Source organism: Hymenobacter lapidiphilus (assembly GCF_003417065.2).
Taxonomy (GTDB): Bacteria; Bacteroidota; Bacteroidia; order Cytophagales; family Hymenobacteraceae; genus Hymenobacter.
This window is the reverse complement of sequence record NZ_QVLT01000019.1, coordinates 1-57279: the sequence shown is the minus strand read 5'-3', so window position 1 is coordinate 57279 and position 57279 is coordinate 1. Positions and strand designations below refer to the sequence as shown.

General features: G+C 61.6%; 46 protein-coding genes and 1 riboswitch (1 of these 47 only partly in view). Of the genes, 23 read left to right on the top strand and 23 right to left on the bottom strand.

Going from position 1 to position 57279, the window contains the following annotated elements; all coding sequences use genetic code 11:
• Both D0N36_RS12405 and D0N36_RS12400 read left to right on the top strand, forming a co-directional pair.
• A protein-coding gene (locus D0N36_RS12405; protein ID WP_116941934.1) for a DUF4142 domain-containing protein crosses the window boundary here: on the top strand, positions 1 to 492 show its 3' portion. The gene continues 87 nt to the left of window position 1, outside the view; the window shows 492 of its 579 coding nt (coding positions 88–579); the start codon falls outside the window, past its left edge; the stop codon is at positions 490 to 492.
• Positions 493 to 576: 84 nt separating this feature from the next.
• Positions 577 to 807 carry a hypothetical protein gene (locus D0N36_RS12400; protein ID WP_116941932.1) on the top strand — a complete coding sequence of 77 codons (231 nt, stop codon included), beginning with the start codon at positions 577 to 579 and terminating at the stop codon, positions 805 to 807.
• Between the two features lie 438 nt (positions 808 to 1245).
• On the opposite strand, the gene D0N36_RS12395 is transcribed toward D0N36_RS12400, so the two are convergent.
• Entirely contained in the window at positions 1246 to 1464 is a 219-nt protein-coding gene (locus D0N36_RS12395) for a hypothetical protein (RefSeq protein WP_147320852.1), read from the bottom strand.
• Positions 1465 to 1716: 252 nt separating this feature from the next.
• A complete protein-coding gene (gene uvrA / locus D0N36_RS12390) occupies positions 1717 to 4887 on the bottom strand; it encodes an excinuclease ABC subunit UvrA (RefSeq protein WP_116941974.1) in 3171 nt (1056 codons plus the stop codon).
• Between the two features lie 415 nt (positions 4888 to 5302).
• Between uvrA and D0N36_RS12385 the strand changes: the two genes are divergently transcribed.
• A complete protein-coding gene (locus D0N36_RS12385) occupies positions 5303 to 5788 on the top strand; it encodes a hypothetical protein (RefSeq protein WP_116941929.1) in 486 nt (161 codons plus the stop codon).
• A 110-nt stretch (positions 5789 to 5898) separates the two neighbouring features.
• Here the strand turns inward: D0N36_RS12385 and D0N36_RS12380 are convergent, their stop codons facing one another.
• Positions 5899 to 7083 carry an NAD(P)/FAD-dependent oxidoreductase gene (locus D0N36_RS12380; RefSeq protein ID WP_242478902.1) on the bottom strand — a complete coding sequence of 395 codons (1185 nt, stop codon included), beginning with the start codon at positions 7081 to 7083 and terminating at the stop codon, positions 5899 to 5901.
• A complete protein-coding gene (locus D0N36_RS19660; RefSeq protein ID WP_116941925.1) occupies positions 6974 to 7546 on the bottom strand; it encodes a Rieske 2Fe-2S domain-containing protein in 573 nt (190 codons plus the stop codon). Before D0N36_RS19660 ends, D0N36_RS12380 begins: the two co-directional genes overlap by 110 nt.
• A gap of 146 nt (positions 7547 to 7692) precedes the next feature.
• On the opposite strand from D0N36_RS19660, the gene D0N36_RS12375 reads away from it, so the two are divergent.
• A complete protein-coding gene (locus D0N36_RS12375; protein ID WP_116941924.1) occupies positions 7693 to 7941 on the top strand; it encodes a hypothetical protein in 249 nt (82 codons plus the stop codon).
• A gap of 76 nt (positions 7942 to 8017) precedes the next feature.
• On the opposite strand, the gene D0N36_RS12370 is transcribed toward D0N36_RS12375, so the two are convergent.
• Both D0N36_RS12370 and asnS read right to left on the bottom strand, forming a co-directional pair.
• Entirely contained in the window at positions 8018 to 9712 is a 1695-nt protein-coding gene (locus D0N36_RS12370) for an LIC_10190 family membrane protein (RefSeq protein WP_116941922.1), read from the bottom strand.
• Positions 9713 to 10003: 291 nt separating this feature from the next.
• A complete protein-coding gene (asnS, locus tag D0N36_RS12365; protein WP_116941920.1) occupies positions 10004 to 11410 on the bottom strand; it encodes an asparagine--tRNA ligase in 1407 nt (468 codons plus the stop codon).
• Between the two features lie 268 nt (positions 11411 to 11678).
• On the opposite strand from asnS, the gene rpoN reads away from it, so the two are divergent.
• Positions 11679 to 13268 carry an RNA polymerase factor sigma-54 gene (gene rpoN / locus D0N36_RS12360; RefSeq protein WP_116941918.1) on the top strand — a complete coding sequence of 530 codons (1590 nt, stop codon included), beginning with the start codon at positions 11679 to 11681 and terminating at the stop codon, positions 13266 to 13268.
• Positions 13269 to 13485: 217 nt separating this feature from the next.
• Here rpoN and D0N36_RS19655 read toward each other — a convergent pair whose 3' ends face one another.
• Both D0N36_RS19655 and D0N36_RS19650 read right to left on the bottom strand, forming a co-directional pair.
• The gene (locus D0N36_RS19655; RefSeq protein ID WP_242478899.1) at positions 13486 to 14826 is read right to left on the bottom strand and encodes a M16 family metallopeptidase; all 1341 of its coding nucleotides are present in this window, start codon (positions 14824 to 14826) and stop codon (positions 13486 to 13488) included.
• Complete coding sequence (locus tag D0N36_RS19650) at positions 14781 to 16514, bottom strand: M16 family metallopeptidase (RefSeq protein WP_242478898.1); 1734 nt, start codon at positions 16512 to 16514, stop codon at positions 14781 to 14783. Before D0N36_RS19650 ends, D0N36_RS19655 begins: the two co-directional genes overlap by 46 nt.
• 162 nt (positions 16515 to 16676) lie before the next feature.
• On the opposite strand from D0N36_RS19650, the gene D0N36_RS12350 reads away from it, so the two are divergent.
• On the top strand, positions 16677 to 17072 hold the full coding sequence (locus D0N36_RS12350) for a hypothetical protein (RefSeq protein ID WP_116941916.1): 396 nt from the start codon (positions 16677 to 16679) through the stop codon (positions 17070 to 17072).
• 88 nt (positions 17073 to 17160) lie between these two features.
• On the opposite strand, the gene D0N36_RS12345 is transcribed toward D0N36_RS12350, so the two are convergent.
• The 3 genes from D0N36_RS12345 to D0N36_RS12335 all read right to left on the bottom strand — a co-directional run bounded on the left by D0N36_RS12345 (position 17161) and on the right by D0N36_RS12335 (position 22853).
• On the bottom strand, positions 17161 to 18840 hold the full coding sequence (locus tag D0N36_RS12345; protein ID WP_116941914.1) for an MFS transporter: 1680 nt from the start codon (positions 18838 to 18840) through the stop codon (positions 17161 to 17163).
• A gap of 173 nt (positions 18841 to 19013) precedes the next feature.
• On the bottom strand, positions 19014 to 20750 hold the full coding sequence (locus D0N36_RS12340) for an alpha-amylase family glycosyl hydrolase (RefSeq protein ID WP_242478897.1): 1737 nt from the start codon (positions 20748 to 20750) through the stop codon (positions 19014 to 19016).
• 213 nt (positions 20751 to 20963) lie between these two features.
• Entirely contained in the window at positions 20964 to 22853 is a 1890-nt protein-coding gene (locus D0N36_RS12335) for an alpha-amylase family glycosyl hydrolase (protein ID WP_116941910.1), read from the bottom strand.
• A 419-nt stretch (positions 22854 to 23272) separates the two neighbouring features.
• On the opposite strand from D0N36_RS12335, the gene glgP reads away from it, so the two are divergent.
• Positions 23273 to 24925 (top strand): alpha-glucan family phosphorylase, encoded by a 1653-nt coding sequence (glgP, locus tag D0N36_RS12330; protein ID WP_116941908.1) that lies wholly within the window; start codon positions 23273 to 23275, stop codon positions 24923 to 24925.
• Between the two features lie 121 nt (positions 24926 to 25046).
• Here the strand turns inward: glgP and D0N36_RS12325 are convergent, their stop codons facing one another.
• The 3 genes from D0N36_RS12325 to D0N36_RS12315 form a co-directional block, all read right to left on the bottom strand.
• On the bottom strand, positions 25047 to 26222 hold the full coding sequence (locus D0N36_RS12325; protein ID WP_116941905.1) for a glutathionylspermidine synthase family protein: 1176 nt from the start codon (positions 26220 to 26222) through the stop codon (positions 25047 to 25049).
• A 240-nt stretch (positions 26223 to 26462) separates the two neighbouring features.
• Positions 26463 to 27152: a hypothetical protein gene (locus D0N36_RS12320; protein ID WP_116941903.1), complete on the bottom strand. Its 690-nt coding sequence runs from the start codon at positions 27150 to 27152 to the stop codon at positions 26463 to 26465.
• 83 nt (positions 27153 to 27235) lie between these two features.
• On the bottom strand, positions 27236 to 27838 hold the full coding sequence (locus D0N36_RS12315) for an arylesterase (protein WP_116941901.1): 603 nt from the start codon (positions 27836 to 27838) through the stop codon (positions 27236 to 27238).
• Between the two features lie 228 nt (positions 27839 to 28066).
• On the opposite strand from D0N36_RS12315, the gene D0N36_RS12310 reads away from it, so the two are divergent.
• From D0N36_RS12310 to D0N36_RS12295, 4 genes are all read left to right on the top strand, one after another.
• Positions 28067 to 28378, top strand: coding sequence for a thioredoxin family protein (locus tag D0N36_RS12310; protein ID WP_116941899.1), 312 nt, complete (start codon positions 28067 to 28069; stop codon positions 28376 to 28378).
• Between the two features lie 11 nt (positions 28379 to 28389).
• On the top strand, positions 28390 to 28632 hold the full coding sequence (locus tag D0N36_RS12305) for a DUF6952 family protein (protein ID WP_116941897.1): 243 nt from the start codon (positions 28390 to 28392) through the stop codon (positions 28630 to 28632).
• A 134-nt stretch (positions 28633 to 28766) separates the two neighbouring features.
• Complete coding sequence (locus D0N36_RS12300) at positions 28767 to 29735, top strand: zinc dependent phospholipase C family protein (RefSeq protein ID WP_116941895.1); 969 nt, start codon at positions 28767 to 28769, stop codon at positions 29733 to 29735.
• Positions 29736 to 29930: 195 nt separating this feature from the next.
• On the top strand, positions 29931 to 32279 hold the full coding sequence (locus tag D0N36_RS12295; protein ID WP_116941893.1) for a patatin-like phospholipase family protein: 2349 nt from the start codon (positions 29931 to 29933) through the stop codon (positions 32277 to 32279).
• A gap of 159 nt (positions 32280 to 32438) precedes the next feature.
• On the opposite strand, the gene D0N36_RS12290 is transcribed toward D0N36_RS12295, so the two are convergent.
• The 7 genes from D0N36_RS12290 to D0N36_RS12260 all read right to left on the bottom strand — a co-directional run bounded on the left by D0N36_RS12290 (position 32439) and on the right by D0N36_RS12260 (position 41518).
• Positions 32439 to 33257 (bottom strand): aquaporin, encoded by an 819-nt coding sequence (locus tag D0N36_RS12290; RefSeq protein ID WP_116941891.1) that lies wholly within the window; start codon positions 33255 to 33257, stop codon positions 32439 to 32441.
• Positions 33258 to 33327: 70 nt separating this feature from the next.
• Positions 33328 to 34068, bottom strand: a complete 741-nt coding sequence (locus tag D0N36_RS12285; protein WP_116941888.1) for an alpha/beta fold hydrolase — start codon at positions 34066 to 34068, stop codon at positions 33328 to 33330.
• A gap of 119 nt (positions 34069 to 34187) precedes the next feature.
• Positions 34188 to 36560: a T9SS type A sorting domain-containing protein gene (locus D0N36_RS12280; RefSeq protein WP_147320851.1), complete on the bottom strand. Its 2373-nt coding sequence runs from the start codon at positions 36558 to 36560 to the stop codon at positions 34188 to 34190.
• Positions 36561 to 36738: 178 nt separating this feature from the next.
• On the bottom strand, positions 36739 to 37662 hold the full coding sequence (locus tag D0N36_RS12275) for a bestrophin family protein (protein ID WP_116941885.1): 924 nt from the start codon (positions 37660 to 37662) through the stop codon (positions 36739 to 36741).
• Positions 37663 to 38051: 389 nt separating this feature from the next.
• Entirely contained in the window at positions 38052 to 39740 is a 1689-nt protein-coding gene (locus D0N36_RS12270; protein ID WP_116941883.1) for a GMC family oxidoreductase, read from the bottom strand.
• Between the two features lie 55 nt (positions 39741 to 39795).
• Positions 39796 to 40392 carry a gluconate 2-dehydrogenase subunit 3 family protein gene (locus D0N36_RS12265; protein WP_116941881.1) on the bottom strand — a complete coding sequence of 199 codons (597 nt, stop codon included), beginning with the start codon at positions 40390 to 40392 and terminating at the stop codon, positions 39796 to 39798.
• Between the two features lie 130 nt (positions 40393 to 40522).
• Positions 40523 to 41518 (bottom strand): SDR family oxidoreductase, encoded by a 996-nt coding sequence (locus D0N36_RS12260; RefSeq protein ID WP_410504160.1) that lies wholly within the window; start codon positions 41516 to 41518, stop codon positions 40523 to 40525.
• Between the two features lie 117 nt (positions 41519 to 41635).
• Positions 41636 to 41748: riboswitch (SAM riboswitch) on the top strand.
• Positions 41749 to 41818: 70 nt separating this feature from the next.
• Between D0N36_RS12260 and metH the strand changes: the two genes are divergently transcribed.
• The 10 genes from metH (at position 41819) to D0N36_RS12210 (ending at position 52743) form a co-directional block, all read left to right on the top strand.
• The gene (metH, locus tag D0N36_RS12255) at positions 41819 to 45625 is read left to right on the top strand and encodes a methionine synthase (protein ID WP_116941879.1); all 3807 of its coding nucleotides are present in this window, start codon (positions 41819 to 41821) and stop codon (positions 45623 to 45625) included.
• A 101-nt stretch (positions 45626 to 45726) separates the two neighbouring features.
• Positions 45727 to 46683, top strand: a complete 957-nt coding sequence (gene metF, locus D0N36_RS12250) for a methylenetetrahydrofolate reductase [NAD(P)H] (RefSeq protein ID WP_116941877.1) — start codon at positions 45727 to 45729, stop codon at positions 46681 to 46683.
• 227 nt (positions 46684 to 46910) lie between these two features.
• The gene (locus tag D0N36_RS12245; RefSeq protein WP_190242649.1) at positions 46911 to 47372 is read left to right on the top strand and encodes a tetratricopeptide repeat protein; all 462 of its coding nucleotides are present in this window, start codon (positions 46911 to 46913) and stop codon (positions 47370 to 47372) included.
• Between the two features lie 261 nt (positions 47373 to 47633).
• Positions 47634 to 48212, top strand: coding sequence for an energy transducer TonB (locus tag D0N36_RS12240; RefSeq protein WP_116941874.1), 579 nt, complete (start codon positions 47634 to 47636; stop codon positions 48210 to 48212).
• 52 nt (positions 48213 to 48264) lie between these two features.
• The gene (locus D0N36_RS12235; RefSeq protein WP_116941871.1) at positions 48265 to 48792 is read left to right on the top strand and encodes a hypothetical protein; all 528 of its coding nucleotides are present in this window, start codon (positions 48265 to 48267) and stop codon (positions 48790 to 48792) included.
• 52 nt (positions 48793 to 48844) lie between these two features.
• Positions 48845 to 49234: a hypothetical protein gene (locus D0N36_RS12230; protein ID WP_116941869.1), complete on the top strand. Its 390-nt coding sequence runs from the start codon at positions 48845 to 48847 to the stop codon at positions 49232 to 49234.
• Positions 49222 to 50382, top strand: coding sequence for an N-acetylmuramoyl-L-alanine amidase (locus tag D0N36_RS12225; protein WP_116941866.1), 1161 nt, complete (start codon positions 49222 to 49224; stop codon positions 50380 to 50382). Before D0N36_RS12230 ends, D0N36_RS12225 begins: the two co-directional genes overlap by 13 nt.
• A gap of 180 nt (positions 50383 to 50562) precedes the next feature.
• Positions 50563 to 51972: an L-lactate MFS transporter gene (locus D0N36_RS12220; protein WP_116941864.1), complete on the top strand. Its 1410-nt coding sequence runs from the start codon at positions 50563 to 50565 to the stop codon at positions 51970 to 51972.
• A gap of 86 nt (positions 51973 to 52058) precedes the next feature.
• Positions 52059 to 52202 (top strand): MFS transporter small subunit, encoded by a 144-nt coding sequence (locus D0N36_RS12215; protein WP_190242648.1) that lies wholly within the window; start codon positions 52059 to 52061, stop codon positions 52200 to 52202.
• Positions 52203 to 52293: 91 nt separating this feature from the next.
• A complete protein-coding gene (locus D0N36_RS12210) occupies positions 52294 to 52743 on the top strand; it encodes a putative signal transducing protein (protein WP_116941862.1) in 450 nt (149 codons plus the stop codon).
• Positions 52744 to 53447: 704 nt separating this feature from the next.
• Here D0N36_RS12210 and D0N36_RS12205 read toward each other — a convergent pair.
• Together D0N36_RS12205 and D0N36_RS12200 are read right to left on the bottom strand one after the other, a co-directional pair.
• A complete protein-coding gene (locus tag D0N36_RS12205) occupies positions 53448 to 54674 on the bottom strand; it encodes a molybdopterin molybdotransferase MoeA (RefSeq protein ID WP_116941858.1) in 1227 nt (408 codons plus the stop codon).
• A gap of 152 nt (positions 54675 to 54826) precedes the next feature.
• Complete coding sequence (locus D0N36_RS12200) at positions 54827 to 55867, bottom strand: RtcB family protein (protein ID WP_147320850.1); 1041 nt, start codon at positions 55865 to 55867, stop codon at positions 54827 to 54829.
• A 249-nt stretch (positions 55868 to 56116) separates the two neighbouring features.
• Between D0N36_RS12200 and moaC the strand changes: the two genes are divergently transcribed.
• Positions 56117 to 56605: a cyclic pyranopterin monophosphate synthase MoaC gene (gene moaC, locus D0N36_RS12195; protein ID WP_116941853.1), complete on the top strand. Its 489-nt coding sequence runs from the start codon at positions 56117 to 56119 to the stop codon at positions 56603 to 56605.
• Entirely contained in the window at positions 56595 to 57266 is a 672-nt protein-coding gene (locus D0N36_RS12190; protein WP_116941851.1) for a hypothetical protein, read from the top strand. The genes moaC and D0N36_RS12190 overlap by 11 nt, the downstream gene beginning before the upstream one ends.
• The last annotated feature ends 13 nt before the right edge of the window (positions 57267 to 57279 follow it).

The following is a 57279-nucleotide window of genomic DNA, read 5'->3' as shown; positions in this document are numbered from 1 at the left end:
TTTGAAGCGAAGCTTCAAAACGAAAAGCGCATCAGCGAACAGAATATTACCAAGCGCCAGATCAGGGACGCCGAGCTGGTAGTGGAGACGGCCAGCAACCAGATGGAGCTGCTCGAAATCAGCCAGATTGCCCAGCGCAAGGCGACTTCGCCCGATGCCAAATACGTGGCCCAGAACGTCATCAATCAGATAAGTGCCCTGCTCAACGAGTTGAGAGTGTTGGCTAAGCAGAAAAATCTGGTGCTGCCCACCGGCCTGGGCGAGAGCCAGGCCCAGCAGGTAGGCGAAATGACCGCCCTCAACGGCGCGGCCTTCGACCAGAAGTTTGGAGACGCTCTGACTAGCACGATCGAGCAGGACCTAGACATCAACGAAGATCTGCAGACCGAATCGTATGATGCCGACCTGCGCCCCTTGGCCACCCGGCAGCTAGCTGTGCTGCAGGACCTGAAGCGGGCCGCCGACGACTTGAAAGTCAAACTAAAGCCTTGATTTTAAGCTCTTCATCTTCCCTGCAGGTAGCCCTTTTTGCGCAACAGTAGTTATCTGTTCTTCCAACCTACTTTTTTCAGACGTATGAAACTTCGGCTTTTTCCTTTCCTGGCCTTGGCCGCCGCTCTCTCGCTGGGTAGCTGCAACACCGAAACCCGCACCGATGGCACTGCTGGCGAAGCGGTGAGCGACCTTGGAGCTGCCGCCGATGATGGGGGTGTAAAGGCCGATGCGGTGGTAATCGACAACAACGCGGGCCCCACTATAACAGCCAACGCCGACTCGCTCCTAGCTGCTGATTCGACTGCCCGCTAAGAAAACTGCCCATCGGCAACTTAGCCGCATGGAAGACTTTCGCGGCTGAGTTGCGCCCAGTGTCGTGGGTTTCTAGGTTCTGCCTGACAAAACAGGAGCAGTAAAAAAACCGCCGTGCTTTTTACGTGGCGGTTTTTTACTGCTCCTGTTTTAGTTACCTAGTCATGCCGAAAATCTGCGTGGCAGCTTTAGATGGCCGTCTTCAGAAAATTGACAGGCTACAAGCGGTTGACGAACAACGCACGTTGGGTAAGCACAGCCGCATTCTTCCAGCAGAAGGCATGACTTGCCTATTCAGTTCCTGTACGGGTGTGTGATAAACCGGGCCTTCTATGCACTGAGGCGGCTAAGACAGCCAGGGGCCGGAACTACGGCGCGCCTATAGCGTCAGCACTGGGGTAGGCCGGCAGACGGCTGATTCGCCCCGTGAAAGTAGTTTTATTGGCCGCTGGCCGGGTGCTGGCCAAGTGGTGCTTTCAGGTGAGGGGCGGTGTTGGCCGGAGCGGGCTGCGCGCTTTTTGCTGGTTCTAGGCTGGCAAGAGTGGCCGTAGAGGTGGGCTTGTTTGGGGCCGTTGGGGCTGCCGTGCCGGTGCCGGACTTTGCGGGTCCGGTAATGATGGCAATAGCGAGCAGTGCAGGGAAAACAAGAACTTTCATAGGGCAGGAAGTTGAATAGAAGCCCTCAAACTAGGAAAATATCTGTGGCTTAACAAATATTAGTCAATAGAAATTTAGCTATAGGTAAGTACTTACTCAGGCAAGAAGTACATCAGTAGGCTGTATTTCCTGCTGATTTTGCAGCAATAGCCAATAAGTGTTGCCTAGCGTGCAATCCGGGTGCCTATAGAAACGGAGGGCCGGCTACTTTGAAGTAGCCAGCCCTCCAACGCTGAAAAGCGTGGAGTTTTGTTACGCCTCCTCGTACTTGCTCGTGCGCAGCTCCTCGGCCAGGAAGCGGGCCGTATGCCCCTTGCCAGCCTTTGCTACCGCCTCGGGCGTGCCCTGGGCCACGATGTAGCCGCCGGCCCCGCCGCCCTCGGGGCCGATGTCAATGAGGTAGTCGGCTACCTTGATCAGGTCGAGGTTGTGCTCGATGATGAGAACGGTGTTGCCCTTGTCGGCGAGCTTGTGAAGGACCACAGCCAAGTGGTTGATGTCCTCGAAGTGCAGGCCGGTGGTGGGCTCGTCGAGGATGTAGAACGTTTTGCCAGTGTCCTTTTTGCTGAGTTCGGTGGCCAGCTTTACCCGCTGGGCCTCACCACCCGAAAGCGTGGTGGCCTGCTGGCCCAGCGTGAGGTAGCCCAGGCCCACTTCGTGCAGAGTCTGGATTTTACGTAGGATGCGGGGCTGGAACTCGAAGAACTCCACGGCCTTTTCCACCGTCATGTCGAGCACGTCGGTGATGGACTTGCCTTTAAAGCGTACTTCCAGCGTTTCGCGGTTGTAGCGGCGGCCTTTGCAGGTTTCGCAGGGCACGTGCACGTCGGGCAGGAAGTTCATCTCGATGGTACGGATGCCGGCGCCTTCGCAGGTTTCGCAGCGCCCGCCCCGCACGTTGAACGAGAACCGGCCGGGCCCGTAGCCCCGGATTTTCGACTCGGGCAGGTTGGCGAACAGTTGGCGGATTTCGGTGAACACGCCGGTGTAGGTGGCCGGGTTCGAGCGCGGCGTGCGGCCAATCGGCGACTGGTCCACCTCAATCACCTTATCGATAAACTCCAGCCCCTCAATACTGCCGTAGGCCAGCGGCTCGCGCTTGGCCTTGAAAAAGTGCTGGTTGAGGATGGGGTACAGCGTATCATGAATCAGGCTGGACTTGCCCGAACCCGACACGCCCGTAACGGCCACCAGCTTGCCCAGCGGGAACTTGGCCGTCACGTTTTTGAGGTTGTGGCCTTTCGCGCCGCGCAACACCAACTCGTTGCCTTCACCCTTGCGCTTCTTCTTGCGCAGCTCGATGTGCTTCGCCCCGCTCAGGTATTGCGAGGTGAGCGAGCCGGAGCTGAAGATTTCGGTGGGCGTACCCTGGGCCACGATGTGGCCGCCGTGGATGCCCGCGCCGGGGCCGATGTCGAGCACGTGGTCAGCGTGCATAATCATGTCCTTGTCGTGCTCCACCACAATCACCGAGTTGCCCAGGTCGCGCAGGTGCTGCAGCGCCTTGATAAGGCGCTCGTTGTCGCGCTGGTGCAGGCCGATGCTGGGCTCGTCCATGATGTAGAGCACGCCCACGAGCTGGGTGCCGATTTGGGTGGCCAGCCGGATGCGCTGGCTTTCGCCGCCGCTGAGCGTGCGCACCGAGCGGTGCAGGTTCAGGTAGTCCAGCCCCACTTCGAGCAGGAAGCCGATGCGCTTGCGGATTTCCTTGAGCAGCTCGCGGGCAATCAGGTTCTGGCGCTCCGAGAGGCGGTCTTCCAGGCCCACGAACCAGTCGGCCAACTCGTTGAGGTCCATTACGGCCAGCTCGCCAATGTGCTTGCTGTCGATTTTGAAGTGCAGGCTTTCCTTCTTGAGCCGGTAGCCGTGGCACTCGGGGCACTCCTGGGCCTGGGTGTACTGCTGAATCCACTCGCGGATGTTGTCCGACTCGGAATCCATCTGCCGGCGCAGAAACGGAATGATGCCTTCGAACGGCTCGGCGTAGCCGGGCTGCTTGGAATCGTCGGCTTCCTCTTCCGAGATGCCGTAGAGCAGGTGCTGGAGCAGGTCGGGAGCCAGCTTGTGCAGGGGTGTGCTTAGGCTGGCCTTATTGCGCTTGAGTAGCTGGCCCAGCTGCTGGAAAATCCAGATGTCGCGGTAGTCGCCCAGCGGCGCAATGCCGCCGCGGCTGATGCTCAGCTTGAGGTCGGGCATCACCGTTTCCTCGGTTATTTCCTGTACCTGGCCCAGGCCGTTGCAGGTGGGGCAGGCGCCGTAGGGCGAGTTGAAGCTGAACGTGTTGGGCGCCGGGTCGTCGTAGGCAATGCCAGTGGCCGGGTCCATCAGAAAGCGCGAGAAGAACTGGGTGTTGTCTTTCTTCTTGCTGTCGGGGTCGAGCACAAGCATGGTGCCCTTTCCCTGCGTAAGGGCGTTCTGCACCGAGCCCGAGAGCCGGAACCGGTCCTCGTCCTTCACCACGAGCCGGTCAATCACGATTTCGATGTCGTGGATTTTGTAGCGGTCGACTTGCATTTTGGGCGTCAGATCGAGCAGCTCGCCATCCACCCGCACCTTGGTAAAACCCAGCTTGGCCACCTGCTGAAACAGCTCGCGGTAGTGGCCTTTACGGCCCTTCACCACGGGCGCCAGCACCACCAGCTTGCGGCCGTCGTACTCTCCCAGGATGTAATTGATAATCTGGTCGTCGCTCTGCCGAATCATCTTCTGGCCCGTGGCGTAGCTGAACGCCTCGGCCGTACGGGCGTAGAACAGGCGCAGGAAGTCGTAAATCTCGGTGATGGTGCCGACCGTGGAGCGCGGGTTGCGCGAGGTGGTCTTCTGCTCGATGCTGATAACCGGCGACAGGCCCTCGATTTTGTCCACGTCGGGGCGCTCCAAGCCGCCCATAAACGAGCGGGCATAGGCCGAAAACGTCTCCATGTAGCGGCGCTGACCCTCGGCGTAAATCGTGTCGAACGCCAGCGACGACTTGCCCGAGCCCGAAATGCCGGTAAACACCACCAGCCGCCCCCTTGGAATCCGCACCGACACGTTCTTCAAATTGTGCTCGCGCGCGCCGTACACCTCAATATAAGGTGCCTCCAAATCGGCCGGCCCGAGCAGCTGCCCACCAATTGCGTTGCGGTTTTCCACTACGGTTTCGCTCACTACCTCACTCCGCGGCACGGCCTGCACGGCCGCCGTGCTGTGATGGCCCTTGCCCTCAGCCACGGCGGCCGCTACCGAAACGGCTTCGGAGCTGGGCTGGCTGGCTTTGGGGGCCTTGCCTGTGCAGGTCGCCTTGGCAGGAGATGCTTTGGGGAGGACCGGTTTAGTGCCGTTTTCGGTAGTAGAAGCCGATTTAGCAGCCCGTTCGGTCTTGGCAGCCGGGGTGGTTTTGGTGGCGGAAGAAGCGGAAGCGGCAGTCGTTTTTTTGGCCATGCGGCAGCGGAGCGAATAAGTCTGCAAAGGTAAGGGAAACGCGGCCCGATGGCTAATGCGAATAGCTTTTCAGTCAGGTAGTTTCGTAGTCAGGCCTGCTAAAGGCAGGCCGTCGGGTGGGGCATAACAGCCAAAGCCGCCGGTTTGTGCCCGGCCGCGCCAACTTCCCGCACCCAACGGCTTCGGGGTGGGCGTAGCGTCGAGAAGCAACTCATTCTGCAAGCTGCCCGAAACAACTCGACTTACTTGGGTGGGGGCGCGTATCCCCCGGTGGCGAGCATCCATTTTGCGGCTGAGGTATAGTTGGTTTCATTTTTGCCAACTGTCCCACCAGGGCCACGGCGGCCAGCATCGGCGCCCCGCCCAAGCCGCCTGTCGGCGGCGTTTTTCGCTTCTCTCACCTTACCCAGCACCCATGCATTCTTCTTCCAAATTTCTGCTCACGGCTGTCCTGACGGCCTCTTTGGCCGCGTTCAGCCTTCCAGGCCAGGCCCAGGTTACCATCAATGTAAACCCGCCCAGCTGGGGACCGGCCGTGCCGGCAGGTACCCAGTACTACTACATTCCGGAAGTGAGCGGCTATTACGATTTGCGCGACCAGCAGTACGTGGTGCTGCGGGAGGGAAAGTGGAAGAAGCTGAAGACCGTGAACGGTTACGCCACCAGCTCTTTTCATCCCGTGGTTATCAACTATGTGGGCGCGCAGCCCTGGGTGCTCATTCGGGAGCATAAAGTGAAGTACCCCAAAGGCGGCCATCCGCACGGCATGCCGCCCGGCCAGGCCAAAAAGGCCCGGGCAGTGTACGTGGTGCCGGCCGGCCAACCGGTGTACGTGCAGGAAGGCAAGGGCAAGAAGTACAAAGGCGATAAAGACAACGGCCACGGCAAAGGCAAGCATTAGTACCCGCTTGCGAATCAGTTTAAACCGCAACGAGCCGGTTTCTCCGTGGAGAAGCCGGCTCGTTGCGGTTTAAACTGATTTCCTTGACCCAAGGAGAATGCCCCATAGCGCTAGCCGTCGAGCAGCTTCGCCCAGTTGGTTTTGCGGCGGGCGGCGGTGGGCGTGGGCATCTGGTCGCGGCGCAGCAGCTCCTCGATTATCATCATATCGTCGTCGCGGCCAAGGGCGGCGGCGGCTACCAAGCGGTTGCGGTGGGCGTAGAGGGCCAGGAAATCGTGGCGGCGCACGTCGCCGTGGAAGATGATTTCGTCCCACTCGGCGGCGTGGCCGGCGTAGCGCAGGCTCTTGCCGTACTGCTGGGTCCAGAAGAAGGGCACCTCGGCAAAGGCTGTTTCGTAGCCCAGCATGTTGCGGGCGGCGCAAGCCCCGTGCTGCTGGGCCAGCCGCCAGTGCTCGATGCGGTGCTGCCCCAGGCCCGCCGCCAGCGGAAACCGGGCCACATCACCGGCCACATACACGTGCTCGGCCGCCCGAAGGTGCGCATCTACACGCAGGCCACCATCCTTATCCAGCTCGAAAGCCTCGGCCAGAAACTCGGTAGCCGGCCGCACGCCCACGCCCAGCACCACCACATCGGCGGGTAGGCGCTGGCCCGAAACCAGGCGCACCGCCGTTACGCGGCCGTTCTCGCCCTCCAGGGCCTGCACTTCCGCTTCGGCCTTAAACCGCACGCCGTGGCGGCTGTGCAGGTTGCGGAACATCGCCCCGATTTTCGGGCCCAGCACCTTCTCGAACGGTTCTTTGTCCCGCGCGATTACCGTAATGCGCCGCTCCTGATTGCCCTGCTCCTCGTTCTCAGCGGCCAGGCTGGCGGCGGCTTCCATGCCAATAAAGCTGCTGCCGATGATGACTACGTGCTTAGCATTAGCGGCGGCTTCCCGAATGGCCTCGGCGTCCTGGGCCGTACGCAGGGGCAGCACGCCGGCTAAGTCGTGGCCGGGCAGCTGGGGCAGGGTGTTGGGCTGGCAGCCGGGCGCCAGCAGCAGCTTGTCGTAGCGCAATGGGTCGCGGCCGGCCATAGTCAGCTGCTGCCTGGCCAGGTTCAGGCCGGTGACGCGGGTGTCGGTCAGGACTTCGATGCGGTGTTGCTTGTAAAAATCAGACTGGCGCAGCGGCAGGGCTTTTTTATCGGCCTTGCCGGCCAGGAATCCTTTGCTGAGCTTGGTGCGGTCGTAGGGCGCGGCCGGGTCGGCCCCAACCAGCACCAAGCGGCCGCCGAAGCCTTCGGTGCGCAGCGTCTGGGCCGCGAACTGTCCGGCCGCTCCGCCGCCCACAATAACAAAGGTGCGCGGGTCGGTGGCGGCACGGTCGGGGGCTGGCGGGGGTGCCGCCTACCAGGGCCGTGGGCGTGGCGTCGGGGCTTTGGGCGGCCGCGGCGGGGTGGGTGGGTAGCGTCACCCACACCCGGCCGTCGGCTACGCGCACGGGGTAGGTGGGCAGGTCGTCGAGGGCCGGGGGCTGGCAGAGGTGGCCGTCATCCACCCGGAAGCAGGCGTGGTGCCAGGGACAAACGATTTGGTCGTTGATGAGGCGGCCTTTTTCGAGCGGTGCGCCGTAGTGGGGGCAGCGGGCCGCCAGGGCCTGATACTGCCCCTGGCGGCGCACCAGCAGCACTTCGGTGTCGGGCGTGGCGGGGTAGGCGCGCATTTCGCCATCCTGAAGGGCGTCGGCGGGGGCAAGGTTGATTTCGGGAGGCATAGCAGCGGGGGTAGGATGCTGCTTATGCCAACGCGCCGAAGCAGAGCCGGGTTATAAAAAGCGGTCTGCTGCGGGAAGAGCTTCAGGCCAATCGCCCTGCTTACCGGGACGTGCGTACAAGCAGGATTCACCAAGCTGCTCCCGCCATGTCTGCCCCATATCGACCCATCAGCTGCTCGTTCTACGACGAGCTGGAGGCTCGCGCCACCACCGGCCAGCCCTGCAGCCTCATTTACCGCACCGAGCCCGATACCCCGCCCAGCACCTATCACGGCGTCATTCAGGACTTATACATCCAGGATAAAGTGGAGTTTCTGCGGCTGGCCGATGGCTTCCAGCTGCGGCTGGATAACCTGCTGGCCGTGGATGATAAGGAGCTGCGAAACTACTGCTGAGCCTCTTTAGACTCTGCGCTGCCGGCAGGACCAAAAGCAATAGGCCGCCACCCAACCCGCCACATACAGGCACGCATTACCGCCCGCGCCGAAAGCCCTGGCTGATGTGCGGGCCGCGCCAGTGCAGATCGGGCGGTAAGGGGCCGGCGGCGCAGGGCAGGGGGGCGTTGTTGCAGCGGAGCCCGTGGTTCGGCATGCCCAGCCTCACAAGGCGACCTTCGAGGCGGGTGCTTACCATGTGCGGATCCGCATACGGAGCCGGCCGAAACCAGGTAGCCGAATGGAACCTGCTGATTTCGTGGCGCAGACCGTTCAGACCGTATACCAGCGTCAACGTCAGCGCCGCCCGCCATAGCCAGCGGCCGCCGGGCAGGCCGCCAGCCAGCAGACCCGCCCCCAGTGCTGCCGCCCCAACCAGGTAGCCGTAACCGAACCGGAACGCCGGCGCGGTGGCAAACCATAACCCGCAGCAGGCCAGCAGTAGGCCAAACAGGACGGCCGCTGACTGCTGCTCTCCGGCTCTGGCGCGCAGGTACCGCAGCCCCAGCAATAATGCCAGCGCAAGTATGGCCAGGGCCAGAAGCTGGTCGTGGAAAGCCTGCTGCCGCCACCAGAAAGGTATCCAGTCGGCGGCGGGCAGTTGGCCGCCAATAGCCCAGTCGCCACCAGGCCAGCGGGCGAAGTGGCGGATTTCCAGCAGGTCGGCGGTGGTTTGGGCGGTGGGTATGGTCCAATCAAACGGCAACGCAGCCCAGGGAGCCAGCGGATATACTAGGTAGCCCGAGAGCACCACATTGCGGCCCACCCACGGCAGTGCTACTACGGCCCCCATCAGCCCCACCAAACTCAACAAGCGCGGTGCCGAAAGGCCGGTGGGCCGTAGCCGCCATAGGATAAAGCCCAGCGGCAGGGCCAGGTAGCCAGCCGAGGCCTTATAGGTTATGGCCGTGGCCAGCAGCGCTGCCAGCAACCCGACTTCGGCCCGGCTCAGCGGCTCCGGCGAACCAGTCTGCAGCAGCTTTTCCAGCAGCCAGCCCAGCACGAGCAGTGTCAGGATGGTGACGCCGCTGTCGGGCATGGGCGACGAAACCCAGGGGCGGAAGGCAATGAACGTGAAAACCAGACTGAAGCCGCCGTACACGGCCAATGCCACCGATGGCCGGGGCCGCGCCAGCTGCCGGGCGGCGTAGCTAATCAGCAGCACAAACCAGAAACTGCCCACTGCCTGCTGCCCCAGCGAAGCCCACGGGCTGTTGGCGCGGGCGCTGAAAAAGGCCGTGAGCAGGTGCAAGTGCGAGTTGAAGGCCAGCCGCCCGTGCAGGTTGCCCAGGCCCGGCACCACCGGGTAGGTTTGCAGCCATTGCACCGTTTGGGCATGATACAGGCCGGTATCAGCTAAAATGGGCCGTTGCACGGCGTGTAGCAGCAGCAGTGCCCCAAACACCAGCACCACCGTCGCGGCACCAAACCAGCCTGTCCGCCGCCTTGAGGCGCGCAACCCATCCCACCACGTCTGCCGGGCCGCTGCTGGTGCTTTCAGCCAGTGCCGAAGCCCGTAGCCCGCTACCGACGCGGTTATGCCCAATTGCACGGCTGGCCCAATGCTCACCCCAAACGACAGCAGCGCCAGCAGCCAGCTCAGGCCCGACAACCCGGCCGCCAGCAGCAGCTCGGGGGGCAGCGCGCCGGCCAGCCGCCGCCCCAGCAGCGCCCGCCCCAGCCCGTAGCTCATGCCCGACACCCACAGCCACAACAGAAGCACCAGCAGCATAGAGTTTGAGCTATTAGCTGACAGCTTCTAGCTGTTAGCTTTTTGTGTTTGTAGCGCGGACTTTAGTCCCGCCGCCTGATGCGCGGAGTGAAGTAGGAGGGAGGGAATCAACCAATTCCTAGCTGAGTGTTTCGAATAAAGCACCAGCGGCCGCCTTTCCAAAGTAAGGCGGCCGCTGGCAATAACGTATACTCGAAGGTCAGCAAGGACCGAAGCAGGATTGCGCCCCAGCTAGCTGCAGGCGTTTATATAATCCGTGCAATCCGCTTAAAATCCGTGCTAATCCGTGGTTTAGAACTCCGCGCTGCCGGGGAAGCGGGGGAAGGGGATGACGTCGCGGATGTTGGCCATGCCGGTGATAAACAGGATGAGGCGCTCGAAGCCCAGGCCGAAGCCGGCGTGCGGGGCAGTGCCGTACTGGCGCAGCTCCAGGTACCACCACAGCTCGTGCTCGGGCACCTGCATGGCGGCCATGCGGTCCTTTAGTTTCGTCAGGTCTTCCTCGCGCTGCGAGCCGCCGATGATTTCGCCGATGCCGGGAAACAGCACGTCCATGGCGCGCACGGTTTTGCCGTCATCGTTGAGCTTCATGTAGAACGCCTTGATGTCCTTGGGGTAATCGGTCAGGATAACGGGCTTCTTGAAGTGCTTCTCCACGAGGTAGCGTTCATGCTCGCTCTGCAGGTCGGTGCCCCAATCAACCGGGAATTCGAATTTCTGCTTGGCCTTTTTCAGGATTTCCACGGCCTCGGTGTAGGTCAGGCGCTGGAAATCGTTGTCGACCACGAACTGCAGGCGGGTCAGCAGCTCCTTGTCGTACTGCTCGTTGAGAAACTTGAGGTCGTCGGGGCAGTGCTCGAGAGCGTAGCGTACGAGGCTCTTGAGGAAGTCCTCGGCCAAGTCCATGTTGTCCTGCAGGTCGTTGAAAGCCACTTCGGGCTCAATCATCCAGAACTCAGCCAGGTGGCGGGCGGTGTTGGAGTTCTCGGCCCGGAACGTAGGGCCGAACGTGTACACCTTGCCCAACGCCATGGCGGCCACCTCGGCCTCCAACTGGCCCGATACAGTGAGGTTGGTCTGCTTGCCGAAGAAATCCTGCGCGTAGTCCACGCCCGATTTGTCCTCGGTCAGGGGCGGGTTCTGGTCGGGCAGGGTGGTAACGCGGAACATCTGGCCCGCGCCCTCGGCATCGGAACCCGTGACGATGGGCGTGTGGACGTAGTAGAAACCGTGGTCGTTGAAGTACTGGTGCACGGCGAAGGCCATGGCATGCCGGATGCGCAAAATGGCCCCGAACGTGTTGGTGCGGGGGCGCAAATGCGCGATACCGCGCAGGAATTCGAGCGTGTGGCCCTTCTTCTGAAGCGGATATGTGGTGGTATCGGCCGAACCGTAGACCGTTATTTCGTCGGCCTGAATTTCTACGGCCTGGCCCTTGCCCTGCGAGGCCACGAGCCGGCCGCGGACGGCAATGGCGGCGCCGTTTTCCACGCCGTCGGCCCGCAGCTTCTCCTCCGGAAACTGCTCGGCGTTGGCTACCACCTGAATGGAGTTGAAGCCCGAGCCGTCGTTGAGGGCGATGAACTGCACGTATTTGTTGCCGCGGCGGGTGCGCACCCAGCCTTTCACCAGCACCTCGCGGTCGAGGTCGGTGCTGCGCAGCAGGTCCTGCACGCTGGTTTTTCGGAGGTCGGACATGGTCGGAGTCGTAAGTTGGCTGCAAAGGTAGAAATGTAGGGCGAAGCGCCACTTTTCCCCGGCCCGAATCGGCCGAACTCTCCGCCTGATTACAATCGGCCCCAGCCACCAGAACCGGCGGGGATGGAGCATCCGTATCCAGGCTGGGGGGCGAAGCAGCACTTCACCCTATATCCCAACTTTTTCGGCCCAACTCAAGTACAGAAAGGCCTATATTTGGCTTTACCTCCCCGTTTCGTAACCCGGCGGGGCGTACCGTTTTTAGCGTATGCAACGACTGGACATGAAGCAGCTTCTTTCGCAGAAGCTGAGCCCCCAACAGATTCAATTCATCAAGCTGCTCCAGATTCCGACGGCTGAGTTGGAGGCGCGCATCAAAGAGGAACTGGAGGTGAACCCGGCCCTGGAAGAAGGCGAGGACGAGCCGGAGGACGAATTCGACGACCTCGACAGCGGCGACGATGATGCCGACGACGATTACGACGACCCCGATGCCGCCCTCGACAACCCCGATAATACGCTCGACGAGGACTACGACGGCGACCAGCGCGACGAGCAGCCCGAAGTAGAAATTCCCATCAAGGAGGAGCCGACGGAGGTGCCCGAATCGAGCTCCGAGTCAGAAGACCTCGACCTGAGCGACTACCTCAACGACGACGAAATAGCGGGCTACAAGATGCAGGGCGACGGCCCCGGCGACGACGACGACGGCCGCGAAATGCCCCTGGCCGACACCAGCGGCTCGCTCATGGACAACCTGCTCAGCCAGCTCGGCTTTTCGGGCCTCGATGAGCGGCAGCAAACCATCGGCCGCCAGCTCATCGGCTCCATCGACGGCGACGGCTACATTCGGCGCGACCTGTCGGCCATTGCCAACGACCTGGCTTTCTCGCAGAACCTGGAAGTAACCGTAACCGAGGTGGAGGGCGTATTGCACGTGGTGCAGACCTTCGACCCGGCTGGTATTGGCGCCCGCGACCTGCAGGAGTGCCTGTTGCTGCAGCTGGAGCGCCGGGTGCAGGAGGAAGCGGTGGAAAACGCCGAGCGCATCTTGCAGGACACCTACGAGGAGTTCACCAAGAAGCACTACCAGCGCATTCAGCAGAAGCTCGACCTCGAAGATGACGAGATAAAGGAAGCCATTGGCCTCATTCTCAAGCTGAACCCCAAGCCCGGTGGCAGCGGGCCGGTGGGCGGCGGTAAAATCCAGTACATCATCCCCGACTTCCTGCTCAGCCACGACAACGGCCAGTTCAACCTCACGCTCAACACCCGCAACGCCCCCGAGCTGCGCGTATCGCCGGCCTACACCGAGATGTTCCGGGCCTACGACAAGGCCTCGAAGAAGGACAAGAAGATGAAGGAGGCCGTGACGTTCGTCAAGCAGAAGCTCGACTCGGCCAAGTGGTTTATCGATGCCATCCGGCAGCGCCAGAACACGCTGCTACGCACTATGGATGCCATTGTGCGCTACCAGCGCGAGTTTTTTGAGGAGGGCGACGAAAGCAAGCTGCGCCCCATGATTCTGAAGGACATTGCCCTGGAAATCAGCATGGACATCAGCACCGTGAGCCGGGTGGCCAACTCGAAAGCCGTGCAGACGGAGTTCGGCATCTACCCGCTCAAGTACTTCTTCTCAGAGGGCATTGCCACCGATTCGGGCGAAGATGCCAGCTCGCGCGAGGTGAAGTACATTCTCAAGGAAATCATCGAAGGCGAGCAGAAGAAAAAGCCGCTCTCCGACGACAAGCTGGAGAAGATGCTGAACGCCCGCGGCTACAACATTGCCCGCCGCACGGTGGCCAAGTACCGCGAGCAACTCAATATTCCGGTGGCGCGGCTGCGCAAGGAGCTGTAGAAGTTATAGGAGTTGCTTAGAGAGTTGTTGATACTAAGGAGAACGTCATGCTGAGCTTGCCGAAGCATCTCTACCGCAGTAGTGTATGATTACTGCTGCGGTAGAGATGCTTCGGCAAGCTCAGCATGACGTTCAGCTAACCAACCCGGCACAAACGCAAAACGGCCCGGCTCGCACTGTGCGAACCGGGCCGTTTTAGTTGGCTTCTGGCCAGGGATTAGTCGTTGTCCTTGTCTTTATCGCGCTTGGACTTCTTCTTCTCCTTCTTGCCTTTAGCGTCTTTGGTTACCACCTTCGTTTTCTCTGCATCCATGCCGGGGGCCATTGCCTCGGGCGTGGGCATAGAGGTGGCGGAGGCCGTTACGCGGTTGCCATCGTTGTCGAGCTCTACTACCTCGTAGCCGAGTTCCGTCAGGCCAGGGAAGGCCTTGGTCCGGTCGCCGACTACCACGATGTACATGTTATCGGCGGGCAGATACTTCTGGGCAATTCCCTGCACATCCTCCTTCTTGAGGTTGTTGAGAATCTCGCTCTGCTGCTTCACGTAATCGAGGGGCAGGTCGTACTCTACGAGGCGGCTCAGGAAAGCGGCTTTCTGCTGGCCGGTTTCGTAGCGCAGCGCGTCGCTCTGGCCCACCGAAGCCTGCAGGAACTGCAGCTCCTCGTCGGTAATACCGTTGCGGTAGTTCTTGATTTCCGACATAAACTCCTTCACCGAAGCCGCCGTAGCATCGGCGCGCACGCCGGCCGAAGCCGTGTACGGACCGGCGTAGCGCGTGCCCTGGAAGCCCGAGCGGGCGCCGTAGGTGTAGCCTTTGTCTTCGCGCAGGTTCAGGTTGATGCGCGAGTTGAAGGCACCGCCGAGCAGGTAGTTGCTCAGGTAGGCGCGGTAGTAGTCGCCGGTGGCATCGTAGGTGAGGGGCGAGAGGTAGCCCACCCGGATTTCCGACTGCGCGGCGCCGTCCTTGTTCACGAAGTAGATGCGCGTTTTATCGGGCTGGGTGGCCATTTCGCCGGCCGGCAGGCTGATCTGCTTCTGCTGCCAGTTGTTCAGGAAGCCCAGCTGCTTGGTCAGCGTGGCCTGATCCACGTCGCCGGTGGCTACCAGGTAGCTCACGTTGGGCGCGTAGTAGTCCTGGTAGAACTTCTTCACATCGGCGAGCGTGATGCTGCTTACCGTGGCGGCCGTGCCGCTGGAAGGCACGCTCATAATGTCGGCCGGGTTGTACACCAGCCGGTCGAAGGTTTTGTTGGCGATGAGCACCGGCTGGGTTACCTGGTTGGCAATGCCTTCGAGGGCCTGCTTCTTGATGCGGGCGAAATCGGCCTCATTGAAGTTCGGGTGCATGAGGCGCTGCTCCAGCAGGGCCATGGTGGCGGGCAGGTTTCTGGTCAGGCTCTGCACGTACACCGTCGTGTTGTCGTCGCCGGCTCCTACCCGGATGGCGCTGCCCAGCTTGTCGAGCTCGGCGCTGAACTGCTCCGAGGTGTACTTCTCAGTGCCTTCGTTCATCATGGCCGCCGTGAGGGCTGCAATGCCGGCTTTGTTACGGTCCATCTGCTCCAGGCGGCGGCGCCGCGCATCGTCAGCAGCATGGTGGCCGTTGGAATCTCAGTGTTCCGGTTGCCCATCAGGCGCAGGCCGTTATCGAGCTTGCTCTGCCATACCACCGGCACCTGCACCAGCGGCGCGGCACCGCCCTTGGGCTGCTTGCTGCGGTCGAAGTTGTCGGTAGGCTTGGTATAGGTAAGGCCTTCGTAGCCGTAGTTAGGGGCCTTGTAGCCGTCCTTGGAGGCCGTGAAGTTGTCGGGCTTGAGGGGGGCAATAGCCCCGCCTTTAGGCACCACGCTCAGAATAACGGCTTTCTTACCCTTGATGTACTGGTTGTACACCCGGTTCACGTCGGCCGGCGTTACGGCCCGTAGGGCCTTCATGTCCTTAACCAGGCGGTTGGGGTCGTTGTAATAGGTCTGGTAGGCAGCCAGCACGCTTACCTTGCCGCTCACGCTGGCCAGGCCATTTACCACCTGGGCCTCGGTGCTCGACTTGAAGCGGGCCACTTGCTCGGCGGTGGCGCCGGTGCGCTCAAACTCGGCCAGCGAACCGCGGGCTACCATTTCGAGGCTGTCGAGGCCTTTGCCGGGGAAGGGCAGCATCACCATCGTAAACTCGCCGGCCAGCTCCGAGGTGGAGTTGTAGGCCTGGGCCTGCACGGCGCGCTGGGGCTTGATGAGGTTCTTGTAGAGCAGCGAATTCTTGCCCTGGCCAATAATTTCGGCTAGTGCGTCGAGGGCACTCTCGTCGGGGTGGCCGCTGGGCACGGTCGGGAACACCATCTGCAGCATCGGGAAGCGGATGTTGTCCTGGTAGCTCACGTAGCGGTCCTGGCTCAATACTGGGGCCGCCAGCTTCTGGGCGGCTACGGCCGGGCCCTTCGGAATGGAGCCGAAGTATTTGGCCACCATCTGCAGTACCTGCTGGGGCTTCACGTCGCCGCCTACCGTCAGGGTCGCGTTGTTGGGGCCATACCAGCGCAGGAAGAAGTTCTTCAGGTCGTCGACGTTGGAGCGGTCCAGGTCTTCGAGGTAGCCGATGGTGAGCCAGCTGTAGGGATGGCCGTAGGGGTATAGCGTCTTCGAAACGTTCTCGGAGGCCAGGCCGTAGGGGCGGTTGTCGTAGTTCTGGCCCCGCTCGTTTTTCACGGTCGAGCGCTGCACCTCAAACTTCTGCTGGGTTACGGCATCCAGCAGAAAGCCCATGCGGTCGGCTTCCAGCCAGAGCGCCGTTTCAAGCTGGTTGCTCGGTACGGTTTCGAAGTAGTTGGTCCGGTCGCGGTTGGTGGTGCCGTTGAGCGTGCCGCCGGCCGAGGTAACGAGCTTGAAGTGCTGCTCGTCGCCCACGTTGTCGGAGCCCTGGAACATCATATGCTCGAAGAAGTGGGCAAAGCCCGACTTGCCAATCTGCTCGCGGGCCGAACCTACGTGGTAGGTGATGTCGACGTGGGCCAGCGGGTCGGAGTGGTCCTCGGTTACTAGCACCGTCAGGCCGTTGGGCATCACGTACTTTTCGTACGGAATCACCAGCTCGCCGGGCTTTTTGGTGACCTTCTCTACCAGCCGGGCGCCACCGGGCAGAGAGCTGGCGGTACTGGCTTTGGCAGTAGGAGCGGGTTTTTTCTGAGCCAATGCCGGCTGAATCGATAGCGTGGCGCCGAGGCCCAGCAGCAACAGGTGGTTGCGCGTCATAAATCGGTAGGAATGAAGTGGAATGGATTACGGGGGGAAGATACGCAGGGAAGGACAAATCTGTAAGCGCCGGAGTTGCATTGCTACAGGAGCGGGCTGTACTGTTCGGATAGTGTGCGCCACTGGGCTTACCTTTGCCCCATTGCCTGCCAGCCCCTTCCAATGCCCGTTGCCGAATACGTCCTCATCTCCTACCGCTCCGACTTACGGCTGCTGATAATGCGCTGGACGCGGGTAGCTACCCCGGCCGAGCACCGGGCCGGTTACCAGGAGGCGCTGCGCATGGCGCAGCCCGTGCAGGCCGGCCGCTGGCTTATCGACCTGCGCAGCCGCGGCCTGGCCGACCCGGCCGATATGCTCTGGATTCTGCACGATTTCCGGGTTGAGCTGCAGGCGGCCCTGCCCGCCACCGTGCGCCGCATTGCCTACTTCACCACGCCCTACCACGCCGAGCTGCTCATCGTCCGCCTCCGCGAGCTGAACACCGTAGCCGCCGCCGACCTTGAAATCCGGGTGTTTGTGGAAGAAGCGCCCGCCTATAGCTGGCTGGCCGGGTAGCGCCCGGTGCCTCAGCAACGAGAAAGGCCTGCCCTGCTGAGCATGTAGCTCAGCAGGGCAGGCCTTTCTCGTTGTCTTATCTCTTACCTCACAGCCGCGGATCGGTTTCTACCGGAGCATCATAGCCACCGCCCGGCAAGGCCACGGGCTCCGCCGAAACCAGCCGGATATCATCGGCATCATCGACACGTAGCGTGAGCAATCCCCCAATAACCATCGTGACTCCGCCCAGAACCAGCACCGAGAGGGTATTGCCACTGAATAGATGGATAGTAAGGAAACCTAACACCGTGGCCGCTACAATCTGGGGAATGACGATGAAAAAGTTGAACACCCCCATGTAATAGCCCATTTTGTTGGCAGGTAGGGCACCGGCGAGCATGGCGTAAGGCATCGACAGAATGCTGGCCCAGGCAATACCTACCAAACCCATAGCTACTGCCAACAGGGCCGGCGTATCCACGAAGCGCAGAGAAATCAGGCCCAAGCCGCCCACTACTAAGCACAGCATGTGGGTAAAGCGGCGACTGGTGCGGCGGGCCAGTACTGGCAGCAGGAAGGCAAACAGGGCGGCCACACCATTGCGCACCGATGAGCAGATGCCCAACCAGTCGGCCCCATCGTTGTACTGTTGCTGGACCCTTACGAGCGTAGTAACTTCGGCGGGGGTAAAATCAGTGCTCTTCAGTGCGTAACCTGCCAAGTTGGTGGTTATCACCTTGTCGGGGCTGCCGGACTGAAAGCGGTTGATATCGGCTAAATCGTTGCGGAGTGCAGTGAGCTGCTTGGCTTGCATCTCGGCAGCCGTGGCGGCGCTCAGATCGAAGAAGCTTTTGGCTGCCACGCCTTTTACGGAAGCGGAAGCTGCCTGCACCCGCTGCTCGATTTTGGCAAATAGCTGGTTGTCTACGTGCATATCGTAGATGTTGCTGGTGATGGCGTTGGTGGAGTAAATCCACATAGCAAACAGGGCAAACCAAGTAAAAAGCTGCACCACGGCTAGCTGCTGCATCGCCTTGGGCATATGGAAAATGCCCATGAACGATTCTTTCAAACCATCGAATACTCGGGTGTCGGCTTTTTCGCGCTCAAACTCAGCCATGTTGGCCGGCGGGTACTCGCGGGTAGTGACCACGGTGTACATCACGGCCAGAAAAAACGCCACTCCGCCCGCGTAAAACGCATATTTCACGGAGGGCGGAATCTGGCCCTGTGGGGCTATATTAGCTATATCAAATAGGTTGGTGAACACCCACGGCAGGCCGGCGGCGATAACCGAGCCCACCCCGATAAAAAAGCTTTGGGTAGCAAAGCCTGTAGTTCGCTGGTTGTTAGGCAACAGGTCGCCAACAAAGGCCCGGAACGGCTCCATCGAAATATTGATGCTCGCATCCATCACCCACAGCATCCCGGCCGCTATCAGCAGCGACCCCGAATTGGGCATAATAAATAATGATAGCGTAGCCAGCACTGCCCCCAAGAAAAAGAACGGCCGTCGTCGGCCCCAGGTAGGGTGCCAAGTACGGTCAGAAAAGTAGCCGACAATGGGCTGCACTAACAGACCCGTCAGTGGGGCGGCAATCCATAGTAGCGGCAGGTCGTCTTTGCTGGCGCCCAGCGTTTCGAAAATGCGGCTTACATTGGAATTCTGCAACTCGAATCCGAACTGGATACCCAGAAAGCCGAAGCTCATGTTCCAGATTTGCCAGAAGCTCATCCGGGGTTTGTCGCGGGTATCAGCCGAAACGGTGGCGGTGGGGGAGGCCATATGTGGGGGAATTTAGGGATTGGGAACGGGCGGAAGTGGGTAGGTGAGAAGAACGTCATTCAGAGCGCAGCGAAGAATCGCGCACGAAGTCGTTGAACAGCGACTTTGTAACGTTAGCACGCGAGATTCTTCGCTACGCTCTGAATGACGTTCTTCTAGCCTCTGGCTTCTCACTACTTGATTTCGAAAATGTGGCTGCTTTGCGGGGCCAGCGTAACGGTAGTGCTATTAGTCGATTTACTAGCCGGGGCCAGCAAATCGGTGTAGGTAAGCGGCTTGTCGGCGGGTAGGTTCAGGCTGGCGCGCATGTCGGCGGGCAGGTTAAGGTTGAGCGTATGGGTTTGGCTGGGGCTGAAGTTGACGATGACGAGCAGCTTTTCGCGGTCGGTGTAGCGCAGGTAGGCGTACACGCGCTCGGCATTGTAGCCGGGGTTCTGGGCCGCCAACGTGCTTTGCAGCTCGTAGAAACGGCCCTTCCGAATGGCCTCGCGCTGGCCCGAAAGCGTGAGCAGGCGTACGTAGAACGCGTGCAGCTGCTTTTGCTCGGGGCTGAGCTGGCCGCCATCAAACTTGCCGCCGTTCAGCCATTTCTGGTGCTCGGGCACGCCCCAGTAATCGAAAATAGTGGTGCGGCCGTCTTCACCCGAGAAGCCTTCGGAGGCAAGGGCCGGCTCGCCCACATCCTGCCCGAAGTAGAGCATTACCGGGCCGGTGCCCAGCGTGGCGGAAACCGTCATGGCCGGCAGGGCGGCGCGGGCGTTACCGGCAAAGTCGGGGCTGGCAATGCGCTGCTCGTCGTGGTTTTCCAGAAAGCGCAGCATGTGGCCGCCGAAGCCGCGGCTTTCCTCACTCCAGACTTTGGTGATGTCGCGGGTCGTGCCTTCGTTGCGGGTCAGGCGGCGCAGGCCGTCGTAGAGGCCCACCTTATCGTAGAGGTAGTCGAAATGGCCTTTTTCCAGGTACATCTGGTAGGTTTTGGCGTCGTAGGCTTCGCCGATGAACAGCAGACTGGGCTTCACCTTCTTCAGCTCCGGAATCACCCAGGCCCAGAACTCGACCGGCACCATCTCGGCCATGTCGCAGCGGAAACCGTCAACGTCCTTGCGGGCCCAGAACACCAGAATGTCGCGCATTTTCAGCCACGTATCCGGAATAGGCTCGAAGTAGGGCTGGCGTTTGTTTTGGTAGTCGACGCCGTAGTTGAGTTTGGTGGTTTCGAACCAGTCGTTGACGCTCGGAGCAGCCGTGAAAACATCGTTGCCGGTAGCCTTGGCGGGGTTTTCCTGGTACTTACCATCCTCGTTGGGGGCCTTTAAGCCGCCCAGCGGATTGTAGTCGGTCGGCACCACGAAGGGCTGGCCAGGCAGGTAGTAGAAGTTGTTGCCGGGCTTGAAGGCCTGGGTTTTATCGTCCTGCTCGCCCAGGTCTACCACGCCCGCCGGCTTGGCATCCGATTTATAGGAGCGGGCCACGTGGTTGGGAATGAAGTCGATAATAACCTTGAGGCCGTTGTTGTGGGTGCGTTTCACCAGCGCTTCGAACTCGCGCATGCGGTTGGGCACGTCCACGGCTAGGTCAGGAGCCACGTCGTAGTAGTCCTTAATGGCGTAGGGCGAGCCGGCGCGGCCCTTCACCACATCGGCATCATCGGCCGGGATGCCCTCGTAGGCAGTGAGGGTAGCGTGTTCGAGCACGCCGGTGTACCACACGTGGCTGGCCCCCATCCGCTTAATAGCCTGCAGGGCCTGGTCGTTGATGTCGTTGAATTTGCCGACGCCGTTTTCCTGGATAGTGCCGTAGGTTTTGTTAGTGGCGGTCTGGTTGCCGAACAGGCGTGTCATCAGCTGGTAGATGATGAGCTTGTGGTCCTGGGGGGCTTCTTCGGTGGTATTGGCGTCGGGCGGAAGCATAGCAGGTTTTTGGGGCGAGCAGGCGGCAAGCGCGAGCAGGAGCAGGAGGCGTTTCATAGTCAGGTTATTCTGGCGTTTTTAGCCCGTAGCGGGCGCCGGAGTTTTACCGGCAGTTCACTTTGCAAAAGAGGCCCTCGGGGTTGAAGGGATGGTAAAGTTGAGGAACAGGCCCGGCTGATGGCGGCAGAATCCTGACGCCAGAACAAGCCCAATCTACCGCAATTCCACTACCCACGCCGTAGCGGCCGGCACGGTAAACGACTTTAAAGTAGGAAGCACCGCGCCGGTCGTTACCTCCAGGCCCGAGGTGAACCCGCCCGTGCGCTCCACGAACCGGGCGCCGTCGAGCGTGCGGGCCTCTTTGCTGCCGTTGAGTATCACCATCACCGTGCCTTCGGGGGCGTAGCGGAAGTACACGTACACGCCGTCCTGCGGGATAAACTGCATCAGCTTGCCCGAGTGCAAAAAGGCGTGCGACTTGCGGTACTGGGCCAGCTTGCGCACGTAGTCGAAGGCCTCGCCGGGCTGGCCGGGGCGCTTTTTAAAGTAGTTGAGCGAGTCGCCCGCGAAGCCGCCGGGAAAGTCGGCGCGTACCAGGCCGTCGGGGTTGCTGAAGTTCTTCATCAGCACCTCGGTGCCGTAGTACAGCTGCGGGGTGCCGCGGGTGGTCAGCAGCCAGGCCAGGCCCATTTTGTAGCGCGCGAAGTCCTCGCCGATAACTGAGTAGAAGCGGCTCACGTCGTGGTTGTCGAGGAACGTGACGTTGCGCGAGGCGTCCTCGTACATCCAATCGCCCTGCAGCGACTCGTAGAGTTTGAGCATGTTGCCCGACTTCAGGGCATCGTGCAGGGCGAAGCTCGACTGGAAATCGAGCACCGAGGGCAGGTTGGCCTTTAACCCATCAACGGGCTGGAAAATGTTGCGGGCGAAGAACGCCTGCTGGGCCGTGCTGCCCACCCACGACTCGCCGAACAGCGCCAGCCGCGGGAATTCCTCCTGCATGGCCCGGCCCCAATCCATCAGAAACTTCGGGTCGGAGTAGGGGAAGGTGTCGATGCGGTAGGCGTCGAGGCCGGTGTATTCCACCCACCACAAAAAGTTCTGAATCAGGTAGGTAGACACCAGCAGGTTGGCCTGGTTCACGTCGGGCATCGTGGTGTCAAACCAACCCTGGTTGTACAGCTTACGGTCGAGGACGGAGCCGTAGGGGTCGTTGAGGGCCGAGGCGTTGTAGTTGCTGCGCGTGAAGCCCGGCCACTGGTTGAACCAGTCGGGCGCGGGCTGGTCGAGGAACAGGTAGTTCTTGGAGCCCATGTGGTTGAGCACCACGTCGTGCACCACTTTCAGGCCGCTGGCGTGGGCGCGCTCCACAAACTGCCGGTACTGCTCGGTGGTACCGTAGCGGCGGTCGGTGTTGTAGTAATCGGTGAGGGCGTAGCCGTGGTAGCTGGCCTTGGGCATGTCGTTTTCCACCACCGGCGTCAGCCACAGCGCCGTCACGCCCAGGTCCTTGAAGTAGTCGAAGCGCTGCTCAATACCGGCCAAATCCCCGCCGTGGCGGCTGTACATCGAGTCGCGGGCCACTTTGGGCGCGCGCATGTCCTTGAGGTAGTCGTTTTTCAGGTCGCCGTTGGCAAACCGGTCGGGCATCAGAAAGTAGATGAAATCCTGCTGCGTGAGGCCCTGCACCTTTTTGTCGTCACCGGGCGTGGTGCGCTGCTTGAGTTCGTAGTTGTAGCTGAACTTTTTGGTGCCTTTAAAATCGAGCTGGAGCCGACCGGGCCGGGCCTCGGAACCGATGGTGAGGTGTAGCATCAGGTAATTCGGGCTGGCCAGCTGCTGCACGCTGTCGAGGCGCACGCCCGGGTAGGCCCGCAGCGCGGCCGTGGCCGTCCGGATACCGGGGCCGTGCACGAGCAGCTGCAGCCTGGGGTTCTTCATGCCCACCCACCAGAATGTGGGGTCGATGCGCTGGATGGGGGCGGCTTTGGCGGCAGCGGTTATAGTGGGGGCAGCCGGAGCCGGAGCCGGGGCAGCCAGCGCGGGCGCGGCTATGGCCAGTAGCGCACCGGCCAGCAGGGGCAGGAATCGGGAAGCGAACATACGCGGGGTGGGATAAGGAACGTAATAGACAAAGAACGCCCTCGCCCGCCCGCCGCGCTACTGTTTCAGGCGCCCAAAATGATGATGTGTTGACGAATGTACGTGCTGTATTGCCTCAACGAGCCACAACAAGCTGCCAACCCGGATAATAAGGCACTTGGCCGCGAGCTGCCGCCGCCGTGGCCCGAACCCGGCGGTGGGCTCCAAGTGCCTGATGCCGTTGCGTATGGCCCGGCCGATGGGGTTCGGGTGGGGGTAGTGGTGCCCGTTTGGCTATTACTGGTGGCTGGTTAGCATCCGGGCCGCTAAGGCAGGGGGCAGATGCTTCGGGTAGTTCTTTTCTTGTTTTTTTGGGTAACCGTTGGGCCGGCGGCACCGCCTAGCTCCGGCTTTTTACTTCATCCGCAACTTTCGCCCTTATGGCTTTCGACCTCTCTTACTACACGCCCGCTCCCGAGTTTGCCACCCCGGCCGCGTATTTCTCCATGGAATTCGCCGTCGATCAGGCCCTGAAAACCTACTCCGGCGGCCTGGGCTTTCTGGCCGGCTCGCACATGCGCTCAGTGTATGAGCTGAAGCAGAACGTGATAGGCATCAGCATTCTGTGGAGCTACGGCTACTACGACCAGAGCCGCAACGAGGACCAGACCATGCGGGCCGAGTTCCACCGCAAGCACTACAGCTTCCTGCAGGATACTGGCATCACCTTCCCCATCACCATCCATGAGGCCCAGGTGCAGGTGCGCGCCCTCTACCTCGACCCCGAGACGTTCGGCACGGCCCCGATGTTCTTCCTGACCACCGACATTCCGGAAAACGACCACCTCTCGCGCACCATCTCCCACCACCTCTACGACGGCGACACGGCCACTCGCGTGGCCCAGAGCATTCTGCTGGGCGTGGGCGGCGGCAAGCTGCTCGACGTGCTCGACCGCCACACCGAGGTGTACCACCTCAACGAGGGCCACGGCCTGCCGCTGGCGTTTTACCTGCAAGAGAAATTCGGCCGCGACCGGCAGAAAGTGCGCGAGCACCTCGTGTTCACGACTCACACGCCCGAGCTGGCCGGCAACGAGGAGCACCCGCTGGAGCTGCTCTACAAGATGTCGTTCTTCGGCCGCCTGACGCTGGGCGAGGTACGCGACCTGGGTATCGTGGAAAACGAGCGGGTCAACTACACGCTCACGGCCCTGCGCTTCGCCCGCATCAGCAACGGCGTCTCGAAGGTGCACGGCAAAGTGGCCAACGAAATGTGGGGCGCCAATGAAGGCATCTGCCCTATTATCGCCATTACCAACTCGCAGAACGGCACCTACTGGCGCGATGAGCAACTGCACAAGACCCTGGAAGACAACGACGACCAGGCCCTGAACGCCCGCAAGCGGGAGCTGAAAAAGCGCCTGTTCGACATCGTGGCCGACCAGACCGGCAAGCTGCTCGACCCCGATGCTCTCACGCTGGTATGGGCCCGCCGTTTCGCCGGCTACAAGCGCGCCGACCTGATTCTGCGCCACTTCGAGCGGTTCCAGAAGCTGGTGACCGACACCGGCCGGCCGCTGCAGGTTATCTGGGCCGGCAAGCCCTACCCCAAGGATTTCGGGGCCATTGCCGTCTTCAACAGTCTCATCGAGAAGACCAAGAACTTCAACACCTGCGCCGTGCTCACGGGCTACGAGCTGGCCCTGTCGGCGGCCACCAAAAAGGGCTCCGATATCTGGCTGAACACGCCGCGCTTCCCGCGCGAAGCCTCGGGCACCAGCGGCATGACGGCCGCCATGAACGGTAGCATCAGCCTGAGCATCCCCGACGGCTGGATTCCGGAATTCGCCCGCGACGGCGAAAACAGCTTCCTGCTGCCCCTGGCCGACCTGCATGACTCGGAAAACGAGAAGGACGACCTCGAAGCTACCGGCATCCTCGACGCCCTCGAAAACGACATCATCCCCCTCTACTACGACCAGCCCGCCAAGTTTCTGGCCATCCGCAAAGCCGCTATGCGCGACGTGGAGCCAGAATACGAATCGGGCCGCATGGCCCGCGAGTATTACGAGCGGATGTACGACGCGAAATAAAGCACGACGTAGGGGCGGGGCTTGTCCCCGCCCGCCGTTAAACGGTTTGGTTCAGGGTCATTGAACGATTCAATTCCGGGCCGTTCAACGGCGGGCGGGGACAAGCCTCGCCCCTACAGCGTTAGGCCGTCAGAATGTGCGGTACGAACTCGGAGAGGTTGGTGATGATGCCCGGGTCGCGGCGGAAGCTGAGGGCGCAGGCCTCGCCGGCCCAGAATACGCCCGCCTGGTAGCGGCGGCCCTGGGTGTCGGTCGGGAAATCGAGCCAGCGCTGGCGCACCTGGGGCTGGTCGGCGAAGTCGCCGGGCTGCTCCTCGCGGGTGCGGATGCCGTCCATTTCGGTCAGGTTCTGGCCTTCGCGCCCGAACAGGGGCTTGCGGACGTGGTGGCCCGGCATGTTGCGCAGGCTGGCCTCTGCCAGCAGCGGATGGTGCGGAAATACGTCCCAGAGGTGGGCCAGCAAGGCCTTGCTTTGGAACAGCAGCGTGTAGGCGGGGTTGGCAATAATCAGGTCGCGGGTGAGCAGCAGCTGGGTGAGGTCGGCGGTGAGGCCGGGCTCCTCATCGGCCAGCAGCTCCCAGGGTACCAGCTTGAACAGGAATTCGAAGCGCTGCCACTTACCGGGTTCCACTTCGGCCCAAACCCCGCGGTCGTCGCCCTCCACGTTCACGCGCATGGCATCTACGCCGCAACTATGGGCCGTGCTGAACCCAGCCGCGCGGGCCGCCTCGGCTAGCACGGCGCAGTTGGTTTCATCCTCGGCACTATCGGGCAAATGCACCAGCAGCAAGTGGGGGGCCAGATCGGGGTTCAGCTCCTGCCAGTGGCGCAACTGAGCTTCCAAGCCCTCGAACAGGCCGTTGGCCTGTCGCTCGTGGGCGGGGCGGCCGGCGGCCATGAGGCAGGCCCACTGCACCACCGCCGTTTCGGGAATACTGGTGGCGGTGTCGGCGTTGAATTCCACCAGCTTGGGGCCTTCGGGGGTGGCGGCCAAGTCGAAGCGGCCGTAGAGGTGCCAGTGCCGGTCATCGTTCCAGCTGTGGCGCACGGCTTCCCAGAGGTTGAGCGGGATGCCCAACTGTCGCAGAAAGTCGTCGGGAATGGGGTCGGGGATGGACTGTACCATCATCTCATAGAGCGCGTCGGCGGCTTGCAGCAGCGTTTCAGCCTCGGCTTCCGGCACGGCCAGGGCCTCCGGCGCCAGGTAAGCGGCGCAGGCTTCTTCCACGGCCCAGTCCCAGCCCAGCTGGCGCATGGCCGGCTCCACATTGCCCGAAAGTGGCAGCAAACGAATCATACGCAATGGCAGCTTACTCAGCCCTCGAAGCCCGCTGGTACGCACCACGGGTAGGTTGGCTGAAGGTTGGATATTAAATGACGTAAGCTGCGCAGAGCGGTGTAGGGGCGGGGCTTGTCCGCGCCGCCAGAACAAACCATCGGAACGACCCAGGCGGTTTCGTTCGACGCAAACCGTTCAACGGCGGGCGGGGATAAGCGCCCCTACACCGCTCTGCGCAACGTAGGTTAAGTCGGCCAGTTATCCGCCGAAGCCCCGCGAGCTGCTCCGGCTGCCGAAACCGCTGCGGCTGCCGCTGGGGGCCGAGCTGCGGAACGTGCCGCGCGGGGTGCTGCGCTGCACGCTGGAGCTGGGGCTGATACCCGCGTTGCCGCCGTTGCGGTTACCCGTAAAACCCCGTCCGAAAAAGCCCCGCCCCTCGTTGGTGCGCTCCTGGGAAATAGTCTGTCGCCAGCCGTTGTTGCGCTGCATGATGCCCGATGAGGCGTAGGCGCCGGAGTTGGGCGTCATCCAGCGGCCGGCCATGTAGCCGATGCCGCTCCACATCAGCACATCCATCATGCCCCTGCCCGCTACCCGGTTTTCGGGGTTTTGGCGGGTGTAATTCTGCATCTGCTGCTGCAGGGCCTGGCCCTGCAGCGTATCCACCTTGCCATCGGCATGCCGCAGTATGGCCGCCACTTCTTCCTTGCCGGCCGGCCGCTCGGCCGTAATCTTCCACTGGCCCAGCTCCGTCTCCGTCATTTCGGTGATGACGCCCTGGCTGTAGGAGTCAGTGGCGGCATTGTCCCAGGAGGAGGCCTCTGCGGCTTCCGGACGGCTGTCGTTGGAGGAGCAGGCCGGCAAAACGCCCAGGCCCAGGCTGGCCGCGGCCGTGAGCAGAAACAGGTTGCGGCGCCAGTCGCCGAGACTATAAAACGGGCGGTTCATAAAGGAAAGGCAAGAGGAGGAATGGGAGGCTAAATTAGCAGGAATATGGTTCTGAAGACCTGTGGCATTACTGCGCGCCTGTGCTACGGCCGTTGCGGCTCCAGCACGCCGCGCAACACCTGCCACACGTTGTCGGCCAGCAGCTTCTGGCCCTCGGCGTTGGGGTGCACACCGTCGGGCAGGTTAAGGTGGCGCTGGCCGATGACGCCGTGCAGCAGAAAGGGCACGAAATCAACCTCGTTCTGGTCGGCCAGCTGGCGGAACAAGGCGTTGAACTCGTGGGCGTAATGGCCGAAGCGGCCGCCACCCAGCGTGGCCAGCGGGCCTAAATCGAACGGAAACTCCAGACCCACCAGCACCCGGCGGGCCTGGGGGTGGGCGCGCTTCACCTCGTCGAGGATGAACTGCAGGTTCTGGGTGGTTTCGCGCACCGGCATACCGCGCAGGCCATCGTTGGCCCCGAGTTCGAGTACGAATACCTCCAGCTGGGGGAAGCGGGCCAGCACCGTGGGCAGGCGCTGGCGGCCGCCGGCGCTGGTTTCGCCGCTCACGCCGTAGTTGTGGGCTTTGTAGGGCAGGCTAAGAGCGTCGATTTTCTCCTGAATACGCGAGGGAAAAGAGGCACTGGCGGGCAGCTGGTAGCCCGCCGTGAGCGAGTCGCCGAAAAAAAGGATGTTCTGGGGCATAGAGCGAGTAAGGCCGAGTCGGCAGAAGCTAAACACACCCGGCGGACCAGAGTTCCGGGGAAAAGGATCGGCCTGTTCTGCTCAACTCCGTTTCGCGGAACAGGCCGATCCTCTGTTTAAATCGGGCGCTGGAAAACTTTTTTGACGGGTTTTGCCTTTACCTTTGCTGGTAGATGAGAATGATTCTCATCTACCAGCACCCTTTGTTGTCACCAAACCCCATTTAGAATGTCCGTTATCAAAGCCACCGACGCCGATTTTCAGCAGCTACTCCAGGAAAATGAGAAAGTAGTGGTGAAATATTACGCCGATTGGTGCGGCAACTGCCGCCTGTTTTCGCCTAAGTTCAAGCGCCTGGCCGAGGGGAACGAGGACATGAAGTTTTTGGACGTAAACGCCGAAAACAGCCCCGAGGCCCGCAAGCTGGCCAACGTTACCAACCTGCCTTTCTTCGCCGTGTTCCGCAATGGCGAGCTGGTCGATACCGTGGCCGCCAGCAAGGAAGAGGCCGTGGCCTCGCTCATCTCCCGCCTCAACTAGCCCGCGCCGCCATGAAAATGCCCGTTATCCGCCATTTGGTGGAAACCCAGACTCTGGAAAGCCTGCTGGCCGCCGAGGAGGCGCTGCTCGAAGAGCAGACGCCTGCTTTTGAGGTGGAAGGCGAGGATGAAGGCGAGCAGCTCACCCATGTGTTTGCCGCCATCTTCATCATCAATCACATCCAGGACCATAAATCCGACTTCAAAACGGCCCTGCGCGAGTACACCAAAAAGGTGCGCGTGAGCATCAGCTAAGGCCCGAAGCCAAAGGGAAAAAGTCAAAAGTGAAAGCCGCCAGAACTGTCATTCCGACGAAAGAGGAATGACAGTTCTGGCGGCTTTTACTTTTGACTTTTTCGCCTTGATTTAAAAAACGTCTATCTTCCCTCATGCGTCGCCTTGCTCCCTTTCTGCTGCTGCTACTGTTGCTGCCGGCCCCGGCCAGGGCCTGGGGGTTTTTCGCGCACCGGCTCATCAACCGGCTGGCCGTGTATACGTTGCCACCCGAGATGGTCGTTTTCTACAAGGCCAACATCGATTACCTGACCACCAACGCCACCCGCCCCGACTCGCGGCGCACCCTGGTGCCTGGCGAAGCGCCCCGCCACTTCCTCGACCTCGATGCCTACGGCGACTCGGCGGCCTATAAGCTGCCCCGCTCGTACCCCGATGCGGTGGCCCTGCTGAGCGAGGATACGCTGCTGCGCCACGGCATTGTGCCCTGGCAGGTGGCCCGCATGAAGGGCCAGCTGACGGCCGCGTTCCAGGCCCGCGACACCGACCGGATTCTGCACCTGTCGGCCGATTTGGGCCACTACATTGCCGATGCCTGCGTGCCGCTGCACACCACCCGCAACTACAACGGCCAGCTCACCGACCAGCGCGGCATCCATGGGTTCTGGGAAAGCCGCCTGCCCGAGCTGCTGAGCGGTGGCTACGACTTCTTCACCGGTCCCGCGCCCTACCTCGAGCGGCCCACCGACGTTATCTGGACTACCGTGGCTCGCTCCAATGCCGCCCTCGACTCGGTGCTGCGCTTCGAGCGGGAGCTGAGCCGCGAGTTTTCGGAGGACCGCAAGTACGGTTTCGAGCAGCGCGGAAACGTGACGGTGCGCACCTACTCGCGCGACTTTGCCCGCGCCTATCACCAGCGCCTGAGCGGGCAGGTAGAGCGCCAAATGAAGCTGGCTCTGCGCCTGGTGGGGGCCTTCTGGTACACGGCTTGGGTGGATGCCGGCCAGCCCGACTTGGATAAGCTGCCGCGTACACCTTCTGAAAAGGAGCAGCAGCGCCTCGCCCTCGAAGCCAAGCAGCTCGAAAATGCGCCTGTGCGCTCGGCCGCCGGCCACGAAGATTGACGTAGTACTGCTGCGCGCAATACACCGGAACGATAGGTTCGGCGGCATGCCGGTTTACTGCCTTAAATCCCCGTTCTTTGCGCGCCCAATAAGGGTCGGAAACCGCTGATGGCCAATATTGCACCGGCCGGATAACTCCGGGCCCGGTGCTACGTAGGAAGCGGACTTGCCCGGGCACTTCTACTAAAAAAATATATGCGGAAATTCTATTGTGCGCTGGCCTTGCTGGCGCTGTTGCTCCCGGGCGCCGTGCAGGCCCAGAAGGTGGGCCTGGTACTAAGCGGGGGCGGGGCCAAGGGCCTGGCGCACGTGGGCGTACTGCGGCAGCTGGAAAAAAACCGGATTCCTATCGACTACATTGTGGGCACCAGCATGGGCGCTATTGTGGGCGCTATGTATGCGGCCGGCTACTCGCCCGACGAGATTGAGAATATCGTGCTGCGGCCCGAGTTTCAGACCTGGGTATCGGGGGCGCCGCTGGAGGGCAAGGTGTATAACTACTACGACACCGACCCCACGCCGGCTCCGCTACACCTGCGCCTGGCCATCGACACGAGCTTCAACATCCGGGTGACGCCGCGACTGGTAGATGACGTGACGCTGAACTACGTGCTGGCCACTATGCTGGCCCCGGCCGGTGCCATTGCCGACTACAACTTCGACAACCTGCTGGTGCCCTACCGGGCCGTGGCTACGGAGGTGTTCACCCGCGAGAAGGTGATACAGCGCAGTGGCTCGCTTTCCGATGCCGTGCGTAACTCCATGGCCTTCCCGCTAGCCTTCCGGCCCATCCGCCAGGCCGATGGCCGCTACCTCTTCGACGGGGCCGTGGTGGACAACTTTCCGACTGAAGTAATGCGCAAAGAGTTCGGGCCCGATATTATGATTGGGGTGAACGTGGGCGACGTGGCCTTCAAAAATTACCCCAAAAAGCGCGACGACGAGCTGCTGACTTCTACGCTGCTGTTTCTGGGCTCCAATGTGGCCGATACCACGTCGGTGGGCCCTAATGGCATCTACATCCAGCCCGATCTGGGCGATATTACGGCCGCCGACTTCAACCAGGCCAAGCGGCTGGTGGAGCTGGGCGCGCAGGCTGCCGAGCGCAAGATGGAAATACTCCAGAGCCGTATTGCGCGCCGCCAGGACACGCTGGCACTGCAGTCGCGCCGGCTGGCCTTCCAGCAGCGCGCCCCCAATACCCAGTTCAAACAGATAACCGTGCAGGGGTTGCCGCGTGAGCAGCAGGAGTTTGTGCGGCGCTTTTTCCAGCGCTCGGGCTCCGACTATTACTCGCCCGGCGACGTGGAGGAGGGCTACTATCGGCTGGTTAGCAACGACTTTTTCAACAACGTGTACCCGCGCATTCGCTATGACAAGAAGCAAGGCGGCTATGTGCTGGGGGTAGATGCCCGCCAAAACTCCAACCTCACCGCCGACCTGGGGGGCATGCTTTCGACCCGCTCGATGAGCAATCTGTACCTGGGTGTCGGCTACCGCTACCTCAACCGCTACCTCTACACCATCAAGGGCGACGCCACTATCGGCCGGTTCTACAACGGGGCCCGGGCGTCGTTTCGGGTCAGCATTCCGGGCAATATTCCGCTCTATATCGAGCCCGTATTTACGTTCAACAACTTCAATTACCAGGATACCAGCCCGCTGCTGAAGTCGTCGGCCCAGAACTCGCAGATTCAGCAGCGCGATGTGAAAACATTGCTGCAGGTGGGTTTCAGCCCCAACTACCGCAGCCGCTATATACTGAGTGGGGGCGTATTTACCAACCGCGACCAGTTTGCCAACACCGATGCCATCAGCAGCGACGCCACCCTCGACCAGAACCGGCTGCAGGGATTTACGGCAGCCCTCAACTTCGAGCGTAATTCGCTTAACCGCCGCCAGTATGCGGTAGCCGGCCGGCGGGTAAAGCTGGGGTTCCGGGGTGTGCGGGGCCAGGAGCTCTACACGCCGGGCAGCACTGCCGAGGGCCCGGATGGCCAAACGCTGGCCGGCCGCCGCGTAACCCAGCAATGGCTTAAGCTGAGCCTGTTTAATGAGCAGTATTTCAACTTTAACAAGGTAGACACTGTGGGGCGCAAGGTACACGCCTGGGGCTATCTGGCCGAAGTACAGGCCAGTACCCAGGGCCCGTTTGCCACTTACCGCTCCTCGCTCACTACCTCGGCCCCCTTCCTGCCACTCACCGATTCGCGCACCCTGTTTATGGACCGCTACCGGGGCACGGCCTTTGCGGCCTTGGGCCTGCGCTACATCAAGGAGGTGCTAACCAAGCTGGAATGGCGCTCCGAGGTGTACGTACACACGCTCGTGCGGCCCTGGGAGCGGCAGGAGAGCAACCCGCTGCTGCCCCAGCGCGGAGCCACCGTTTCGCGGCCCTACCTGACGCTGATGAGCGGCCTGGTTTACCAGACTCCGGTCGGGCCTCTCTCGCTCCAGGCTATTCGTTATGACGACCCGCGCCAGAAATTCGGCGTATTCGCGCACATTGGCTTCCTGATCTTCCGCGACCGGGCACTGGACTAGTAGCGGGCTGCACTCCAATGCGAAGCGGAGAAGGTAGTCCGGGGTAATTTATCACGTACCGATAGTCAATTTGTCCTCCCGAATGCCCTCATTCCGCTCGTTTCGTAGCGCGGAATGAGGGCATGGCAGCTTATTTCCCTCCGCTTTGCCCGCGCACCGCTATTCCACGGGATGCTGGGGGGGCTCGGTGCCCGGGGAGCCGGCCCCGGGACCGGCTACGATGGAGCCCGACAAAGGCGAGTTGCGGAACAGTAGCTGGAACAGCACGGCCGCCAGCCAGGCCGCCAGTGGTGGGGCCACCAGGTATAGCCATAGGGCGGTGTAGTTGTGGGCTGCTACGGCCGAGCCCAGGCTGCGGGCCGGGTTAAGGCTCATGCCCGAATAGGGCGTTTCGACAACGATATAGAAGGCAAGCAGCGCCCCCAGCAGCCAACCGGCCAGGTTCTGGAGCCGTTTGGTGTGCAGGGCCAGCAAGAGCACGGCCACCATCCCAAACGTAATACTAAACTCGGCTCCGAAGGCTATGGCTGTGCCCTGCGGCCCCGGCAAGGTAAGGGCGTAGTTTACCTTGGGATGAGTGAAGTAACGGCCCAGCAACGCCAGCAGTGCCTGCCCGGCCAGCAGGGCCCCGACTACTTGGGCCAGCAGGTACCAGCAGGCATCGGCCGGTTTTATTTTGCCCAGCTGCCAGAAGGCCAGCGTTACGGCCGGGTTCAGGTGGGCCCCCGAGCGCTTGCCCCAGGGGCTGTACACAATTACAACCACCGTCAGGCCTGCCACCAGCCCGATGAGGGCACGCCCCAGTACCTGCTGCCCCGCCAGTTGCCGGGCCAGCCACGAGCCGGGGTAGTGAACGGTCGTCGTAATCAGGCTCGCCATAAACAGGAACAGAAACAGCCCTGCGGCTTCGGTCAGGTAGTTAGACCAGTGGCGTTTGGCTGATACCAGTAAGTGGGCAAGAAAACCGGGTCGACGCACGAAGAAGGGGTAGGTTGTCGATTATTGAACTGCTGATGGGTGCCTAAGGTAGTGTTGCACCCGCGGGGCCTTACTGCCCGACCCGCTCGCGGGCAAAACGGCGCAGGAGCCCGGCCACCTCCTCCGGGGCTTCGTAGGGCAGCAGGTGGCCGGCCCCGGCCACTATTTCGAGGGGCGTACCGACTGGCAGCAGCGGCAGTGTTTCCAGCCCGTGTACCGAGGGCGAAAGCACGGCATCCTGGTCGCCGGCCACTAGGGCGCACGGCACCTCTACACGGCTCATCTGGGCGCTTATATCCTCGCGGCTGCCATGTAGCAGCCAGGCTTCCCAGGCGGCACGGGTGCTGCGCAGGTTGTCGGCCACAATCTGCCGGACAGTGGCGGCGGGCAGCGCGCGGGCCGTGATGGTACACTGCGTCTTTTCGGCCTCCGCCACCCGGCCCCAGGCATGCATACTGGCCTGGCGGTCGGCGTCGGTCATGGGCTCGGGGCTCGGCGGCGAGGGGCTCAGCAGCACTATACCCGCCAGACCAGCCGGCTGACGGGCCGCCAACTCCAGCGCGATTTTGCCGCCCATACTGTGGCCCACCAGCACGTAGCGACCTAAGTTTTCGGCCTTAATAAAGCCTTGTACCGCATCGGCGTAGGCGGCTACCGCGAAGCCATTGGCCGGGGCCGGGGCACCGCCAAAACCACCCAGGTCGGGGGCCAGCAGACGGTATTCGGGAGCGAGCAGCGCGGCCATCTGGTCGAACTCGTGGCCGGCGCCGGCCCAGTAGTGCAGGCCGATGAAAGTGAGGGAGTCGGGCATAGTAGGGAGTGTACGAAGGTGGACGGGCAGCGGTAGGGCACCACTCGTTGGTTGCTACAACAAAAAAGGGGCAGCTCCTGGCGGAGCTGCCCCTGATTATTACAACTAAGCTCAGCTGCTTACTGCTTACTTACCCGCAGCACTTTGGCTTCGCCCGAAGGCATTACCAGCCGCACCAGGTAAATACCGCTTCGCAGGTTAGCTACGTTTGGTACGGGTACATCGTTGATACCGGCAGTCAGCTGCACTGTCTGCTGGCCTACTACGCGGCCCGTCATATCGGTTACCGACAGCTGGGCCGGACCGGCCACGCTGGTGTTGGCCGTTAGAGTCAGCACCTCCCCGAAAGGGTTAGGGAAAGCGCGAACTTCCGCTTTATCTAATTTAGCGCCTCCATCAAACGTTACCACTTTGGGCGCATAGTAGTGGTCGGTGCCATCGAGGTCGATCTGGCGCAGACGATAGTAGCGCACGCCGGTTTTGCCGGCCTCGGTGTCGATGTAGCGGTAGCGCAACAACTGATTGCTGTTGGGGTTGGTGCTAGCTACAAACGTCAGCGCACGGTAGTTGCGGCCGTCGTTGGATACCTGCACCTCGTAGCCACGGCTGTTGAGCTCGGCTACCGTTTCCCAAGTAATCTCGGCATTGTTGCCTACCCGCTTGGCGTAGAAAGCCGTGAGCGTAACGGGCAACGGAGACGTGAACTCGCTGAGGGTGAAAGTGGCGAAGGCCCTAACGTTGTTTTTAGTAAGGACATTACCTGCTAATGCATCACGGCCCAACTGGCCGAACGTGTCGCCGCTTGAAGTAGAAACGAACAAGGCCAGCTTGTTTTCGTCAAGCGTCTGATTATTAGGCATAAGATTCGTCAACTCGTTGTCCAAATAGCGGAACGAGAGCGTGGCGTTCAATCCACCGGTGTTGGTTTGCTGATCACTCGGGCGCACTCCAAAGATACGACGGGCGCTTGGGCGGCCATTCGCTCCATTATTGATGGAAGCAAAGTTTTCGGCTGTGTTGCGCGTGATGGCCACTACGCCAGGTGCGTTGCCTTGGAAAGTGAGAGTAATACCAATGTTGCCAAAATCCTGCGGGACGCCCACCTGGGCCACCTCTGCAATTTTCGCGTAGCCACGTAGGAAGGAAGTTTCCGTTTCCCCTGCAATACGGCCCGAAGGAATTCCTGTAGTACCGACGGTGGTAGAAGGGAACAACTCTACGAACGACACGTTGACGGCGCTAATGTTGGTCTCCAGAATGCCATTGATAAAGCGCAGTGTACCGCCGGGCAGAATGGCGAAGTTAGATACCAGTGTTTTGATTCCGCCACCGTCAATCTCCACGTTTACTAAACCGGAAGCCGAACCGCTGATGGACTGGTCAGTTCCTTTGAAGGATAGGATAGTATTTTCGCGCTGGATAAAGCTGTCCTGCTGGTTATTGAAGTTGCCGAACACGTTGAGACGACCAACAATGAGGCGAGTGATAGAGCGCTGGGCTTGGCTGGTGCCACTCATTGTGAGAGTGCGTGTCTGAGCGGGGCCGGAGGCACCTCTTGGACCGCTTGCAGTATTATCATAGCCGGGTACCGGCGTAACTACCGTAGAGGTAGTGCCATTAGTGTTCTGTATGGTAGTAGTACGGGTACTAGGGGGCTTAATCGCGTCGCTGTATATGTTGGGGTATTCCACCGTCGAGCCCGCACCGAAGTTAGGGATTGTAGCATCCTTACCAGCATTAGGCACGCCGTTGCTCCAGTTGGCTGGGTCGAACCAGTTGTCGTCCTGTCCACCGGTCCAGGTAGTGGAAGTTGGGGGCTCAGCAGGACGGATACCTGTTACGGTAAAGGAAGCCTGATAGCTGGTGAACTGACCGCCACTTGGATCATTGAGTGTAAATGTTCTGTCGGATGCGCTGACGGCGTCCGCTGTAAAGTATACATCAACCGTGTAGTTACCTGGTTCTAAAGTACCTATCCCCGAAAAGCCTGTCAGCAAATTGGCCATCTGGGTATTCGTAAAAAAGGTCTTGTCGGCACCGCTAGTGTTGACAAGTGGCAACCGAAAGCTGCCCAATGGCCCAGACTGACGAGGGGTACCCCTCTTCGTTACCCGGTAGTATTGGGTGGCACCATCAATTACATCTCCATTAGCCTCTGTAGTGAGTAGTGTGCCGCCATTCAACAACAGAATAGTGTTGAAATTAGAGACGTTGAAGGTACCCAGATTGGCGCCTTCGAAAGGAGGAGTTCCAGTTTTACCGCCATAGGTAAAGTTTCCATTGCCAGCGTCGACAATGATATTGGAACCAGTAATGCTAGTAGTCTGGGCGCGGGCCGTAAAGCTCGTGCCGAAGGTCACAAACAGCGCCAGTAACGGCAGGAGCCGCCGCCAAGCTTGGCCCCGGAAGGCAAGGATTTGATTAGATAAGGGTGCTTTCATTTTTACTTTTAAAAAAAGTGGGGGTTTCCAAAAATTAGAAAAAAATCCCACCTGCGCGGGAGTGTAGAGCGGCTATACGGACATGGAAAAATTAAGCTGTACTTTTTGGATTAAAAAACAATAAACCTGCAGTATGCATAGGTAAGGCATAAAATACTTCTTCTCATCTTGAATATATTCAAAATAACATATAATTATAATAAGCTTAACAATAACTATGCCGGGCGGCTTAGCGCACCACGCTGTAAGGCGGAGAAGCCAGTGCTTTCTTAAAATGGGGCAGTTCCACGCTCAGCACATCGTGGACGCTTACCCGGATTTTGTGGGCCAGTTGGGTAATAGGCAAATCGTTGCTGTCGGTACCGAAAGGCTGCTCGATTTCCTCGGCAATCATCACCAGTCCGAGCATAATATAGGCCCCTACCATCGTGATGGGAATCATCCAGTAACCGCTGCTGGCCAGCAGCACGAACGGCATGATGCCAATGAACAGGGTGATGAACATTTTGATAAAGAAGGTGTAAGAAAACGGAATGGGTGTAGCCTTAATTCGCTCACAAACGCCGTTTACTTCCATCATACCCAGCAAGTGAGGTTTGAAAGTAAGCAGGTGTATGGGGTCGATTATTTGGGCTTGGCGCAGCTGCTCGATACTTTCCTGAATGACGGCCAGCAGACAGACAGTGGGGCTATCGGCGGCCTGCAGGCGTCCGATGATGTCGGGCGTGGCCTCGAATTGCTCGAAGCGCACGTTGTTGCGCAGGTTGCCTTTGAGGGCCAGCGGGAAGTTGGAAATAAGGGCGGCGTAGTAGGCCCGGCTGCGGGCCGCGTCGCGGGGCAAAATGGCATTGAGCTCGATGGCCAGCCCCCGGCAGTGCGACACCAATTGCCCCCACACCCGCCGGCCCTCGTAGTAACGGTCGTAGGCGGTGTTGGTGCGAAAAACCAGCAGCAGGCTGAGCATGATACCCAGAAATGAGAAGTACTCGCGGCCCAGCTGAATGGGCACCGCATGGTAGCGTAGCACGACCAGCGCCACGGCAATGTTATAAACACCTACCAGCGCCACCCGGCGCAGCAGCAGCAGAATGACGCTTGACGTGTGGAAATGCCAGAGAGCCCGCCACCAGTCGCCGGCTTTATAGATTATCATGGTCGCAGGTTTTGGAGCCTGCAACGCGAACTACCCCAAAGAGTTCTGTGGCCACCGACCCATTAGCGCCACGCCTACTTCAAAAAGGTCTGGAAACCCGATTTATCCTCTTTCAGCGAAGCAGGTTGGCAGATAAACTTGGAAGTTTAGCCATAGACCAAACACGATATTCATCCTGATTTGCCAAGTCGTCTTTCGCAATTCTCCACGACCGCGCCCCAAGCGCAGCCGCGGGCTGCACCGGCCCGGCAGAAGCCCAGGTTGACGGCTTCCCACCTGGGCGACCAGGATAAAGCCGGAGGAATCTTCCATAAACGCACCCGGGAGCCGGCGGGCGTGACCTGTGCCCCGCCCGCCGGCTCCCGGGTGCTGCGTACCAATAGCGACTGTCAGCCAGCAGCTTTCCGCTGAAGCAAGAATTTATCGGCCGTGCGCAGGCTGAGGGCCATGATGGTGAGGGCCGGATTGACGCTCAGGGCGCTGGGGAATACCGAGTTGTCGCAGATGTAGAGGTTGGGCACGTCGAAGGCGCGGCCGTTGGGGTCGACTACTGCCTCAGAGGCCGAAGTGCCCATGCGGGCCGTGCCGATGATGTGGGCGTAGCGCTCGAAGGCCCAAATATCTTTGGCCCCGGCGGCTTCCCATATCTGGCGCATAATGCGCTCGGCGTGCCGGTTCATGCGCTGCTCGTTTTCCTGGGCCGTGAAATGTACCCGGGGCTTGGATACGCCGCGGGCGTCCTTTTCGGCGCTCAGCTCCACGAAGTTGTCGGCGTGGGGCAGGCAGTCGCCCAGCACGTTGATGCCGGCAATGTGGTTGTAATCGCGCATGTAGTCGCGCAATGGCTGACCCCAGAGCTTGCGCTGGCGCACCATCTGGGTGGCGAAGGTTACGGGCATCACGCCAATGCTTTGCAGCAGGTAGCCACCCACAAAGTCGGCGTCTTTGGGCCGGTGGGTGTCCTCGGAAATCAACCCGCCCGGAATGCCCTTGTAGGGCCGGATATCCTCGGGGAAGGTACCCCAGACCTGCATGCCCACGTGGGCCATAAAGTGCTTACCTACCTGGCCGCTGTTGAGGGCCAGCTCGTTGAGCAGCAGCAGGCGGGGCGTTTCGATGGCCCCGGCGCACAGAAACAGGTTGCGGCAGCGCTGGCGGACGGTGCGCCCGTCCTGCTCGTAGACCACGGCCGTTACCTGGCCCGTAGCGTCGCGCTCAATCTCGGTTACGTAAGCGCCGAGCCGGATTTCGGCCCCGTATTGCTCAGCCAAGGGCAGAAACGTAACGTCCATGCTGGCCTTGGCGCCGGTGCTGCAACCGGCCTGGCAGAAGCCGCGGTTGGTGCAGGCCTCGCGCCAGCCCACGCCCTCCTGGTAGTAGCGCGCCGACAGCGCCGCGTTGGCGGCCGGCGAAGTTTTAATACCCAGTTTCGCGCAGGCCCGCTCCATCAGCTGGGCCGCGCCATTGAGCGGCAGCGGGGCCAGCGGGTAGCCCTTGCGGCGGCCGGGGTCCCAGGGGTAAGGTGTGGGCCCCGAAATGCCCATAAAGTGCTCCAGCTCCTCGTAGTAGGGCTCCAGCTCCTCAATGCCAAAGGGCCAGTCGACGCCTTGGCCGAATTCGGTGTGCAGGGTTAGGTCGCCGCGGTGGGCGCGGGGCGTGTAGGCGGTGTAGTGCAGCGTGGAGCCGCCGTAGCCGATACCGGAGTTGTTCTTGCCAAACGCCACCGGGTTCTGGCCGGCCGACAGCCGCTCGTCGTTCCAAAACAGGAAGTTCTGGGCTTTTTCGTCGGTAGCAAACTCGGTTTTGGGGTCGTGGCGGGCTCCGGCTTCAAGGGCCACCACGCGCAGGCCAGCCTGGGCCAGCCGGGCCAGCAGCGGCGCACCGCCCGCACCGGTGCCAATCACCAGGCAGTCCACTATTTCGTCGGGGTCGGGCAGGGGCGCGGGCTGCTCCAGCGTGTTCTGGCTGGGGTCGGCCTGGAGGGCGTTTTCTTCGAGTATCTCCCGTAGCAGCGGGTCCTGTATTTCGGGCTGCGTGGGCGTCAGGGTGCTTTCTTCCAGCGTTTCTTCGTCGGGCATGAGGTGGGGTGGTGAGGTAGTGAAATGAGTGATTCGGTGAATGACAGCGCAGGCACTATTTCACTTCCTCCGGCTCGCGGGGTTCCAGCTCGCCCAGACCGATGCGCTGCCAGCCGGGTACGTCGGCCATGCCTACGTAGCCGATTTCCTCCTGGGCCAGCGGGTGGGCGTAGTATGTTTCGGTCAGCTCGGCCAGCATCTCCTCAAAGAAACGGTCCTGGGGCAGTTGGCTCCAGTTTTCGCCGGGGGCTTCGGCAGCGGCCAGCAACTCTATGATGCTGTCTTGTTGAGCCTCATCCAGCTTTGTAAAAGGCTGCTGGAACTTAGCTTCGGCGGCTTGATTGATGCCGCCCAGGCCGAGGCGGTAAGCCTCACGGTCGGGTGGCATGGAGTCGTAGCGCCAGCCGTCGGCGTCGCCTCTCAGTAGGCGCGCATCTACGCCAGGAGCCAGCGCAATAGGCGTTTCGCGGTCGGGCTGCGGGAAGATGCGGGCGGCCACGGCCTGCAGCAGCCGGTAGGTATCGGCGTCGAAAAACTGCGGCTCGTACGTGGTCGGGGCCGTCAGCCGGGCCTCCAGCGCCGCCCGGGTGGCGGGCGTCACGAGGTCGGTTTCCAGTAGGGCCCGGACGGTGCCTTCGGGATAATGGGGCATTCAGTTGAGAAGAGAGAGGTGAAAACGGGGGTTGTCGAGCGGATTATTAGAGACGGTCTGAACAGGAACCGCCGAGTTGGCTTCGGGTTCAGCTTACGTCCTCCGCTCTTTCTTCCAAAACCTGAAAATGTTAGTCGTCGCTGCTGAGCTTGCCGCCGGTCACCTGCACCAGCGAGCCGGTCATGAACGAGCCGTCCTGCGAGGCCAGCAGCACGTAGGCGGGGGCCAGCTCCTCGGGCTGGCCGGGGCGGGCCAAAGCCACCTCGTGGCCGAACTTCGCAATTTCCTCCTTGGGCATAGTACCCGGAATGTTGGGCGTCCAGACCGGGCCGGGCACCACGCAGTTCACGCGGATTCCCCGCTCGCCCAGGTTCAGGGCCAGGCTCTTGGTGAAGGCGTGGATGGCGGCCTTGCTGCTGGCATAATCAATGAGCAGCGGAATGCCGGTCATGCCCACGATGCTGCCGGTATTAATGATGCAGTCGTGCTTTTGCAGGTGCGGCACGGCGGCCTGCGCCATCCAGATGTAGCCCAGAATGTTGGTGTCGAAGGTGCGCCGAATCTGCTCCTCCGGAATGTCCTCGAACTTCTGCTGGGCCATCTGGTAGGCGGCGTTGTTGACGAGGATATTAAGGCCACCCAGCTCGGCGCGGGTACGGGCCACGGCCTCTTTGCACTTTTCGGGCTGGCGCACATCAAGCTTCAGCAGGAGGCACCGCCGGTTTTGAGCCTCCACGAGGCGCTTGGTTTCCTCAGCGTCCACGGTGTTTTCGTTGTATAGCACCGCCACATGGGCGCCTTCCATAGCGAAGGCCACGGCCACGGCCCGCCCAATACCCGAGTCGGCCCCGGTTATCAGGGCTACTTTATCCTGGAGCTTGCCGGCGGGGCGGTAAGTGCTGAAACCCATGCCCGGCTGCAGCTCCATATCAGCCTGTTTGGCCGGGTAGGGCAGCTTCTGGGCGTGCTTTGCCATGTCTTTGGCCGTGGGGTGCTCCACCGGCTCGGGGGCGTGGCCGGCGGCTTTGGCGGCCTTTTTGGCGGCGGGCGTGGCGGCCGTGTCGCCGGCGGGCTGCGTGGCGGGCTTTGGGGCTTTATCGGGGGTAGGGTTCTTCTTGGTAGCCATAGTTGAAGTTCGGTAGGGTGGAAGTACGGCTTACGCGAAACCGCAGGCGGCGTTGGGAAAGCGCCCGGCAACCCACCGCCTTGGCAATCCGCAGTTTCGGTTCTATCTTCGCCTCGTTACTTATCCAGAAAGACCGAGGGATTGGGCCCGACGACGTCTTAGCAACCTGATTTAAAACAAGGTGCTAACTCCCTTTTCAAGCCGCTGGTCGGTCTGGAAGAAGATAAGTGCGGAACCGGCCTCGTGCCCGGCTCTTTCTGGATAGGTGTTTTCGTCGCCGATTTTTCCAGCCGAGCCGTTATGCCGACCACTTCCGCCACCCCTGCCCCTACTGCCGCTACTTCTCCGCTCCACGCCATTCTGCGCCAGCGCGTACTGGTGCTCGATGGGGCCATGGGCACCATGATTCAGCGCCACCCGCTGAGCGAGGAGGACTTCCGCGGGACCCGTTTCGCCGACCATCCGAAGCCCCTGCGCGGCAACAACGACCTGCTCAGCCTCACCCGCCCCGACCTCATCCGCGGCATCCACGCCGAGTACTTCGCCGCCGGGGCCGACATGGTGGAAACCAACACGTTTTCGGGCACCACCATTGCCCAGGTCGATTACGGGCTCGAACACGTCGTGTACGAGTTGAACTATGAGTCGGCGCGGCTGGCCCGCGAAGCGGCCGACGAGTACTCGGCCCTGACGCCCGATAAGCCGCGCTTTGTGGCCGGGGCCATCGGCCCCACCAACCGCACTGCCTCCCTCTCGCCCGACGTGAACCGCCCCGGCTTCCGGGCCGTGACGTTCGACGAGCTGGCCGCCGCCTACCACGAGCAGGTGCGCGGCCTCGTGGACGGTGGCGTGGATGCGCTGCTGATTGAAACCATCTTCGACACGCTCAACGCCAAAGCCGCCCTGTTCGCCGTGCAGCAGTTCTTCGATGAGGGCGGCCGGGTGGTGCCGCTGATGATTTCGGGCACGATTACCGACGCCTCGGGCCGCACGCTTTCGGGCCAGACGGTGGAGGCTTTCTGGAACTCCATCCGCCACCTGCCGCTGCTGAGCGTGGGCCTCAATTGCGCCCTCGGCGCCGACCAGCTCAAAACCTACGTGCAGGAGCTGTCCCGCCTGGCCGACGTCCACGTTTCGGCCTATCCCAACGCCGGCCTGCCCAACGCGTTCGGCGGCTACGACGAGTCGGCCCGCGAGTTTGCCGATGTGGTAGAAAACTACCTCAAAGAAGGCCTAGTGACGATTGTGGGCGGCTGTTGTGGCACCACGCCCGAGCACATTGCGGCGCTCAGCGAGCTGGCGGAACGGTATGCGCCGCGGACCCCTCCCCAAAAGGGAGGGGAGCCGAATGTCAAGGCCAGAGCTGAATTGTCAGAGGCTAACCTGAGCCCCTCCCTTTTGGGGAGGGGTTGGGGAGGGGTTACCCGCCTCGCCGGCCTCGAACCGTTCAATATCACCCCCGAAAGCCTGTTCGTGAACGTGGGCGAGCGGTGCAACGTGACGGGTAGCCGGGCCTTCGCGCGCCTCGTGCGTACCGGCGACTACGACGCGGCCCTGGCCGTGGCCCGCGAGCAAGTGGAAGGCGGGGCCCAGGTGCTCGACATCAACATGGACGAGGGCATGCTCGATTCGGAGCTGGCCATGACCACGTTTCTGAACCTGATTGCCTCGGAGCCCGACATTTCGCGGGTGCCGGTGATGATTGACTCCTCGAAGTGGAGCGTGCTGGAGGCCGGCCTCAAGTGCGTGCAGGGCAAGAGCATCGTCAACTCGATTTCCTTGAAAGAAGGCGAGGAAGTGTTTTTGCGACATGCCCGCACCGTGCGCCAGTACGGGGCCGCCATGGTGGTCATGGCCTTCGATGAGGACGGCCAGGCCGATACGCTGGAGCGGCGCATTGCTATCTGCCAGCGGAGCTACGACCTGCTGATGGGCATCGGCTTTCCGGCCGAGGACATCATTTTCGACCCTAATATCCTCATCGTAGGCACCGGCCTGGACGAGCACCGCAACTACGGCGTCGAGTTTATTGAGGCCGTGCGCTGGATAAAAACGAACCTGCCCGGCGTGCTCACCAGCGGCGGCGTCAGCAACATCAGCTTCTCGTTCCGGGGCAACGATGTGGTGCGCGAGGCCATGCACGCGGCCTTTCTCTACCACGCCATCCGGGCCGGGCTGGACATGGGCATCGTGAATCCCAACCAGCTGGCCGTGTACGACGAAGTGCCGCCGGCCCTGCTGGAACTGGTGGAAGATGTGCTGCTCAACCGCCGCGCCGACGCCACCGAGCGGCTGCTGGACTTCGCCGAAACGGTAAAGGACCAGAAAGGCACGAGCAACCAACCGGCCGCCGGCAGCCTGGATTGGCGCAACCTGCCCGTGCAGGAGCGGTTGGCGCATGCGCTGATTAAGGGAATTACGGAGTTCATTGACGAGGATACCGAGGCGGCCCGGCAGGAGCTGAACCGGCCGCTGGAAGTAATTGAGGGGCCGCTGATGGCCGGTATGGGCGTAGTCGGCGACCTGTTTGGGGCCGGCAAAATGTTCCTGCCCCAGGTGGTGAAATCGGCTCGGGTAATGAAGAAAGCAGTGGCTTACTTAGAGCCCTACCTGCTGGCCGACAAGCAGAGCGGCGACCGGCAGACGGCCGGCAAAATTCTGCTGGCCACTGTGAAGGGCGACGTGCACGACATCGGTAAGAACATCGTGGGCGTAGTGCTGGCCTGCAACAACTTCGACATCGTGGATTTGGGCGTGATGGTGCCGCTGGAGCGGATTCTGGACGAGGCTCAGAAGCAGGGAGCCGACATGATTGGCCTGAGCGGGCTGATTACGCCGAGCCTCGACGAAATGGTGTACGTGGCCCAGGAAATGGAAAAACGCGGCCTGAAAACGCCGCTGCTCATCGGCGGCGCCACCACCTCGCGGCTGCACGCGGCCGTGAAAATCGCGCCCCAGTACTCGGGGCCGATTGTCCACGTCAATGACGCCTCGCGCTCGGTGGGCGTGGCCGCCAGCCTGCTCGGCTCGGCCCGGGAAACCTACGCCCGCGCCATCCACGACGAGTACCGCCAGCTCCGCCACGACTACGCCGGCCGCCAGCGCGAAAAGGCCTACCTCACAATTGAAGCCGCCCGCGAAAACGGCTTTAAAGCTGACTGGGAGACCACGCCCATCACCAAGCCCAGCTTTTTGGGCACCAAAGTGCTGGAAGACTACGACTTGGCTGAGCTGGCCGAATACATCGACTGGACGCCGTTCTTCCAGACCTGGGAGCTGAAGGGCCGCTACCCGCGCCTGCTCGACGACCCGCTCGTGGGCGAGGCCGCCACCCAGCTCTTCGCCGACGCTCAGGCTATGCTCCGCCGCATCATCGACGAAAAGCTGCTCACGGCCCGCGCCGTCATCGGTTTCTGGCCCGCCAACACCGTTGGTTACGATACGATTGAGGTATACGCCGACGACTCGCGCCAGCAGGTGCAGGCGGAATTCTTCACGCTGCGCCAGCAGAGCGAAAAGGCCGCTGGCGTGCTCAACCTGGCCTTCTCCGACTTCTTAGCGCCCAAGCAAACTGGCCGCGCCGACTACATCGGCGGCTTTGCCGTAACGGCTGGCCTCGGCATCGAGCAGTTGCTGGAGCAGTACGCCGCCGAGCACGACGACTACAGCAGCATCATGCTCAAGGCCCTGGCCGACCGGCTGGCCGAGGCCTTCGCCGAACGGCTGCACCAGCGGGTGCGCGAGGAGTTCTGGGGCTACGCGCCCGCCGAAAGCCTCTCCAACGACGAACTGATTCAGGAGAAATACCAGGGCGTGCGCCCGGCCCCCGGCTACCCCGGCTGCCCCGACCACACCGAGAAAATCACCCTTTTCCAGCTGCTCGACGCCGAAAAAAACACCGGCATCTCGCTCACCGAAAACCTGGCCATGTACCCCGCCTCCTCGGTCAGCGGCCTCTACTACGCCCACCCCGACTCGCGCTATTTCGGCTTGGGCCGGGTGGGGCAGGACCAGGTAGCCGACCTGGCCGAACGCAAGCGCATGCCGCTGCCGGAACTGGAACGCTGGCTGATGCCGAATCTGAACTACGAGCCCAAAACGGTGTAGGGGCGGGGCTTGTCCCCGCCCGGACGGTCGCGCCGTCCACTTAATCCTTTACACGACATCGTTCCGCTAGCCGGGCGGGGGCAAGCCCCGCCCCTACTTGTATGAAAGTAACCGAACACCTGACTCGCGCCGAAGGCAAAACGCTGTTTTCCTTCGAAGTGCTGCCGCCCAAAAAGGGCGAGGATATCCAGACGCTGTTTTCCAATATCGAGCCGCTGCTGGAGTTCAAGCCGCCGTTTATTGATGTGACCTACCACCGCGAGGAGTACGTGTACCGCCAGCATCCCAACGGGCTGCTCGAAAAGAAAACCGTGCGCCGCCGGCCCGGCACGGTAGGCATCTGCGCGGCCATCAAAAACCGCTTCGACGTGGATACCGTGCCCCATTTGATTTGCGGGGGCTTCACGAAGGAGGAAACCGAAAACGCCCTCATCGACTTGCACTTTCTGGGCATTGATAACGTGCTGGCCTTGCGCGGCGACCCCATCAAGAGCGAGGGCCGCTTCGTGCCCGAGCCCGACGGCCACAGCTATGCCTGCGACTTAATTGGCCAGGTATCGGACCTCAACAAGGGCGCGTACCTGGATGAGGAGCAGGACGACACCTGGGCCACCGACTTCTGCATCGGCACGGCCGGCTACCCCGAAAAGCACTTCGAGTCGCCCAACTACGGAGCCGATTTGCGCTACCTCAAGCACAAGGTCGACCGCGGGGCCGAGTACATCGTGACCCAGATGTTTTTCGATAACGAGCAGTTTTTTGCCTTTGAGCGGCGCTGCCGCGAAGCTGGCATTATGGTGCCCATCATCCCAGGCCTCAAGCCGCTCACCACCAAAGGCCAGCTTACCATGCTGCCGCGTACCTTCTACCTCAACCTGCCCGAGGAGCTGGCCGACGCCGTGCACCTGGCCCCCGATAACGCCGCCGCCCGCCAGATTGGCCTCGAATGGTGCATCAACCAGAGCCGCGAGCTGATGGCCCACGGCGTGCCTTGCCTGCACTACTACAGCATGGGCAAATCCGACAGCATCCGCCAAGTGGCCGCGGCGCTGTTTTAGATGGGGGAAATGGTGAAGTAGTGAGGTGGTAGAATCGTGAGTAAGCGTACTGTCATCGAAGCTGTTTAGAAAGTCATTAATATCAATGACTTTCTAAACAGCTTATCCTGCGCTGGCGAAGGATCTGTGCAGAAGCTATATCTTTTGCAGCCATCTTCAGTGCAGACCCTTCGCCACGCAGGATGACATGGCCCTTCTCCGAACCTCTCACTTCTCCACTTTCCTTCATGCTCGACGACCTGTTCAGCCGCCTGCGCGAGGCCACGGCACCGGCCGAAATCGAAACCTTGCAGGATGGCATCTGGCAAATCTGGCTGACGGCCGGCCACCCGCTGCTCGACAAGCGACTTGAAACCGGCACCCGCGCCCTCTCGGCCGGCGACTACGGACTGGCCATCCAGGAATTCACCTTCCTCACCGAAATGGCGCCCGATTACGCCGAGGGTTGGAACAAGCGGGCGACGGCCTATTTTGTGCGCGGCGAGTACAAAGCCGCCCTGCGCGACGTGCGCGAAACACTGCAGCGCGAGCCCCGTCACTTCGGGGCTTTATCGGGCCAGGCGCTCATGCTGCGGGCCCTCGGCGACATCCGTGGGGCACTGCGGGTGCTGCACCGCATCGAGCAGATTTGCCCCGCCTGGCCCGGTTTGCAGGCGCAGCTGCGCACGTTGCGGGAGGAGTTGGAATGATGGATGTTTTTTTGTGTTTTTACACGAAATGATTGGCTGCGAGTAATACCCGCTTTTCCTTGTCGCCACCAGTATTTAGCTTGCAGAATAGTACGCCGGAAAGCTTTTTTGGTATTTGCAGCTCATTTTGGGTGCTTCATCGAATCGAAAGCAGGTAAGGGCTTATTTGTACTAAAGAAATGTTTTTCTTTGTATGTCTAATTGGCGGGCGCTGGTAGTTGCGGCGCCTTTTAGCTACCTGTTCTGTCCAGCGCTTTTGCTATGAAACACGCGTTCCTTTTCAGTCTGGCCTGTGGCCTGCTGCTGTCGATTTCGGCCCCGGCCCAGAAGCTGCGCAAAACGGCTGCCGGCAGCGGCCTGATGGAAAAGGGCGAGAAAGTAGGTGTTTGGGAATACTACGCCACCACCCGCGACGGCTCGCAGGTCATTGCTCAGAAGTACGACCATTCGGCCGGCCGGCTGGTTTTTTTTCGGCCTTTCGATGACGTGCTATATCCAGTGCGTACGGCCGCCGGCGAGTGGAGCCGCGTGCGACTGACCCATCCGGTTTTCTTTATCGGCGGCGACCCCGCGCTGGCTGTTCACACGGGCCGACTCAGCTACCCGGCCGCTGCCGAGGCCAAAAATGTGCAGGGCCGGGTCATCATCACGATTACCGTTGATACGCTCGGGCAAGCCAGCAACCAGCAGGTGCTGCTCGGTATTGGTGCCGGCTGCGACGAGGAGGCCCTGCGCGTGGCCCGCAGCATCCCCAACCAGTGGATTCCGGCCCGTGTGGGCAGCCGCGCCGTGGTGTCGAAGATTGACGTGCCTTTCACCTTTCGGCTGGCCGCGCGCTAAACCAACAGGAGTGCAGTAGCCGCAGTCTGCCCGACAAGTTTTACCTTGGGGCATGAAAACGCCCGTTTTGCTTTCGCTGCTGGCCGCCGCCAGCCTGCTTTCTTCCTGCGACTCGACCCCGCGCGAGCGGCAGGAGGTAGTGGAGAGAGAAACCCAGAAACTCGATACGCTGGCCGAGCGCGCCGCCGACAAGCTGCGCGTGGCCGGCCGGCGTGCCGCCCGTTTCGACTCCGTTTCGCGCATCCGTAACCGCCAGCCCCTCGACCCCGCCGCCGGGCAGGCCTTCAGCAACGAGTTGCTGGGATCCTACGCCGCCATCAGTGGCCTCACGTCGGCTACCATCGAGCCCGCTTTTGTGCAGTTTATGCAGCAAGTGCGCGCCCGTCGCAAGCAGTGGAGTCAGCGCGACTGGGATTACGCTACGGCCGTTAGTCGCCAGCTTAACGCCCAGTTTCGGGCCGTGCGCCTCGACATAAAGGGCCGCGACGAGCTGCACATCCGGGCCCTGCAAACCGAGTTTACCGCCCTCGAAACCAGTCGCGACGTGAAAGACCTGGGGCAGGCCGTGAAGCAGCCCTAACTGGCTGCAACCGGTTCCGCTGGGGTGGAGCACCCTTCATTATTTCTTCGCTATGCGGCAGAAAATCAATTTTCAGGCAGCCCGCTGGGTGGCTTTGCTGGCCTGCGGGCTGCTGTTGCCGATGGCCGCGGTGCAGGCGCAGCGCCTGATTCAGAAGGTGGAAACGGTACCCGCCGGCGAGCAATGGCTTAGCCCCGGCGATGCGCTGCAGGTGCGCCTGACGGGTACGCCGGGCGGCCGGGCCACCTTCCTCAGCGGCCGGTCCCTCACGGAACTGGCCCCCGCGCTGGCCGGCGGCCGGCGGGGCGTGTACCAGGGCACTTATATAATACAGCCCGCCGATACGCTGGGCGGAGCCGCCGGCGGCCGCTGTGGCTGCACCTGCGCCTGCCCAACGGCCGCCTCGATTCGCTGCCCACGGCTGCCCCCGTGCGCCTGCTGAGCCCCAGCCAGCCGCTGCTGGCCGTTACGCGCGGCCTGCTGGCTCACCTCAACTACGGCCTCGGCGACGACCGGCTGGGCGGGGCCAAGCTGGGCTACCTCGACTCGCTGGTGGTGCTGCACGTGGTGGGCCGGGTAGGAGGCCAGTACCGGGTGCGGCTGGCCGAGGGCCACTACGCCTGGCTGCCCCTGGAATACGCCCGCCTACTCCCGTCAGGGGGCTTCGTGCCTGCCTCGCTCACCGGCTCCTGGAGCGTGCAAGGCGACTCGGTGTACGATTACGTGCGGGTGCCGCTCACGCAGCGGCTGCCCTACCGCTCGCAAATCCTGGAAAACCCCACCCGCCTAGTGATTGACGTGTTCGGCGCCTCTTCCAACACCAACTGGATAACCCAGCGGGCCGGTTTGCAGGCCTTGGGGGCCGTGTATTATGAGCAGCCGCAGGCCGATATTTTCCGGCTGGTGCTGCCGCTGCGCCACCGCCAGAGCTGGGGTTACCACATCGGCTACGAGCAGAACACGCTGGTGGTGCGGGTGGCCCAGCCGCCGGCGCGGCTGCAGCTGCGCGGCCTGCGCGTGGCCCTCGATGCCGGCCATGGCGGCAGCAACGTGGGCGCCGTGGGAGCTAGTGGAGCCCGCGAGAAGGACCTGACACTGGCCATTGTGCAGCAACTGCAGCGCGAGCTGGAACGCCGCGGCGCTACCGTAGTGCTGACCCGCGCCGCCGATGAAAGCCTGAGCATGGCCGAGCGGGTGGCGCTGCTGTGGCAGCAGCGGCCGGCGTTGCTGGTGAGCGTGCACGTGAACTCGGCAGGCAGCGCGGCGGCACGGGGCACCAGCGCCTTCTACCGGTACGCGGCCTTCCGGCCGCTGGCGGCGGCCCTGTACGGGCGCATGCAGCAAACCGGACTGCCGGGCTGGGGGCTGGTGGGCAACTTCAACTTCGCCCTCAACGGCCCCACCGACTACCCCAACGCGCTGGTCGAAACCGCCTTTATTTCCAACCCCGAAGATGCCAAAGTTCTAACCGATCCTGCTCAGCAGCAGCAGATGGCACGGCGCATGGCCGATGGCATCCAGGATTTTCTGAAGTCGGCGCGGGCGAAGGGTGTGCGGGGCTGGCTGGGCCGGCAACCGGCTGAGCAGTAGCAGCCGGGCTGATGATAGCACCAGAATATAGCAATTTACCAAAAAATAGTTGATCTGAAGTGGTTTAAACCCCGTACCAGACGTCTACCTTATTGAATCCTAATCTGGTAAGCCCTTGGCCAGGGCGCCGGTGCGGGGTAAGGTTTCGTTCGTTCTTCCCACTCCCAAACCACCTGTTTTATGGCAGAAGCATCGATACTGGACCGCAGCCGCACTGTGGCCGGGCCGGGCTACAACCGCTGGCTGATTCCGCCCGCCGCCCTGGCAATTCACCTGGCCATTGGCCAAGCCTACGCCTTCAGCGTGTTCAAAAAGCCGCTCGGCGCCCTTATCAGCGGCGACCCAGCTGCCCCCGCTGCCGCCGACTGGACGCCCACGCAGCTGGGCATTATCTTTTCGATTGCCATTGTGCTGCTGGGCCTTTCGGCGGCTATTTTCGGAAAGTGGCTGGAGCGCGTGGGGCCGCGCAAGGCCATGATGGCCTCGGCGCTATGCTTTAGCGGTGGCTTTTTTATTGCGGCCCTGGGCGTGCATTTGCACAACCTCTGGATTGTGTATTTCGGCTACGGCGTTGTGGGCGGCATCGGGCTGGGCATCGGCTACATTTCGCCGGTAAGCACGCTCATTAAGTGGTTCCCCGACCGTCGGGGCGTGGCGACCGGCATGGCCATCATGGGTTTCGGCGGCGGCGCTATGATTGCCTCGCCGCTGTCGGTGGCCCTCATGGACTACTTCAAAACCAACGGTACCGGCACGCTGGGTGTGGCAGCTACCTTCCTCACGCTGGGCGTCATTTACCTGTTGTTCATGCAGTTCGGCGTCTGGACTATCCGGGTGCCTGCCGAAGATTGGGTGCCGGAAAACTACGTGCCCAACCCCCAACATAGCGCCCTGATTACCAGCAGCAACGTATCGGCCGACAACGCTCTGAAAACGCCGCAGTTCTGGCTGTTGTGGGTGGTGCTGCTCACCAATGTTACGGCCGGCATTGGGGTGCTCGAAACGGCTTCGCCCCTCATCCAGGAATCCTTTTCTGATGCCGTTATGGGCGCGGGACGGGGCGTAACGGCAGCAGCGGCGGCGGGCTTCGTGGGCCTGCTGAGCTTGTTCAACCTGCTGGGCCGCTTCTTCTGGTCGTCGGCTTCGGATAAGATGGGCCGCAAGACCACTTACGCCATCTATTTCGGGCTGGGTATTGTACTCTACGCCCTCATCCCAACGCTGGGCCGAAACATTCAGCTGGCCCTGTATGTGGGCGTAGCCTGCGTGATTATCAGCATGTACGGCGGCGGTTTCGCCACTATTCCAGCCTACCTCTCCGATCTGTTCGGCAAGTACCAAGTGGGCGCCATCCACGGCCGTCTGCTCACGGCCTGGAGCACGGCCGGCGTGCTGGGGCCGCTCATCGTCAACTTCCTGCACGAGAGCCGCAAAGCCGAAGGGTTTACTGGCGCTGCCGCCTACCAAACGGTATTTTACGCTATGGCCGGCCTACTGGTAGTGGGCCTGCTGGCTAACTTCGCCGTAACGGCCGTAAACGCGAAGTACAACGAGAAAGGATCCGTTGAAGCCGAGCCAGGCGGCCATTGAGTTGCCAGACTGTCTGTTCTTTTTAACAGTCTGAAGAACTGCCTGGCAACTCCCGACTATCCACTCACAACTAAGCACTAAAAAGTATGAATCAGCCTCCCGTTTCCTCTGCTGCGCCCGAAACTACAACTTCGGGTGGGGCTGTTTTTATCGCCTGGGCCTTTGTGGGCATCCCGCTGCTGTGGGGTGTTTCACAGACCTTTATCAAGGCGCTCGACTTGTTTAAGTAAGCCATCTACCGGCTCCTTATGCGTACCTTTCGCGGCACCCAAACGGGTGCCGCGTTTGTTTTAGCGGATTCACTATTTCGCGCCTTGCCCCATGCCGGCAGATGTTCCTTCCGAAGCGGCGGCCATTGTGCTGCTCGACTCATTCACCGATTCTATTGCTGCCCACCTGGCCCGCAACCAACTCGATGCGGCGGGTATTCCGTGCTTTCTGAGCAATGAAAACCGGCCTTACGGCCAGGTAATGGGCAACGTGAGCCTCTTCGTGCGCGCCCCCGACGTAGAGGCGGCCCGTGAGGTCCTACACCCGCAGCAAACCCACATGCACGCCGTAGCCCCCGATGCCGCCGCGCCCGAAGCACCCGACCCAACCGAAGTAGCTGCCACCCGCTGCCCCCGTTGCCACCACCACGACGTAGTGTGCCGCCACCAGCCCAGCCCCACCGACAACCTGTTTGTCAAGCTCCGCTTCTGGCTGATGGCCCCCGACAACCCGCAGTGCCACTGCTTCCACTGCGGCCACGATTTCGAAGTGGTGAAATAGGGAGAAGGGAGCGAAACGTCATTCGGCGCATTCTGCGCATCAAGCGGCGACGAAGAACCTTGCGCGTCATCGTTGTTCAAACGACAAAGCTGTTTACGAAGTCATCACAAGCGACCAAAGTGTCAGACTGCGCTTATCGAAGCATCCCTGGCTCATTACGCCACATGCTCAGCATAAGGGTCGCCGACGTACTAAACAGCTTCACTGTCTAGTAAAACCCAAAGCAAGCACGGACGATAAATCAGCGGGCGACACCTTGCCTTGCAGCACACGGCCCGTCGGACAGGTACAGGCGGAGCAGACCACGTCCATGCTTTGGCCGCTGGCTTGAGGCTGGTGTAGCGTCAGACCCTGCTGGGATAAGTAAGCTTGCGCTACTATCACTAGCTCTTGCGTGCCTGGAGCCTGGCCCCAGCGGTCGGCGCATTGGGTTTGAACATAACGCACGCCCACAAAGTCGGGCGCGGGGTCTTTTTCGCTGGCGCAGCTCGCGGTAGCTAGCGCGCACAGGCCGCCAAAAAACCAAGCAGCGTGTCGGAGGGATTTGAGTTTCATAAAAGAAGAGCAAACAGATACGTACAATTGATCCGCAACGAAGTACCCAGGTTGCACGCCTGCTTTTTTAATTTATGAAGTTATTTGGCTGGGATTTTCCTCTCTGCCTAAGCGCAACATGCGCCGAATGACATTCTCCGGCTTCCACCTTATCGAAACCGCCAAACCGGCAGTACGCTGCCTTTGGGGAAGTGAGCCGGCTCCGGGGGCAGCTCCAGAAAGCCGCCCGAAATGAGCAGGCTGGCCATGTCGCCGGAGCCGCCGGCCCGCTCGGGCGTGGCTAGCAGGCACCCGTCGGGCCCGAATTCCAGGCTGACGAGCAGGAAATGGGTCATATTGGGCTTGAACTCGACAGGCGCGCTGAGCACGGCCGGTACCGGGCCACTACCGGCCGCGGCCACCGCGGCTGGCTGCGCCCCCGCCTGCAGCCAGGGCTGCACGTAGCGGTAGAAATTCATGAACGTGGACACCGGGTTGCCGGGCAGTGCGAACACCACCGCCCCGCCGGCCCGCGCCCCGAACCAGAACGGCTTGCCCGGCCGCTGGGCCACGCCGTGGAACCGTTGCTCTACGCCCAACTCCTGCAGTATTTCGGGTAGGAAATCAGCCTTGCCCATCGACACGCCGCCGCTCAGCACCACGGCATCATAGCCCATCAGCAGCGCGGGCAGGCCTTCGCGCAGGGCCGCCGGGTCGTCGTCGAAGTGGAAAGCTTCGGCCTCGGCGCCGGCTTGCCAGGCGGCGGCTTGCAGCATCAGGCCGTTGGAGCGCCGGATTTGGTGGGCGGCGGGTTGCTCATTGATGGGCACCAGCTCGTCGCCGGTGCTGACTACGGCCAGCCGCGGGCGGCGCGCCACGGCTACGGTTGCGGCCCCAATGGTGGCGGCTACGGCCATTTCGGCGGGCTCCAGGCGGGTGCCGGCGGGCAGCAGCAGGTCGCCCTGTTGGCGGTCGGAGGCGCGCTGGTGGACGTTGTGGCCGGCGCGAGGCGGCAAGGCCTGCACGGTGGCGTGACGCTGGCTGGCCTCGTCGGTGCGGAAGGTGAGGTCTTCGTAGCGAATCACCGTATCGAGGCCCTCGGGCAGCACCGCGCCGGTCATAATTTCGATGGCCGCCGTGGGGCTGGAGCCGGTTACCGGGGGCTGGCCGGCAAACTGAGTGGCCGCAATTAGAAACTCTTGCTGCCCGGCGGCCAACGCATCGTAGCGCAGCGCTATGCCATCCATGGCTACACGGTTGAAGGGCGGAAAGTCGCGGTCGGCCCGCAAATCTTCGCGCAGGATGCGGCCGGCGGCCAGCGGTAGGCTCAGCAGTTCGGTGCCCAGTGGGCGAATGGTGGCGGCCACGAGGCGGGTGGCTTCAGTAACTGAAATCATGGGCATGAAGGTAGGACAAGCTGTGGCCTATGTCGTTAACCAACGCGCATTCGGCCCCATTGTTCTGGTGGAGTACCAGCGCAATGCGAATAGGAAAGGTAGTTGCCTGAATAGCTGCTGCAAAAGCAACCGGCAGCTCTATCGGAGTAGACTCAAACGCCCATGAATTTCACGGTAACGAGAGGAGTAGTTTCGTCGCACCGAATCAGGTGCGGCTGGGTGGCCAGCAGCGCCGCAGTGTCTTTATACGCAAAGTCGAACTCCTGCAGAACACTGCTATCGAAGTCGCCCTGCCGGTTAAGCAATTCGCTGAAACGCTGCCGATACTCGTCCTTGTCCGCCTTCTTGAGCGAATGCCAGACCTTGAGCGTATCGGTACGGCTGTACTGACGACCGGCCCCATGCGCGCAGCTCCAGAGCGACTGCTCCAGGGCGGTACTCCAGGGGTTAGGCTTCACAATCAGGGAGCCGCGGCTCATCGAGAGCGGAATCACCACCTCGCCCCCTGCTAGCAGCTGCGTACTACCCTTGCGGTGAGTCACGCCCTGCGGCCCGAACTCGAGCAGGTTATGGCAGCTATCGGCAAACGCGGGTGTACCGGCGGCTACGTACTGGTTGCGCTGCAGGAAGTCGTAGGTTTTCTCGACGAACTCCCGGCGGCGGCTGACTGCGTAAGCCAGTACGCGCTGGTATTCCTGCCTATAGGTGGACGTGGCCAGCTCCGTCGGCAGCCACTCGTGGCCGGGATTGTGCAGCTGCAACAGGCGGCTGTTTTCCTGATACATGTACACGCCCAGGTTGCGACTGCCGGTGTGCACAATGATGTACAGGTAATCGGCCGACTCTTCCAGGGACAGAAAGTGGTTCCCGCCGCCCAGTCCCTCATCAGTCATGCGATGCACTTCCCGCTCGAAGGCCCGGTAGTGCTTGGCTTTATCGAATGGGCGAATGACATCGGCGCGGGGAATGCGCAGGTAGGCCACCCCGCAACCCATGTCTTTGCCGGTTACCAGCGGGTAAAAAACGTCGGTTGTTTGGAAGGCCACCCCTACCGGAATGGAGCGTTCGGAGCAGTAATGAATGTCAGGGAATGCGGCTATCTGGCCGATGTTCTCTTGTTCCTCGAAAGAGAGGAGGGACTGTAGCGCGTTCTGCTCCACGGCGCTACTATCCGTAAAATAGACTGTTTTCACGGGGTCTTCTTTACAAATGAAATAAGGGGGCGCGCCACGGGAAGCAGCCGCATGAGAGGCGCGCAATCAGGGTCTCAGCATAGACCGCCGTAAAGATAAAGAACTTCGTACTAACCAACCACCTGCCATTGGTACCGTCTTTCGAAACCGGATTGGGCATTGTAGGTTCGTGTTATAAGGCTCATGCAACCTGCTGCGCTTAACTTCCGGCCGACACTCCTAACTCTCTTCTCCCTACCTGACTCCGCCATGTCCGATTCTGCTAAACTCACCCACCTCGATGCTTCCGGCCAGCCGGCTATGGTGGATGTGGGGACCAAGACGCCCACCCGCCGCGTCGCCGTGGCCCGGAGCCGGGTAGTGCTCGGGCCCGAAATTATGGCGCTGGTGAAGGAAGGCGACCTACCTACCCGCAAAGGGCCCGTATTCCAGACCGCTATTCTGGCCGGCATAATGGGGGCTAAGCGCACCTCCGAACTCATTCCGCTTTGCCATCCGCTGGGCCTCGACAACTGCCAGGTAACCATTGAGCCCGATGGACCCGACGCCGTACGCATCGAGTGCACGGCCACTCTGACGGGCAAAACCGGCGTGGAAATGGAGGCTCTGACCGGCGCTTCGGTGGCTGCTCTCACCATCTACGATATGTGCAAGGCCCTCTCGCACGATATCGTCATTCAGGAAACCCGCCTCATCAGCAAAACCGGCGGTAAAAGCGACTTTCATCATGCCGAGTAACGCTGATAAGCCCCGCCGCAAGCACGCCGCCCTGGCCCGGCCCGATTTGGGCGAGTTCGGCCGCCACGAGCTGGCCATTCTGGGTGCGCCCTGCGGCCGGATTAAGGAGTTGGCAGCCCGGCTGCTGCCGCTGCTGGCCCCCACGCTGCGCGTAGCCTACGTTGATGCCGACCACGCCGCCGCCGATGCCGTGCGCAACGGCACCGCGCCCGAAACCGGCATGCTGGCCGCCGGGGCCAGCGCCGAGCTGACCGACAACGTCAGCTTCGCCCGCCTCGACGTGCGCCGGCTGCTCGACAAGTTCAGTCAGCCCGAGCTGCTGGCCCACCAGAGCCTGGCGCTGGTGAACGGCAACCACTTCCGTGCCCGCCAGCAGCTGGTGATTCTCGATCCCGCCAAACCGCTGGATAAGAAGCTCGACCGCCTCACCGACGTGCGCGCCCTGCTGCTGCCCGAAGGCGTAATCGAAGTGCCCGCCTACCTGCGCGCCCACCTCGCCGAGGCTGCCGTGCCGGTGCTGCCCCTGGCCGATACCGCCGCCCTGGCCACGGCAAAGCCACGGCCGGCGAAAACATTGCCGATTTGGGCGGTATCATCATCGGGCTCGATGCATTCAAGAAGACCGAGCAATACAAGAAGGGCGAAAAAATCGGGGGTCTGACGCCGGTGCAGCG

What these genes read in the sequence shown, in the direction of transcription:
- D0N36_RS12400 (WP_116941932.1), top strand. Translation starts at nt 577, where the DNA reads ATGAAACTTCGGCTTTTTCCTTTCCTGGCCTTGGCCGCCGCTCTCTCG.
- D0N36_RS12395 (WP_147320852.1), bottom strand. Translation starts at nt 1,464, where the DNA reads ATGAAAGTTCTTGTTTTCCCTGCACTGCTCGCTATTGCCATCATTACC.
- uvrA (WP_116941974.1), bottom strand. Translation starts at nt 4,887, where the DNA reads ATGGCCAAAAAAACGACTGCCGCTTCCGCTTCTTCCGCCACCAAAACC.
- D0N36_RS12385 (WP_116941929.1), top strand. Translation starts at nt 5,303, where the DNA reads ATGCATTCTTCTTCCAAATTTCTGCTCACGGCTGTCCTGACGGCCTCT.
- D0N36_RS19660 (WP_116941925.1), bottom strand. Translation starts at nt 7,546, where the DNA reads ATGCCTCCCGAAATCAACCTTGCCCCCGCCGACGCCCTTCAGGATGGC.
- D0N36_RS12375 (WP_116941924.1), top strand. Translation starts at nt 7,693, where the DNA reads ATGTCTGCCCCATATCGACCCATCAGCTGCTCGTTCTACGACGAGCTG.
- D0N36_RS12370 (WP_116941922.1), bottom strand. Translation starts at nt 9,712, where the DNA reads ATGCTGCTGGTGCTTCTGTTGTGGCTGTGGGTGTCGGGCATGAGCTAC.
- asnS (WP_116941920.1), bottom strand. Translation starts at nt 11,410, where the DNA reads ATGTCCGACCTCCGAAAAACCAGCGTGCAGGACCTGCTGCGCAGCACC.
- rpoN (WP_116941918.1), top strand. Translation starts at nt 11,679, where the DNA reads ATGCAACGACTGGACATGAAGCAGCTTCTTTCGCAGAAGCTGAGCCCC.
- D0N36_RS19655 (WP_242478899.1), bottom strand. Translation starts at nt 14,826, where the DNA reads ATGGACCGTAACAAAGCCGGCATTGCAGCCCTCACGGCGGCCATGATG.
- D0N36_RS19650 (WP_242478898.1), bottom strand. Translation starts at nt 16,514, where the DNA reads ATGACGCGCAACCACCTGTTGCTGCTGGGCCTCGGCGCCACGCTATCG.
- D0N36_RS12350 (WP_116941916.1), top strand. Translation starts at nt 16,677, where the DNA reads ATGCCCGTTGCCGAATACGTCCTCATCTCCTACCGCTCCGACTTACGG.
- D0N36_RS12345 (WP_116941914.1), bottom strand. Translation starts at nt 18,840, where the DNA reads ATGGCCTCCCCCACCGCCACCGTTTCGGCTGATACCCGCGACAAACCC.
- D0N36_RS12340 (WP_242478897.1), bottom strand. Translation starts at nt 20,750, where the DNA reads ATGCTTCCGCCCGACGCCAATACCACCGAAGAAGCCCCCCAGGACCAC.
- D0N36_RS12335 (WP_116941910.1), bottom strand. Translation starts at nt 22,853, where the DNA reads ATGTTCGCTTCCCGATTCCTGCCCCTGCTGGCCGGTGCGCTACTGGCC.
- glgP (WP_116941908.1), top strand. Translation starts at nt 23,273, where the DNA reads ATGGCTTTCGACCTCTCTTACTACACGCCCGCTCCCGAGTTTGCCACC.
- D0N36_RS12325 (WP_116941905.1), bottom strand. Translation starts at nt 26,222, where the DNA reads ATGATTCGTTTGCTGCCACTTTCGGGCAATGTGGAGCCGGCCATGCGC.
- D0N36_RS12320 (WP_116941903.1), bottom strand. Translation starts at nt 27,152, where the DNA reads ATGAACCGCCCGTTTTATAGTCTCGGCGACTGGCGCCGCAACCTGTTT.
- D0N36_RS12315 (WP_116941901.1), bottom strand. Translation starts at nt 27,838, where the DNA reads ATGCCCCAGAACATCCTTTTTTTCGGCGACTCGCTCACGGCGGGCTAC.
- D0N36_RS12310 (WP_116941899.1), top strand. Translation starts at nt 28,067, where the DNA reads ATGTCCGTTATCAAAGCCACCGACGCCGATTTTCAGCAGCTACTCCAG.
- D0N36_RS12305 (WP_116941897.1), top strand. Translation starts at nt 28,390, where the DNA reads ATGAAAATGCCCGTTATCCGCCATTTGGTGGAAACCCAGACTCTGGAA.
- D0N36_RS12300 (WP_116941895.1), top strand. Translation starts at nt 28,767, where the DNA reads ATGCGTCGCCTTGCTCCCTTTCTGCTGCTGCTACTGTTGCTGCCGGCC.
- D0N36_RS12295 (WP_116941893.1), top strand. Translation starts at nt 29,931, where the DNA reads ATGCGGAAATTCTATTGTGCGCTGGCCTTGCTGGCGCTGTTGCTCCCG.
- D0N36_RS12285 (WP_116941888.1), bottom strand. Translation starts at nt 34,068, where the DNA reads ATGCCCGACTCCCTCACTTTCATCGGCCTGCACTACTGGGCCGGCGCC.
- D0N36_RS12275 (WP_116941885.1), bottom strand. Translation starts at nt 37,662, where the DNA reads ATGATAATCTATAAAGCCGGCGACTGGTGGCGGGCTCTCTGGCATTTC.
- D0N36_RS12270 (WP_116941883.1), bottom strand. Translation starts at nt 39,740, where the DNA reads ATGCCCGACGAAGAAACGCTGGAAGAAAGCACCCTGACGCCCACGCAG.
- D0N36_RS12265 (WP_116941881.1), bottom strand. Translation starts at nt 40,392, where the DNA reads ATGCCCCATTATCCCGAAGGCACCGTCCGGGCCCTACTGGAAACCGAC.
- D0N36_RS12260 (WP_410504160.1), bottom strand. Translation starts at nt 41,518, where the DNA reads ATGGCTACCAAGAAGAACCCTACCCCCGATAAAGCCCCAAAGCCCGCC.
- metH (WP_116941879.1), top strand. Translation starts at nt 41,819, where the DNA reads ATGCCGACCACTTCCGCCACCCCTGCCCCTACTGCCGCTACTTCTCCG.
- metF (WP_116941877.1), top strand. Translation starts at nt 45,727, where the DNA reads ATGAAAGTAACCGAACACCTGACTCGCGCCGAAGGCAAAACGCTGTTT.
- D0N36_RS12245 (WP_190242649.1), top strand. Translation starts at nt 46,911, where the DNA reads ATGCTCGACGACCTGTTCAGCCGCCTGCGCGAGGCCACGGCACCGGCC.
- D0N36_RS12240 (WP_116941874.1), top strand. Translation starts at nt 47,634, where the DNA reads ATGAAACACGCGTTCCTTTTCAGTCTGGCCTGTGGCCTGCTGCTGTCG.
- D0N36_RS12235 (WP_116941871.1), top strand. Translation starts at nt 48,265, where the DNA reads ATGAAAACGCCCGTTTTGCTTTCGCTGCTGGCCGCCGCCAGCCTGCTT.
- D0N36_RS12230 (WP_116941869.1), top strand. Translation starts at nt 48,845, where the DNA reads ATGCGGCAGAAAATCAATTTTCAGGCAGCCCGCTGGGTGGCTTTGCTG.
- D0N36_RS12220 (WP_116941864.1), top strand. Translation starts at nt 50,563, where the DNA reads ATGGCAGAAGCATCGATACTGGACCGCAGCCGCACTGTGGCCGGGCCG.
- D0N36_RS12215 (WP_190242648.1), top strand. Translation starts at nt 52,059, where the DNA reads ATGAATCAGCCTCCCGTTTCCTCTGCTGCGCCCGAAACTACAACTTCG.
- D0N36_RS12210 (WP_116941862.1), top strand. Translation starts at nt 52,294, where the DNA reads ATGCCGGCAGATGTTCCTTCCGAAGCGGCGGCCATTGTGCTGCTCGAC.
- D0N36_RS12205 (WP_116941858.1), bottom strand. Translation starts at nt 54,674, where the DNA reads ATGATTTCAGTTACTGAAGCCACCCGCCTCGTGGCCGCCACCATTCGC.
- moaC (WP_116941853.1), top strand. Translation starts at nt 56,117, where the DNA reads ATGTCCGATTCTGCTAAACTCACCCACCTCGATGCTTCCGGCCAGCCG.
- D0N36_RS12190 (WP_116941851.1), top strand. Translation starts at nt 56,595, where the DNA reads ATGCCGAGTAACGCTGATAAGCCCCGCCGCAAGCACGCCGCCCTGGCC.